This is a genomic window from Wolbachia endosymbiont of Zygogramma bicolorata, assembly GCF_051130665.1.
Classification (GTDB): Bacteria; Pseudomonadota; Alphaproteobacteria; order Rickettsiales; family Anaplasmataceae; genus Wolbachia.
Window position 1 is genome coordinate 230,687 of sequence record NZ_CP149530.1, and the last position, 57,671, is coordinate 288,357.

Below are 57,671 nucleotides of genomic sequence, written 5' to 3' on the forward strand. Positions count from 1 at the left end.
GTAATATAGAGTCAAAACTCGCACCACGGGGCTTCTTTTGCCTTTTTTTTCGTTTGGTAAATTTCTTAATGTTTATAGCTAAAGTAACTTAAGAGACCGAAAATGGTGTCATTACAGCGCGTGACGCTGGAATCTAGTCTTTATTATGCAGCCACTTATTTAAAGTTAAGTTTTCTGGATCCAAGTAGTCAAGCTACTCGGATGACACCTTGACAATCGTCATCCTGCTACGTGTTAGCGGATGAGATACCGCGAATGAATCGCGGTATGACGTAGGATTGCTGTCATCCCGCTGCTTGTTAGCGGGATCTATGTGAGATACCGCGGCGGTATGACGGTTCGCGGTGGCATGACGATAACCTCGTCATCCCGCTACTTGTTAGCGGCTGAGATACCGCGAATGAATCGTGGTATGACGTAGAAGCTATACTTTTATACTCACCAACTCAGTATCCAATCTGGATCCAAGTGTCAGCTACTTGAATGACACAGTTTTTGCTTAAACCCGTAACGTTCGTACATTTTGCTAAAAGTTCAAATATCAACATCATGCACGTTGAGTGCATTACTATTAATAAAATCACGGCGTGGTTCAACTATATCACCCATTAATATTGAAAATATGGAATCAGCTTCTTCACAATCTCTTATTTCAACCTTCAATAAAGTTCTAGCCTCAGGATTTAACGTAGTATCCCATAGCTGATCAGCATTCATTTCACCAAGACCTTTAAATCTCTGCAGAGTTAAACCTTTTTTACCATAATCCATTATTATTTTTGCAAGCGTACTTGGAGAAGTGATTTTTATTTCAGTTTCTTGTGACTTTAAAAATGAATCACCATTAAATAAATTACTTATACCATCAAGCAAACTTAATATGTTTTGCATATCTTTGCCTTCAAGCATACTAAGTGCAAATATATATTTGTCTGCCAATCCTTGAAATAATTTAGAGATGTGAATTTCTTTTTCTTCATCCTTTATTTCTACTTCCCAAGTATATTCACTGTACATTAATTTTAAATACTTTAATATCTCATCAGCCGATGATAGAGCATTCTTTTTGCTTAAAATTAGCAATGACTCTAAGAGATTTTGTGGTATTTCTCTATCATAATTTTTGCTAATATTAGAAATGCTAACGCATTTATTCAAAATAAGGCGCAAGTCGTTAAATTCTGTAGCTGTACCACTTAGTGTTAATCTTTTAACTGCTGAGTTTATTATATACTCTTCAAAAGTTTCGTCATCTTTAATATAAGTGTCTTTAGCATTCTTTGTAACTTTATAAAGGGGTGGCTGTGCTATGTATAAGTAGCCTTTTTCAATAACTTCACGCATATGTCTAAAAAAGAAAGTTAGAATCAAAGTTCTTATATGTGAACCATCAACATCTGCATCTGTCATGATGATAATTTTATGATATCTAGCTTTTTCAATATTGAAGTGTTCACTCCCTATTCCAGCACCAATTGCAGTAATTAAAGAGCCTATTTCTGCAGATGAAAAAATACGATCTAAACTTACACGTTCTACGTTTAGAATTTTTCCTCTTAAGGCAAGCACTGCTTGTGTTTTACGATTACGCCCCTGCTTTGCAGTACCACCTGCTGAATTACCCTCTACTATAAATAATTCCGATAACTCAGGGGCTTTTTCCTGGCAATCAGCAAGCTTTCCTGGCAGAGTTGCAATATCAATATTGTTTTTGCTTTTAACTAACTCTCGTGCTTTTCTTGCGGCTTCTCTTCCTTTTGCTGATCTGATTGCTCTTTCTACTATACTTGCTGCCAATTTAGGATCAGTTTCAAGGATTGTGCTCAATTTATCAGAAACTATGCTCTCCACAACTGTACGCGCTTCAGAACTAACTAGTTTATCTTTTGTTTGTGAAGAAAACTTAGGATCAGGCATCTTGAGAGATAAAACACAAGTTAAACCTTCTCTAACGTCCTCTCCAGTTAAATTTACTTTTGCTTTCTTTAAAAACCCTTCATTAGTTGCATAGTTATTGATACATCTGGTTAAAGCGGATCTAAATCCTGCCAAATGCGTACCACCATCTCGTTGCCTTATATTATTCGTGAAGCATAACATATGTTCATAGTAGGAATCATTCCATTCCATCGATATTTCCAAGCTGATGCCAAGATCTTCTGCATCTCCTTTCATACTGGCAATTTTAGTTACATGTGTCTTATTCTTATCTAAGTACCGCACAAAATTCGCTGTACCAAAATTGTCTTTAGATTGATTGCTCTGATTGAAATGAGATTCTGTATATGGTTCATTGCGCAGATCACGTAAAGTAATGTCGATATTTGAATTTAAAAATGCTAATTCTCTTATACGACTTTCAAGCGTTGAGTAACTGAAATTAATGCCATTAAAAGTCTCTGTTGATGGCATGAACGTGACTTTAGTTCCTCTTTTGTTTGTATTTTCGTTGACTACCTTTAAAGGTTCAATAGACTCACCATCTTCAAAGCGCATAAAGTGTTCTTTCTTATTGCGCCAAATAGTTAATTCCAACCAGCTTGATAATGCATTCACAACTGAGATTCCAACACCATGTAATCCCCCAGAAACTTTATAGGTATTACTGTCAAATTTACCACCAGCATGGAGTTGAGTCATTATTACCTCTGCTGCTGATATTCCTTCTTCTTCATGAAGGTCAGTTGGAATGCCACGACCATTATCAGTTACAGATACTGAACCATCTTTATTTATGCTAACTTCAATTTTATCACAATATCCAGCTAAAGATTCATCTATTGCGTTGTCAACAACCTCATATACCATGTGGTGCAAGCCAGATCCATCGTCAGTGTCACCAATGTACATACCTGGACGTTTCCTTACAGCATCAAGACCCCTTAAGATTTTTATTGCATCGGCATTATAACTATTTTCCATTAGATTGCTTCATTTATACACGTTAATTGATGTTACATTCAGATATACTAGTTAGCAACATTTTTAAACTGATAACCCATGTTAAAAGCACAACTTTACGAATGCTTATTTTTGAAGACAGCAAATAGTGTCATTCCAATGCGTCTTCCCGGTGGAGATTAAATTATAATGCTCATGCAGTTGCGTGCTCGACTAATTAACAGAAAAATCTATAATTCAGTTTACGTATTTTCTTATCTCAGCCAAAATCTTATCAGATTGACTTTCGTCTGAATTTAAATCAGCTGCAAAGTGTGTAACATATTTTCCTCCAGGGCCAATAAGATATATTATCGAAGAATGGTTGATTTCTTCTTCTCCGTCTACTTTGCTTGCATATACTTTATATTTCGCAACTACTTCGTCTATTTTTTCTCTTTCACCAGTTAACATTTGTATTCTATGGTCAAATTGCTGCTGAAATTCTTTAAGTCTTTCCGTGCTATCGCGCTCAGGATCAACTGTGATGAAGAATGTTTGTAGCTTGTTGGTAGTTTTCTCATCTAACTTTGCAAGTGTTTCTGAAATTATCCCAAGGTTCATAGGACAAATTCTTTTACATGAGGAAAATCCAAAGAAAATCATCATGTATTTATCTTTAAAATCACTACTGCGCAGAATCTGTCCGTCCTGATTAATTAAAGAAAAATCTCCGCCTATCTTAACTTCCGCGTTGTGAATCGCTGCCGGGGCAAATATTCCTTTTTTAGTGAAATAACAATAACCTAAAAAAACAACTGCTAATGCTGCTAGCACATTAGATAACAATCTTATAAACCTTACCATTAGAATGCTCTCAGTAAAATCAAATTGTATCTTTATTGGTTAACCTATTCAATATATTTATCCCAAAGTGTATTGTTAATTTTGTCTAACAGTTTCTTATGTTCATCAATTTCTTCACTATTTGGTGAATGTTCTCTGGGAGTTAGATTACGCACTTTATGCTGAACGAATGTAGAGTTACTGTCCTGATTGCATTCATTATCAAACAGAAAGGTTTGTAACCCTCCTGTAAGTTCAACATATACCTTTGCAAGCAATTGAGCATCAACTAGTGCTCCGTGCAATTCTCTATTCTCTAGCGATATATCAAAACGCTTACATAATGCATTCAAAGAAGCAGGTGATCCTACGAATTTTTTCCTCGCAAGAGGTAATGTATCTAGCACTCTATCTGAGGAAATTAACCCAGCATTCAGCTTGCTTAACTCCATGTTAAGGAACTTAACATCGAATTCAGCGTTGTGAATTACCAAAATATCATTAGATATAAAGTCAAGAAATTCAAGTGCAACATCTGAGAATAATGGTTTATCTTCTAAAAATTCTTCACTAATACCGTGAATCTTAAACGAGTGATAAGGTATATCTCTTTCTGGGTTAAGGTACAGATGGAGTACTTTACCTGTTGGAATACGATTAATTAATTCCACACACCCTATTTCAATAATTCGATGACCAGATTCAGTGTCAAGACCTGTCGTTTCAGTGTCAAGTACTATTTCGCGCAGCTTGCTTTCCATGGTTAACTCTAAATGAAACTAATCTTACTTGTCATTTGTCTTATCGTTATTTGTCTTTTTATAGTTAATAGAAACAAGCAACCAGCTTGGGTCTGATGAATTAACATTTTTTTTGAATTGCCATACATCCTCAACTTTATTAATGGTGGATGTGCTACCTGATATTATATTTTCTGAGCTATCTTTAATAAAGTTAATTTGCTCTGAAAGGAAATATACTGCAATAAACACTGTGTTTTTTACTAGCTTTATTTCTAAAATCTTTTGTGAAACGATAGAAACAATTATAGACTCGTGCACCTCTTTACGATGTTTAATCTTCTCTGCAAAATTATCATATAAGTCTTTATCGAGAAGTGGTTTTAACTGAGACAAATTTCCTTGATTGAAATACTTTATTATTAATTCAAAAGCTATGCTTGAACCTTCTATAAAGTGGGAAATAGAAAAATCTTTGTTTTTTTTTAATATTTGTTCATAAGTAACTTTTATTGAATTTTCATCGTTGCTATCAATGTAACCCTCAATGTTTTCTACTACATCTTCTTTACTTCGGCTTACATCCAACACACTAGTTAGCTTTTTTAGATTGAGATTGGCTGACCTTCCTAAAGAATTATACAAACGTGAAAAAATGAACGCCGCTAATAAAGTATATATTACAAGCTCTATCATAGTAACTCAACTCCTTGGCATATAAAGTATCCGAACATTATTAATTATTAATGAAAATATGTTTTTCATATCAACTTATAATCAGGTTTGCTATTCGTTTGTAAATGAATATATTATATAAGAAAGTATTAAATATCTCAACTTAATTAAAGGAGACGTAAGAAATGCTACAACAAAAAATGAGAATTCACGGTCAATATTTTAAAGATCTATCGTTTGAGAATCCGAATTCGCCATTCCTTTCTTCAAATAAAGCTCCCGATATTAATGTAATGGTTAATATCAATTCAGCGAAATTAGAAGGAATGGAAAACAAAGAAGGAGTAAATGAAGAAAAATCTTTCCATGAAATTACTTTACATATAGAAGTCAGAGCAACGATAAAAGATGAAGGTATAAAAGATGGCGTAGCTTTCATTTGTGAGACAAAATATTGTGGCATTTTTTCAATAGAAAATTTTAAAGAGTTGAGTGAGGAAGAGGTAAGACAAGCTTTGTTTATTGGCGGACCTACTTTTCTTTTCCCTTTTGCAAGAGAAATAATTGCAAGAGTTACAAGCAGTGGTGGATTTCCCCCACTAATGCTAGATCCTATAGATTTTGAAACTATGTACGAGCAGCAAAGTCAACAACAAAGAAGTAACGGTAGTAATTCCAATTTTAACTAATATGATGTAACCTGATGAATAATTCTTTAAACGCAAAAACGACTTTAAACATTGACGGGAAGTCATACAACTATTTTAGCCTAAATAGTGCTAGTGAATTTTTAGGAATAGATGTAACTAAATTGCCCTGCTCACTTAAGGTTCTGCTTGAAAATTTATTGCGCAATGAAGATGGAGTAAACGTAAAGCTGGATGATATAAAAATACTAGCAAGTTGCGTTAATAAACACGCTAATCATGAAATTAGCTACAAGCCAGCAAGGGTGTTGATGCAAGATTTTACAGGGGTTCCTGCTGTCGTCGATTTAGCTTCTATGCGGAGTTATGTCAAGAAAAATGGAGGCGATCCAAGCAGCATAAATCCGTCTGTGCCCGTTGATCTTGTGATCGACCATTCTGTTCAAGTAGATAGTTATGGAAGTGTTTCCGCATTCAGTAAGAATGTTGAGCTAGAAGTAAAAAGAAATTTGGAGAGATATCAATTCTTAAAGTGGGGAGAATCATCCTTCACAAATTTTAGAGTAGTACCGCCAGGTACTGGAATTTGCCACCAAGTGAATCTTGAGTATTTAGCGCAAGTTGTATGTAATAAGGATGGGGTTTTGTATCCTGATACTTTGGTTGGTACGGATAGCCATACTACGATGGTTAACGGGTTATCAGTCCTTGGTTGGGGTGTTGGAGGCATAGAAGCTGAGTCTGTGATGCTTGGTCAACCAATTAGTATGGTGATTCCAGAAGTAGTTGGATTTAAATTAATTGGCAGACTGCCGGAAGGAGTAACTGCGACTGATTTAGTGCTGACGGTTACCAATATCCTAAGAACAAAGGGTGTTGTTGGTAAGTTTGTAGAATTTTATGGTGATGGTTTAGATTATTTATCTTTGGCAGATAGGGCAACTATAGCAAACATGGCCCCAGAGTATGGCGCAACTTGTGGATTTTTTCCAATTGATCAGAAAACGCTAGATTATTTAAGCTTAACCGGAAGGCCAGAAAAGCTAGTTGAGGCTTATGCGAAAGAGCAAGGATTGTGGCGTGGCAATAATGAGTTAGCATTTTTTGACACACTAGAGCTTGATTTATCAAGCGTGAAGCCAGTAATGGCTGGTCCCAAAAGACCACAAGATAAGGTTTTTCTTTCACAAGTGGCAGAGTCTTTTTCTAAATCATTTTCAGTTAACGAATTAAAGGAAAGTGATAAGCTTCAAGATGGAAGTGTAGTTATTGCAGCAATAACAAGCTGCACTAACACCTCAAATCCAAGTGTAATGATTGCTGCAGGTCTTGTAGCTCGTAATGCAATTAAACTTGGATTAAAATCAAAGCCTTGGGTTAAAACTTCTCTTGCTCCAGGGTCACAAGTTGTAACAGAATATTTAGAAAAGTCTGGATTGCAGGTAGATCTAAATGCTTTGGGTTTTAATCTAGTTGGATATGGTTGCACAACTTGCATTGGGAATTCTGGTCCACTTAATAAAGATATAGAAGATGGCATTAAAAACAAAAATTTAACTGTTGCTGCAGTTTTATCTGGTAATCGTAACTTTGAAGGAAGAATTCATCCGTTAGTCAAAGCTAATTACTTGGCATCTCCTCCACTTGTTGTTGCATATGCACTTGCTGGTACTGTGCAAACTGATTTGACAAAAGATTCAATATGCAAAGATAAGAATGGAAACGATGTCTATCTCAAAGATATATGGCCAACAAACAATGAAATCGAAGATTGTGTTAAAAATGTGGTAACACGTGAGATGTTTATACAAAAGTATAAGGATGTTTTTTCTGGTGATGAACATTGGCGAAAGATAAAGTGTGAAAAAAGTGAAATCTATAATTGGGATGCAAACAGCACTTACATACAAGATCCGCCCTATTTTGATAATTTATCACCTAAAAATAATAAAGATAAAACAATCGATATAAAAGGTGCACAAATATTGGCAATGTTTGGCGATAGCGTAACCACTGATCACATTTCCCCTGCTGGAAATATTGCCTCAAGTAGTCCTGCAGGTATATATTTAAAAAATCTTGGAATTGAGCCACAGGACTTTAATTCGTATGGATCTCGTCGTGGTAACCACAATGTAATGATGCGTGGAACTTTTGCTAACATTAGAATAAAAAATGAAATGGTAAGCATCGAAGGCGGCTATACAAAATATATTCCTTCTCAAGAAACTATGTCGATTTTTGATGCAGCAATGCGCTACAAAGAAAGTAATGTTCCTCTCATCATTGTGGCAGGAAAGGAGTATGGCACAGGTTCAAGTAGGGATTGGGCAGCAAAAGGTACTTTATTGTTGGGGATTAAAGTTGTAATTGCAGAAAGCTTTGAGCGTATACATAGGTCCAACTTGGTCGGCATGGGTGTTCTTCCACTTATATTCCAAAATGGAATAACCAGAAAGATATTTGATGGTAGTGAGATAATAAGCATAAAAGGTGAAATAGTGCCAAGTGGAAATTTAGAATGTATCATCAAAAGAAAGGATAGTTCAAAGCAATCAATTCAACTCAAATGCTGTGTACAAACTGCAACTGAGGTTAAATACTTGATGGATGGTGGAGTATTGAGCTACATACTTCTCTTGACTTAGTAAAGTTAAGTAAGTACTAGACTTCTTTTAGCCAGCCCTGGCTCTTTTATAAATAATAATTTATTCTACGCGAAGTTATGATATAATTTTACCTTACATATAGTAAAGGTGTTTTATAGATAATTATGATTACCTCTATACAAGAACCTAATGAATTGAGAAAACGTTTACAAGGATTTTATCGTACTGATGAAAAGAGTTATATACGTTATCTTGTAGAAAAAGCAGAGCTTTCAGCTGATTCAAAAAGTAGAATTTATAATATTGCAAAACAAGTTATTGAAAAAATCAAACACAATAAATTAAGTATTGTAGATTCCTTCATGCAGCAATACTCGCTTTCCAATGATGAAGGAATAGCATTGATGTGCCTTGCTGAATCGCTACTTAGAATACCAGATGATTATACAATAGACGAAATAATCAAAGATAAAATTGCCAATCAGGAATGGAATAAATATTTAGGGCACTCTTCTTCGTTGTTTGTCAATGCTTCCACATGGAGCTTGATGATAGGTAGCAGTATATTGAGAGATAATGAAGGCGATTCGAAGTTCTATTACGCAATTTCTAAGTTACTTAAGAATTTAGGAGAACCGATCATTCGCAAAGCAGTAAAACAAGCAATGTCTATGCTTGGTAATCATTTTGTTGTTGGAGAAACCACAGAAGAAGCTTTAAGGTATGCAAAACTAGATGACAATAGTAAGTTTTTATACTCTTTTGATATGCTTGGCGAAGCTGCTCACACAGATGAAGATGCAGAAGAGTATTTTAATTCATACATGCACTCAATAAAAGCTATAGGTGAATCCACTGAAATAAATGATTGTTTTAAATCGCATGGAATTTCAATCAAATTGTCTGCGTTACATCCACGTTATGAATTTGGTCAATTCGATAATATAGCTGAAGAGTTGAGAGCTAAACTGCTAGAGCTTTGTCATGAAGCAAAAAAATACAACATTTCATTATGCATAGATGCAGAAGAAACAGAAAGGCTTGAAATGTCCTTAATCTTGTTTGAACAATTACGGCTTGATGAATCACTTTCTGAGTGGGAAGGGCTTGGCTTGGCTGTACAAGCATATCAAAAACGTGCTTTATCTGTTCTTGACTTTGTAGAGGATGTTGCTATTCGATCAAATCATAAAATTATGGTCAGACTTGTAAAAGGTGCATATTGGGATTCAGAAATCAAGCGTACGCAAGAATTGGGATTAAATGATTACTCAGTATTTACAAGAAAAAGCTATACTGACGTATCTTACCTCGCATGCGCACAGAAACTTTTGAGTAAACCAAACAGCTTTTACCCATGCTTTGGAACTCATAACGCCTATACTTTTGCTTCTATCATGGAACTTGCTGATAAAAACCACCCTGGATTTGAATTTCAACGCTTACATGGAATGGCAAAAGACTTATATGATTATGCAATGTCAGAGCTTGCAACAAATGTTAGCTGTCGTGTCTACGCACCCGTTGGGGAACATAGTGACTTGTTGCCTTATCTTATAAGACGCCTTCTTGAAAATGGAGCTAATAGTTCATTTGTTAATCAAATAAATGATTCTAACGTTAAAATTGATGAGTTAATTTCAGATCCACTGGAAAAAGCTATAAATTTTAATTATGAACCTCATCCAGGCATTCCGTTACCACAAGATATTTTGGGACCAGAAAGAAAAAATTCTTTGGGAATGGATATTAGTGACTCGGTGATAGTCTCACAATTTGCAGATGATATAAAGAGCTTTAGTGAAAAAAAATGGCAAGTTGGGCCGATAATTGACGGACAGTCACTTTTTGATGATGCCAAATTTACTGAAGTGGTGAATCCTGCACATTTAGAAAATGTAATTGGAGAAGTGTCAAATACAACAAGTGCTCAAGTTTTAAACGCTCTTGAAATAGCACATAATGCTTTTACTGAATGGCAGAATGTTTCAGCAGAAAAGCGCGCTAAATGCCTTGAAAAAGCTGCAGATTTGCTTGAAGAAAGGATGAAAGAGTTGATTTACATTCTGATCGTAGAAGCAGGAAAAATTTTATCTGATGCAATAGCGGAAGTAAGAGAGGCAGTGGATTTCTTACGTTACTACGCAACGATAGCAAAAAATGAACTGAGCGACTGGAAAAAATTGCCAGGTCCAACGGGTGAAGATAACTTCATCTTTTTTGAAGGCAGAGGAGTTTTCCTGTGTATATCACCATGGAATTTTCCACTTGCTATCTTCATTGGGCAGGTTTCAGCTGCACTTGCAGCAGGTAATGCGGTGCTGGCAAAACCGGCAGAGCAAACGCCGATTATTGCCTACGAAGCTGTTAAGATACTACATGAAGCTGGGATACCAAAAAATGTGTTACACCTCATTCCTGGGGATGGTGGATATTTAGGCAAAATATTAGTTCCAGACAATAGAATTGCTGGAGTAGCTTTTACTGGCTCAACACAAACTGCTCAAATAATTAATAAAATGCTTGCGGATAGGGATGGTCCTATTGTACCGCTTATTGCTGAAACAGGAGGGCTCAATGCTATGATTGTTGATAGCTCCGCTCTCTTAGAGCAAGTGACTACAGATGTTGTACTTTCTGCGTTTCGCAGTGCCGGCCAACGCTGTTCTGCACTTAGAGTGCTGTTTATTCAAGAGGACATAGCAGAGAAGCAGATAAAAATGATATGTGGTGCAGCGCAAGAACTCAAGATTGGTGACCCAATACAACTTAGTACTGATATTGGTCCAATAATTGACAAAGCATCTATCGATATGCTAACTCAACATACGCAAAAAATGTCAGAGGACGAAGATTCAAATCTGTTATTTAAAGTACCCATGGATACAAATTCTCATAATGGTTATTTCTTTCCTCCATATATTTATGAGATACAAAAAATTTCGCAATTAAAGCAAGAAGTATTTGGTCCTATTTTGCATATCATACGTTTTAACAAGTCACAATTAAATGAAGTTATAAGTGATATAAACAATACAGGATATGGGCTTACATTTTCTTTGCAGAGCCGTATACAAAATCAGATCGATTTAATAAGCAAAAAAATATCAGTTGGAAATGTCTACATCAACCGTAACCAGATAGGTGCAGCAGTTGGGATACAACCATTTGGTGGTAGAGGACTATCTGGCACTGGGCCAAAAGCTGGTGGTCCTCATTATTTACAGCGTTTTTCTACAGAAAAAGTTGTAAGTGTTAACACTACAGCATTCGGTGGTAACACTACACTTATGTGTTTGGATTAATTTGCGGGCCCTAATTTTTCTCCTATCTTACCCCTAAGCTAGACGTTCGTGCAGTTATGTACACAGCGCTAAGATCCGAAAAGGACCAGCTTATGCACTGAAATAAAGCGGCTCCAAAGGAAGTCTTATCTTTAAACAAAAGAAAAAAGCTGCTATAATCTGAATAAAAGCATTATAAATGAAATGAATGTGAAAAATATCTTATTAGCGCTTTTAGTACAAACGGTATTCAGTTTGCCGCTATTTGCAGATGATCCTGTTTTGCTCAACTGCATTGAAACTCCAGAAATATATGACCTTGATGCAAGGCCAAAAAATTTTAGCTCTTCAAACAATTTAAGAAGGAAAGCTGGTTCTCCAAATAGTGCAATAGGAGAATTAATACACATAGTGGGTAGAATTACTGATATAAACTGTTTACCAATACAAAATGCTGTAGTTTCTATATGGCACGCGAATTCACGCGGCGTGAACCATTACGATGAGAATATAGAGGATAATCAACTCGATCCGAATTTTGCTGGATCAGGAAGGTTTGTAGTGAATAATCTTGGCTATTATAATTTTATTACGATAGCACCTGGTAAAATTGGTGAGAGAGCTCCACATATTAACTTTCTAGTTCAACATCCAGATTTTCCAGAATTCACAACGCAAATGTTTTTTGCTGACCATAATTGCGATAATTGTGCTGATCCTGTTCTTGGAGATTTTGTTAGTAATGGGCTTGCAAGCCTTCTCATAACACCATTTACTTACAGTGATCAGGTCATAAAAACCTATACGTTTAACATTACCTTGGGTGGATATAATAAGTTCTCTAATAAAAGATAAAAACCCTTGCATGTAAGGTAGTCCATAGTAAACTTGAATGTTATTGTACTTAGGATGTATATGAAAAATATCTTACTGATGTTTTTGCTATGTTTTATGTACAGTTTACAATTATTTGCAACGGAGATGCCAGCAATGAAAATAACAATTTCTAAAATTTCGCCCGATTTTAAAACAATAGTAATGGGTTTATTTGAGGACAACGAAACCGTAAATGATGGCAGAGTTTTGCAAGGAAAACAGATCATAGATAATATAAAGCAATTTAGCGATTTTAATGGAAGCTTTGGTGAATTTTCTTCTACCATTTTACCAGAAGGAAAAAACGTTGTAGTTGTTGGACTTGGTAAGAAGGATGAATGGAATGAAAATAAAGAATTAAATATTGGTGGTAAAATATATTGTGAGCTAAGCAGATTAAAAATTAAGAAAGCAGCGATTTTAATCGAAGGTAGTGCAGCAAATGTTGCATATGGTGCGTTTCTGCGTAGTTTTAAGTTTGATAAGTATAAAACTAAAAAGGATGAGAAAATTACAGAGGTAGAGGAAATTACCGTATTAGTAAAAGATGAGCAATTAAGTAATGCTGAAAGATCATTTGAGCACTCAAGGCAAGAAGGTGAGAGTATATTCCTTGCGCGCTCTTTTATAACAGAGCCTCCTAACATTCTATATCCAGAATCCTATGCTGATCATATAAAAAAAGAGCTTACTAAGCTTGGTCTTGAAATCGAAGTGCTTGATAAAAAGCAGATGGAAGAGAAAAAAATGGGAGCCTTGCTTGGAGTCGCACAAGGAAGTAGTAAAGAACCAAAATTAGTAGTGATAAAATGGAATGGGGCTTCTAAAGAACAAAAGCCAATAGCTTTTGTTGGTAAAGGTATAACGTTTGACACTGGTGGAGTATCACTCAAACCTTCACGTGGTATGGAGTCGATGAAATATGACATGGCAGGCTCTGCTGCTGTAGTTGGGGTGATGCATGCTTTAGCAGGACGAAAAGCAAAAGTAAATGCAATCGGCGTGGTTGCACTTGCAGAGAATGCAGTGGGTGGTAATGCTCAAAGGCCGAGTGATGTAGTAACTTCAATGTCTGGACAGACGATAGAAGTGTTGAACACCGATGCAGAAGGAAGGCTCATACTTGCAGATGCTTTATGGTATACGCAAGACAGATTCTCACCAAAATTTATGATTGATCTTGCAACTTTAACTGGTGCTATAGTGGTTGCACTTGGAAATAACGAATATGCTGGTCTTTTTTCAAATAATGATGAATTAGCAAACCGTCTGATTGATGCAGGAAATGAAGTAAGTGAGAAGTTATGGCGTTTTCCTATGAATGAAACTTATGACAAAATTATTGATTCACCGATTGCTGATGTTCAAAACATCGCTCCTGCAGGCTCTGGTGGAGATAGCATAATGGCTGCACAGTTTTTACAGCGTTTTGTGAATGAAACTTGCTGGGCACATTTAGATATCGCAGGCACTGCTTGGCACGAAAAAGGTACTGACATTTATCCAAGAGGAGCAGTAGGTTTTGGTGTAAGGTTACTTAATAAGTTGGTTAAAAAGTACTACGAAGCCAATGATTAAAGGTCTTTATACTGGATTTATGGCTTGACTCACAGCTACATGAACGTTTATTTTCGAGGCGCAGCAAATGAAAGTAGCTGATGCATATTTCTTTTTTTCTGGTCAAGCACTGGAATGATATCAAGGAGTAACTTTTTATTTAAACAATGATTATAATAAGAGATCTATTGAAATTTTAAAGTTATTAAATATTGACGCTATATACTTAAGTGTTAAAATAGAATGAAAAGTTTTTAGGAGTTTATATGGCAGTAGGTGGGAAAGCAAAGACAGCTAGTAAAAATAACCCTACTCAGCGTAAGAAGGCCGAGCAAAAAATGTATAAAGATAAACCGGTAAAACCTGTTAGATATATAGATCGTGACTCGCGCATGAATTATATGTCTGCTCAATATGACAACGGCAATCTGGTTGAAGATGAGGTAAGCGGCAATCCTATAAAGTGGGAAGCTGTATAATAGTTGTGGTTAAAGTTACTATTAATTCTAAGGAATGTGAAGTAGAGCATGGGCTCACTATAATTCAAGCTTGTGAAGTCGTGGGCGTTGAAATTCCACGTTTTTGTTATCATGAGCGTTTAGCAATTGCTGGTAACTGCAGAATGTGTTTGGTTGAAGTTGAGGGTGGGCCTCCAAAACCAGTAGCCTCTTGTGCAATGCCAATTGCAGAAGGGATGGTTATTCACACTGATACCCCTAAGGTTAAAAAAGCACGTGAAGGTGTGCTTGAGTTTTTGCTAATTAACCACCCGCTTGATTGCCCAATTTGCGATCAAGGTGGTGAATGCGATTTGCAAGATATCACGATGGCTTATGGGAAAGGAACCAGCAGACTTGATGAGCATAAGAGGGCTGTGCCAAAAAAACACTTCGGACCACTGATTGAGACTGCGATGAATCGATGCATTCATTGCACTCGGTGTGTTAGATTTTTGTCTGATGTTGCAGGTATAAATGAACTTGGAGGAATCGGAAGGGGAGAAAATGTAGAGATTAGCACTTACATAAAAAGGCATATTAGTTCTGAATTATCTGGAAATATCATAGATCTCTGCCCGGTAGGGGCTTTAACTTCAAAGCCTTACTCCTTTACAGCGCGTCCATGGGAGCTATCACATTGTGAGACTATAGATGTGCTAGATGCTGTGGGAAGTAGCATTAGAGTTGATTATCGTGGCCTGGAAGTTATGCGAATATTACCAAGACTGAGCGAAGAGGTAAATGAAGAATGGATATCAGATAAAACCCGCTTTGCCTATGATGGACTAAAAGTTCAGCGTCTTGATCAACCTTATGTAAAAAAAGATGGTAAATTAGCCCCAGTTGATTGGAATGAAGCATTAACTATTGCTGCAAAGAAATTAAAGAATACAAAATCAAATAAAATAGCTGCAATTGCAGGTGATTTAGCAGATTGTGAGTCTATGCTTCTACTCAAAGAAGTGATGCAGAAGCTCGGCTCGGGGAATATAGACTGCAGGCAAGATGGTGCAAAGCTTATACCAAGTAATCGCGGATCTTATGTGTTCAATACCACTACCCAGGGTATAGAGAATGCAGATTTGTGTCTGCTTATAAATACAAATCCAAGGATAGAAGCACCGATCATTAATGTAAGATTGAGAAAGAGATATTTACAGGGTAACTTTCCTATTGCAAGTGTTGGTCCTAACATTGAATATTTGTATCATGTTGAGAAATTGGGCGATAATCCTGATGTTTTGAGTAAAATAGCAAATGGAAATCATAAATTCTGCGAGCTGCTGGTAGCTGCTCAAAACCCTATGCTGATCATTGGTCAAGATGCATTAGTAAGAGATGATTCTGAATCAGTTCTAGTTCTAGCTGGCAAAATTGCAGAAAAATTTAACATGGTCAGAGACGACTGGAATGGCTTTAATATGCTGCATAAAGCTGCAGCAAGAGTTGGTGGTCTGGACGTTGGGTTTGTTCCTGAAAAAGGTGGAAAAGACACTAATCAGATACTGGAAAATGCAGAAAGTGGTGACATAGAAGTGGTTTATCTTCTTGGTGCAGATGAAATTGATACATCAAAATTAGAAAATACATTTGTAATTTATCAAGGTCATCACGGTGATAAGGGTGCACATGTGGCAGATGTTATCTTGCCTGGTGCTGCATATACAGAAAAATATGCAACTTATGTAAACACTGAAGGTCGAGTGCAAAGAACAAATTTAGCTGTATTCCCACCTGGTGAAGCAAAGGAGGATTGGTTAATTATTAAAAATCTTTCACAATATTTAGACCTTTCTTTACCGTATGATAGTTTATTTGATGTGAGAAAAAAATTAGATACTATCGGTCCACAGTTTAGAAATGCCGATCAAGTGGTAAAAAACACATGGGTGCCAATTAGCAATGATGGGATAAGCTTAAGTAATACACCTTTCACTTTAAAGGAGTGTAATTTTTATATGACGGATTCAATAAGTCGCGCTTCAAAAATAATGGCAGATTGTACTAAAGCTTTTTATGAACACGCTAGTTAATATTTTATTTATTTTAGTACCGCTACTACTTTCAGTTGCGTACTTGGTATACTTTGAGCGTAAGGTTATTGGTGCAATTCAACTGAGACACGGCCCAAGTGTAGTTGGACCTTTTGGGCTATTGCAGCCATTTGCAGATGCTATTAAGCTACTGATTAAAGAGCCGATAATACCATTTAGAGCGAGCACCATACTGTTCATTATGGCTCCAATGCTTACCTTTATCTTGGCATTAATTGCCTGGGCAGTTATACCGTTTGGTGCTGAAGTAATTGTAGAAAATGGCCAGCAAGTAGTGATTCCTAAGGTTATAGCAAATATTAATGTTGGAGTGCTTTATGTGCTAGCTATATCGTCGCTGGGAGTATACGGCGTAATTATTGCAGGCTGGTCAAGCAATTCTAATTATGCATTTCTTGGCGCTATACGGTCGGCTGCTCAGATGATTTCATATGAAGTTTCAATAGGCTTAATAGTTGCTACAGTTGTTGTTACAACTGGTACGTTGAACCTTGGAGAGATGGTGGTAGCGAAACACAACATGCCATTTTGGGTTGATTTGCTACTAATGCCTATAGGAATAATATTTTTTATTTCTTTGCTTGCAGAAACTAATCGTCACCCATTTGATTTACCAGAAGCTGAAGCAGAGCTTGTCTCTGGATATAACGTTGAATATTCATCCATGCCTTTTGCCCTCTTTTTTCTTGGAGAATATGCAAATATGATTCTAGCAAGTGCTATGATGACGATATTCTTTCTAGGAGGATGGTATCCGCCGCTGGAGTTCAGTTTACTTTACAAAATTCCAGGTTTGATTTGGTTCGTTTTGAAGATAGTTATACTTTTGTTCGTATTTATTTGGATTAGAGCAACAATACCTCGTTATCGATATGATCAGCTAATGCGTCTTGGTTGGAAAGTGTTTCTGCCAATATCGGTGCTTTGGGTGGTACTCATTTCAGGAGTGTTGCTCTTTACTGGGAATTTACCTGGGTCCAATGTTTAATTTTCCAAATACAAGATTAAGGCGCAGGCGCTCGAGCAAATGGGTTCGCAATTTAACAAGTGAAAATAGTCTATCAGTAAATGATCTGGTTCTTCCTCTGTTTGTTCACGACAGAAAAGAAACAACTGAACCAATTTCTGGCTTACCAGACGTAAAGTGTTATTCAATAGATGGATTAGTGTCTATAGTTAAGGAAGCTAAAGATTTAGGAATTAATGCTGTTGCAATTTTTCCTGTAGTTGATAGTAAACTAAAATCTGAAAACGCTGAGGGAGCATATAATTCTGACAACTTAATCTGCAAAGCAATCCGTGCTGTAAAATTAAAGGTACCTGAAATTGGTATTATTGCAGACGTTGCACTGGATCCATACACTATTCATGGCTATGACGGCATTTTAAAAGATAATCAGATGGATGTAGAAAACGATGAAACTATATCAGTACTGTGTAAGCAAGCACTTGCTTTAGCGAAGGCAGGATGTGATATAGTTGCTCCTTCTGATATGATGGATGGTAGAATAGGAAGAATCAGAAAATCATTAGATGATAATAACTTTCAAGACGTATTAATATTATCTTATGCGGTGAAATATTGCTCTAGCTTCTATGCTCCATTCAGGCAAGTCGTTGGTTCATGTGGGCTATCACATTCTATAGACAAAAGTGGTTATCAAATGGATTATAAAAATGCGCACGAAGCAATGTGCGAAATTGAAATGGATATAAATGAAGGTGCAGATTTTATTATGATTAAACCAGGTATGCCATATTTGGATATTATCAAAACAGCAAGTGATAAGTTTAATTTTCCGATTTTTGCTTACCAAGTAAGCGGTGAGTACGCAATGATAAAAGCTGCTGCAAATAATGGCTGGCTAGATTATGACAAGGTGATTTATGAATCTTTGATTGGTTTCAAACGTGCGGGTGCAAGTGCAATATTCACTTACGCTGCACTTGATATTGCAAAAAATTTAAGTGCACAAGCCCTATAAAATTACTAAATTTTTGGCGCATGTTCTTCTACTGTTGCTGCATATTACCTAAAATTTTCCAATACATGTTTTAAGTTATTGATAAGTCCGTTACAATACAGTATTATAAATAATATAAACCAAGTGTTACTTAGAGCATGGGGATTTTTTTTAAATTTTTGGGAAAGATGCTAGGTAAGGTTTTTCCTGCCAAAACAGTAAGCTCTTTTTTGGGAATAGGATATTTACCAGGTTGGCAGAACTATTGGTCTTCTTTTTTAATATTATTTATTGTCGATGTTATATTGATTTTTACATATGGAGGCGAATATTTACTATATAAAATGCCAAATTCAGGAATAGTTGTAGCTGCTGTTTTTACAAAATTGGCAATAGTTATGTTAGTAATACAATTAATTGGAATATTTATTTTTCATGCTCAGGACCCTTCAGCAAACAGTGGTGAAGAAATAGTAATACAAATAGCGTCAGGGCAAGTATTGACTGTAGCACTTTCAATGCCAGCAATAATGTCAATTTATTATACTGTAAGTAAACTCTATGGGAGTATATGTAAGCAGATGTTTCAATGCCCATTTTGGTTTAATGATTTTATGCACTTTTTCTTTTTTCTTATGATACCTTACGTATTTTTTAATGTCGTAGAAGTGATAAAACCATGGCCAATAAGTTCAATACAACTCAGCTATAATAATGCAATTTCAATTACATTTGAGGGGATTTTTCACACATTTTATGCGGTGATTTTACTGTATTTAACAGCATTTATATTCTGCGATTTAACTATGCATGATGCAATTGTCCTAAATAAAAGCATAATTCAGTATGTGAGGGAAAGTTCAGCAGTTTTAGGTGATTATTTACATAGTGCTGCAAAAAAAATAAATATTGAATAGTACTTATTTATTTATATATTTAGTATAAAAAGTGTGCAATTTGTGTGAATTTACAAAGTATAATAAAAGAGTTGCAAGATTTTTGGGCTGGTGAAGGGTGCGTTATACTTCACCCATACACATCTGAAGTTGGTGCTGGTACATTACATCCTGCAACAATTATGTCTGCAATTGATACAAAACCGACAAAAATTGCATATCTACAACCAGTAATTAGGCCAGCAGATGGACGCTATAGTGATAATCCTAATCGCTTGTATCAACATCACCAATATCAAGTTATAATAAAGCCATCTGGTAATAATTTACAAAACGTCTATTTAGATAGCTTAAAAGCTCTTGGCATATCTACAGAAAAATATGATATTAAGTTTGTTGAAGATGATTGGGAAAACCCAAGTGTTGGTGCATCAGGACTTGGATGGGAAGTTACATGCAATGGAATGGAAGTAACACAGCTTACTTATATACAGCAAGTTGGAGGGATTGACTGCAAGATGATTCCTGGTGAGGTGGCATATGGGTTGGAACGTTTAGCAATGTGCATACAAGGTGTAGATAATGTTTACGATATAACTTGGAACGATAACGGTGTAACTTACGGAGATATTTTTAAACAAAGAGAATATGAATTTTCTTATCTAGCGTTAGATTATTATGATACTAAAGTGGTACAGCAGCAATTTGAAGATACGGAAAAATTATGTAAGTTCCTTATTGAAAAGGAGCTACCAATTGCAGCTTATGACCAATGTATTAAAACTAGTCACCTACTTAATCTGCTTGATGCAAGAGGTGTGCTTGGTGTCAATGAACGTACAGCGCATATTGGTAGAGTTAGAGAGCTGACAAAAAAATGTTGCGAATTGTACATGAGTAAATAGCGTATGTCGTTGCAGTTGTTATTTGAGTGCCTTTCAGAAGAAATACCATCGAGAATGCAGAATATAGCTGCAACTCAAGTTAAGAGCTGTATTGCCAATGTTTTTAACAAAAATAATGTAAAATTTACATCAATGGAGGTTTTTGTAACGGCACGTCGCATTACCCTATTTGTTGACAACATAAATGCTTTGGAGCTAAAGGATTCCAATAACGAAGTTAAGGGACCAAACATTAACGCACCAAAAAGTGCTATCGAAGGTTTTTTAAGAAAATATCAGAAAAATGAAGAAGATTTGCTCGTTCGAAAAGTAAATAATGAGGATTTTTACTTCATTAAAAGAGAAAGCTGCTCATTTAACATCAGAGAATTCCTCAAAAATCAACTGGAGGAAATGCTCAAAAACTTTTCTTGGTTGAAGAGCATGAGATGGGGCGAAGGAAAAGAAAGGTGGGTTAGGCCAATTAAAAACATTTTATGCATTTTAAATGACGAAATAATACCTGTGTCTTTTGCAGGGATCACAGCATCTAACACAACATATGGCCATCGATTTCTCTCAAGTGATGCGACGTTAACTATTAAAGCACCTAAAGACTATTTTGAATTGCTAGAAAAAAACAGCGTAATTCTCCAGATGGACAAAAGAAAGCAATTTATACTAGATCAGATTAATAAATTCACAAAAGAGCAGAATTTACAACTTGAGAAAAATGATTATTTACTAAATGAATTGACAGGGCTTATAGAGTGGCCAATCGTACTGTTTGGTGAAGTGAATCAAGAAAAGTCATTTGGATTACCGAAGGAAGTAATTCTTAGTATAATTAATACGCAGCAAAAATATCTTGCTTTAAGTAATGGAAAGAGAATTTCACACTTTGTCACTGTTGTCAACGTCAACAATGGTGAAGTTGTTAAAGGACACGAAAGAATATTAGAAGCACGTCTTGCTGATGCACAATTTTTGATATCTCAGGACAAAAAGGAAGATCTGGATCATTATGTCAAAAAATTGGGTTCGATATTATTTCATGCTTTTCTTGGCAGCGTGGGGGAAAAGGTGAAGCGTATTACGTCTCTGTCAAAGTATATAGCTATATTTATTCCACATGCTTCGCTGATAAAAGTTGAACGTGCTGCATATTTGGCAAAAGCTGATTTGGTAACATCGATAGTAAGAGAGTTTCCAGAATTACAAGGAGTAATGGGTGGATATTATGCTTCTTATTTTCAAGAAGATAGAGAAATAGTGGAAGCTATAACTGAACACTATAAGCCAATCGGGCCAGAGCAGGAGTGTCCTAAATCCCCTTCAGCAATTGCTGTGTCAATTGCAGACAAAGTGGATAGCTTAGTTGGTTTAATTGCAGCAGGTGAGAAAATCTCTGGTTCGTATGATCAGTTTGGTTTGCGGAGAATGACAATTAGTATAATTAGAACAATACTTGAAAATAATTTGCATATTCCAATTAGGCTATTGATAGATAAGTCAGTATCTTTATATTCAAGGCTTCTATTTAATGAAAATACAACGTCAGTTGATAAGCCAAATAGAAAACAAATTTCAGAACTAGTATTTAGATTCTGCTTAGAAAGATTCAAGGTTATTTTAAAAAATAGAGATATAAGGCAAGATGTCGTAGATTCAATACTATATAAAATCGATATTAATGATCTGCTGACAGCAGAAAAGCAAACTGTTATATTGGATCGTTATCTTAGTACGCCAGAAGGTGAACAGATTCTAAGCACTTACAAAAGAGTCAGTAACATGATGAGCAAAGTAAGGAAAAGTGATGGCACTACTTATAGTGCATCTTACGGTAAGAGATTTTTGATTGAAAATGAAGAAATTGCGCTATCAAATTGTGCTATAACTGCTTGTAAAAACATAAAACAAGCGATAAAAAATAACCACTTTAATGCAGCGCTTGATGAACTTGCTGGTTTTGCTCCGTTTATCAATCAGTTTATGGACAGTGTAAAGATTAACTGTGATTCTGATAAGCTGAGAAGAAACAGATTATCTTTGCTTGAAAATGTAGTTTCCGTCTTTCATTTAGTAGCAGATTTTAACCTCATACAAGTCAAGTAATGGATAAATGTTCAAGCAATATAAAGAACAGATAAAATTATCTCCGCAGTCTTGTGGTGTGTATAAGATGATTGGAGATAAGGATAAAGTTTTATACATTGGTAAAGCAAAAAACTTGAAATCGAGATTATCTGACTACCTTCAATTCGAAAACCTTTCTGAACGAATTAGAGTTATGCTCTCACAGGTTGTTAAGGTTGAAATATTCATCACTGAGAATGAAATCGAAGCACTGCTTCTTGAAGCACAGTTAATAAAATCATTGAAACCACTTTATAATATTGTGCTCAAGGATGGAAAATTTTATCCTTATATAACAATTTCCAAGCACGATTATCCAAGAATAGCAAAATATAGAGGCAAATTTAAGAAGAATGAGTTTCATTATTATGGTCCCTTTACATCTGCCGCTGCTGTTAAGCAAACTATATTGTCATTGCAAAAAGCTTTTCTCCTAAGAGTATGTTCAGATCAATACTTTTCCTCAACAAAAAGACCATGTATTGAATATCAAATTAAGCGCTGCTCAGCACCATGCATAAACAAAATCACAAAAGACGACTACTGCCAATCAGTAAAACAGGCACGAAATACATTGCTTGGAAGAAATAAGGAAGTGAAAGAACAGTTACTTTTCACAATGAGAAAGTGCAGCAGTGAAGAAAACTATGAGCTTGCTGCTATATATAGAGATCGAGTAAAGTTTCTTGAGCAAATTCAAATACAGCACACGGATTTTTCTTTTGAAAAAGATGCAGATTTCTTCAGTATTGTACGTGAAGAGGATCTAGCATGTATTAGTGTGTTATCGTTCAGAAATAAAGACAACTACGGCAGCACTCCTTACTTTGCCGAGAACTGTAGTGATCACTCAAATGATGAAATTTTATCCACCTTTTTGGTCAATTTTTATAATTCAGCTAACATACCTCCAATACAAATTTACGTTCCAGATTCTATTGTGGATAAGGAAATTATAGAACAAGCACTACATAAGGTTGCTCAAAAGCCAGTAAAAGTTCTGCATGCAAAGAATAAAAAAGAGCGTGATTTATTGAAATTTGTTTATGATAACTCTCAGCATAGCTTAGAGCAGAAGCTTATCGATTATAGAAATAACCTAGAAAAGCTTGAGGAGCTTAGCAAAATCTTCTTGTTACCAAACATTCCAAAGCGTATTGAGGTTTATGACAATAGCCATATATTTGGAAATCAACAAATTGGTGTAATGGTTGTTGCAGGGCAGGAGGGTTTTTTAAAAAGTGAGTACAGAAAATTTACTATAAAGGAAAAATTTTCAGGCGATGACTATAAAATGATGAGGGAAGTGCTAACCAGACGTTTCTCCGGCAATATAAAAGGCATAATACCTGATTTTTTACTGATTGATGGTGGACCAGGACATGTTTCCATAGTACAGAATGTACTGGAAGTATTGAATATAAACGTTCCTTTTGCTTGTATGGCAAAAGGTCCTAATCGTAACGCAGGAAATGAAACATTTTATATGCTGGGCAGGGAAGAATTCAGTCTGGCAAATGACAGCAAAGTCATGCTTTACTTACAATTGCTGCGTAATGAAGCCCACCGTTTTGCGATAACTTCACATAGAAAAAAACGCGATAAACAGTTTATAGTTTCACAATTAAGCAAAATACCCGGCATTGGCAACAAAAGGAAAAAGGCGTTGATGTCTTATTTTGGTTCAGTGAAAAATATAAGCAAAGCTTCTCTGGCTGAAATTCAAAACGTACATGGAATTAGTAAAGGTTTAGCAGAAGTCATTCTTAAATACGTGAATTATAAGAGAGGAGTGCTCTTAACCTGACGTAACCGTTCACGGATTGTGAGAATGAATTAAAGAACTAAGCAGTGACAGCTACTAGATTCTGTAGCTTTTGAAAGGGGTTCTGGCCATTTAGACGTGATGTCAAAAATATCGACAACATTCTTTCCACGAATCTTTCTCCACGTTCTGACCAGGTGAAAAAGCTGTTTTTACGATAAATTACGTACCGTCTAATTTGCCGTTCTGCAAGGTTATTAGTTGTTTCTATCACTTCAGGTTTTCTTAAAAACTTCCACATCATATCCTCAGATCGTAACATCTTAGCGGCCATTCTTGAAGCTTGAGTGCTATTTGCAACCCTCGTCATTTTACGTAAAAAATGTTTTACCCTTTTCCGAATTTTTCCCACCAGTCGATAAAATCTCAAATTATCTATCAAATTTTGTTTTTTTGCCTTATCTACTACAAACACCTTATTGCTGAGCGATTTTAGTGCTTGGCCAATTTTGCTCACTTCAACATTTTTACTATGGGCAAATCTCTCAAAATCTCTTGCCAGATGTGCCCAACATATCTGTCTATTTTCACGATTGAAGTAATTGTATACAGCGTATCTATCGCTCACAAATATACCATCATATTCTGGCAGTAAACTCTTCAACACCTTCTTACCACGAGACTCGCTTACCTTCAGAAGTGTCAACGCTTTGTTTGTTATTACCCAACTCCAGCCTCTCTTTCCTTGATTTCTGTGCCCTGTTTCGTCTATATGCAAATACTCGCTTCCTTGCAACTCTTCCTTCATTTTCTCATATTCAGATGCACACTTCTTCGATACCCTGCGTTCAGTATTTGAGACTAAACCAAGGCTTATATTTAGATTAAAAATACTGCCCAAAATTTGCTGTACCTCTCTTTTTGAGTTAATAAAAAAGCCGCTAAGGCTGCTTATAACTGTTTTAGCATTGGGTCCTAGAAAATCTCTTGCAACACCTTCGGGTAAATTTGCTGTAATTCTTTTATTACATACTCTACAATCTCCTCTTTGCAACCTGTACTCAGTTACAATTGGCTTAATTTCTGGCAACTCTGCCTTCTGATGAATAATTTCATCTTCTAAAGTAATCTTACCTCCACACATACAAATTGTATCAATTGTGCATCTCACTACCTCGTCTGCAGCCATTAATTCACGCTTATGCACCTTATGTCCTGGCTGACCTCCTGGTTTTTTATCACTTTTCTTTTTGCTTTCTTACGATATATATCTCGTGATGGTGGCAGCGATGAATTTTGCGAATTTAAGCCCAATTTGTCTTCTAATTCAACTATTTTTGCTTTCAAGCTATCATTTTCTCTGATCAGTGCTTTTATTTCTTCCTTGAGATTAGCGTTTTCTGCTACAACCTTTTCTTGCAGCACTGTTGTCATTTACCCATTCCATATTTAGCTTCCTATCTCTTTACACTTTTATACTTACTTTGTAAACCACCTTATCTCCGTGAACGGTTACTGGCAGGTGGTGTCATTCCAGTCTGGGATCCAGCCTTTTCATAATCATCAAAACGTTGTATTTTAACATAAAACGGCTGCTTTTATGCTTACCAACTTAGCTGGATCCCAGACTGGGATGACACCATAGTCAAGCTTTTTCGTAAGTTACCTACCACTTGAGCCAAAGCCCCCTGCATTGCGACCGGTTTCTTCTGTGCAGAATTCTTCTCTGTCATCCCAAATTACCTGAGACACAGGAGAAATAAGGATTTGTGCAATTCTATCTCCTCTTTTTATCTCATACGACTGATTACTTAGATTAATTAGGCAAATCTTCACCTCACCTCGATAATCAGAGTCTATAGTGCCCGGAGAATTTAAGACAGTGATTCCATGTTTTGCAGCAAGACCAGAACGTGGGCGGATTTGCCCCTCAAAACCGTTTGGTATTGCAATCACAATTCCAGTTGGAACAAGTAATCTCTCAAGTGGATTTAAAACAGCAGAGTCATTCAATGCAGCATAAAGATCCATACCAGCACTCTGCGTAGTTGCATAACATGGAAGAGACAAGTCTTCTCCGTGTGATAATCTCTTTATTTCTACTTTAATTTTACTTCTTTGCACTCCAATTTACCAACTATGAAGATTCAATTATAGCATGTAAATTGTATCTGCAAAAGTAATAAATGTTACATCGTAAATGATGTCATTCTAGTGCGTGACGCTAGGCCATAAAATAAGTTTTTCGTTTCTATATGCGCTACCTTAAGACTTTAATTATACAACGTCTTAACGCACTTAACCCCATCGACATATAAATTTGCATGACTTTTTTGAGTATTAAGCAATGCAAGTCCAATGTTGTCTACACTAGAGCGCAGTTCCCCTATTTCCTCATTATTTTCATTTGTCACTTTAGTGCCAATATCTGGAAGTGCGTTATCCCCCTCAACAAGATAAAGTTTTCTTCTGAATATTTCTTGTCTGCTCATTCGATTTACGACTTCCTGACCTACGTAACACCCCTTATTAAAGCTTATACCGTTTGCCTTATCGATTAAATATTGCAATGGGAACGATGAATTTTGTACCATATCTTTTGCTCCATCTGGGACAAGGTTTTTAATTCTAACTTTTTCATACTGAATAAAATCTCCAACCGGTTCTTTTATTTCATCTTTATGTATGATCCTCATTCCTAGCAGCTTGTGCCTTGGATCTTGAAAAATAACTTGTGACTTACTACTACACTCCGCCAACTTAGTATCAAACAAAACTCCAACCTTATATAGTGCACTAATGTCTTTAATTTTCACTCTCAAATAAGTTTTAAGTAAATCTAGTTTCTCGATTATTTGCTGTAAGTGCACATTTTCGCACTCTAAGAAAATATATCTACCATATTCAATAAGAAAAAAATCATATAGGTATTTTCCCTGAGGGCTAAGCAATAAAGAGTAAATAGCTTTTTGGCTATCTAGCTTATTAATATCATTGGTTATAATGCCCTGCAGAAAATCTCTAGTGTCAGGCCCATATAGCACTATCACACCACGACTTAAGAATGGTATATAACTCATGAAATCTCTATAAATAAACCTAAATTTTATTATATAACATTAGGCTCTTTTAGAAACTGCTTTTGGCGTGCATATTTTATATGGTGTGCATATTTTACAAGCTCCAGCCCTTGAAATCTAACTTACGAGTATATATATAAAGTTATAGGTTAATTTGTTGAGAGGAAAAGCAAATGTCAAGTATAAGTTTAAATGTATTGGATGATAGCGTGCTGATCAAGCCTATTAGCGAGGAAAAGCAGGGTGGAATTATGCTTCCATCAAGTGCTGAAAAGAAACCTACTAAAGGTGAAATTGTAGCAACTGGTGAAGGTTCACGCAACTCAAATGGCGAACGCATAGCTTTAACTGTAAAGGCTGGTGATAAAGTGTTCTATCGTCAATGGGCTGGTACAGAAATAGAACATAATGATGAAAAGCTTATCGTGATGAAAGAGTCCGATATACTTGCTGTCATTAAATAGCAGTCTTTATTTTACTAAATTGAAACAAAGCGCAACATGGCGCATTGTAAATGATTTTATTATAGTTTTCTAAATTTTTTATTAACAAGAGGTGATAAAAATGACTAATGTAGTAGTATCAGGTGAGCAGTTACAAGAAGCCTTTCGTGAAGTCGCAGCAATAGTGGATTCAACGGTAGCAATAACTGCGGGACCTAGAGGAAAAACAGTAGGGATTAATAAGCCCTATGGAGCACCAGAAATTACAAAAGATGGTTATAAGGTGATGAAGGGTATCAAGCCTGAAAAACCACTGAATGCTGCAATAGCAAGCATCTTTGCCCAAAGTTGTTCTCAATGTAACGACAAAGTTGGTGATGGTACAACAACGTGCTCAATATTAACTAGCAGCATGATCATGGAAGCTTCAAAATCAATTGCTGCTGGAAACGATCGTGTTGGTATTAAAAACGGAATACAGAAGGCAAAAGATGTAATATTAAAGGAAATTGCATCAATGTCTCGTACAATTTCTCTAGAGAAAATGGATGAAGTAGCGCAAGTTGCGATAATCTCTGCAAATGGTGATAAGGATATAGGTAACAGTATCGCTGATTCCGTGAAAAAAGTTGGAAAAGAGGGTGTAATCACTGTTGAAGAAAGTAAAGGTTCAAAAGAGTTAGAAGTTGAGCTGACTACTGGCATGCAATTTGATCGCGGTTATCTCTCTCCGTATTTTATTACAAATAATGAAAAAATGATCGTGGAGCTTGATAATCCTTATCTATTAATTACAGAGAAAAAATTAAATATTATTCAACCTTTACTTCCTATTCTTGAAGCTGTTGTTAAATCTGGTAAACCTTTGGTTATTATTGCAGAGGATATCGAAGGTGAAGCATTAAGCACTTTAGTTATCAATAAATTGCGTGGTGGTTTAAAAGTTGCTGCAGTAAAAGCTCCAGGTTTTGGTGACAGAAGAAAGGAAATGCTCGAAGATATAGCAACTTTGACTGGTGCTAAGTACGTCATAAAAGATGAACTTGGAATCAAGATGGAAGATCTGACACTTGATGATCTTGGTACTGCTAAAAATGTTAAAATTACTAAAGATAATACCACAGTTGTCAGCGAAAATAGCGATTCTGACAGTGTGAAAGCTAGAATCGAGCAGATCAAATCTCAAATTGAAACTTCAACTTCTGATTATGATAAAGAAAAGCTAAGAGAACGTTTAGCGAAATTATCAGGTGGTGTTGCTGTGCTAAAAGTTGGTGGAGCAACTGAAGTGGAAGTTAAAGAACGTAGAGATAGAGTTGAAGATGCGCTGCATGCAACAAGAGCTGCAATTGAAGAAGGCATAGTTCCAGGTGGTGGAGTTGCACTTCTTTATGCTTCATCTGTTCTCGACAAATTAAAAGGTGCAAGTGACGAAGAGCAAATAGGCATAAACATTATCAAGAAAGTTCTCAGTGCTCCAATTAGAAGGTTAGTTAAAAATGCTGGTCTTGAATCTGCTGTTATCATTGACTATTTGATTAAGCAGAATGATAAAGAGCTTATATACAACGTTGAGGCTATGAATTACGCTAATGCATTTACAGCTGGTGTGATTGATCCAGCAAAAGTGGTGCGTATTGCTTTTGAAACAGCGATATCTGTTGCGAGTGTGCTGATTACTACTGAATCTATGATAGTTGATGTACCAAGCAAAGAAAATGCTTCATCTCCTATGGCCGCAGGAGAAATGGGTGGCATGGGTGGATTCTAAGTAGAGTGAAACCGTGGAGCAATTGCTCCACGGTAGTTCCAAAAAATCTCACATTTTACTATTCGTTAAAGGTAATACGTTTGGTGCAGAAAGGCACTACTGTTTGCATCCGTTTCACTCTTTTATATTATGATTGTCTATAGGGAGAGTAGACCAGCGGACCTTCCCCGCCAGCCTCTCACAGAACTGTGCATGAAGTAGAGTGGGCAGCCAGCGAGTTACTTGTTAAGTACTTTTCCAACAACCCCTCTCCGAACCACGCATGATCGTTTCCGTATCACGTGGCTCTCCAATAATCTAACGTTTTAAGGAGTCACCATCATATTTTCCATATTGGATTTTCTTATGGCATTCATGACAAACAACAAGAGTCTTCCTCTGTCGTTCAATCATTCTCTTTTTCCATTTCGGTAGCTCAGTATTACGTTTACCTAGCAAATCAGCAAGTTTACGTACGTGATGTACTTCAATCTGCTCTTGTGATTTACATAATTCACAAGTTTGTGCCAATAGTCTTTGCTCTATTTCACTACGCTTATTCCATATTGGTATAAGGTTATCACTTATACTTACCCATTTATTCCATTTTAGTGACACAGCACCAAAGTGTGTAATTAATGGTATCTTTGATGGTAAACGATCTACTCTGACTTGGATGACTTTTCGTTTTTCACCTTCGTCGTTTTCAATCATTGCACCAAATTTTCTATAAATTTTCCTGCAAGTTGTTTTGTATTTAGATGCTAAAGTCTTTACTAATGATACTTCCATCACATACTTCAAATAACTTAGTGTGTGAAGGTTGTAGGCCATTTTGTAATATTGTACAATTCCTCGATATTCAGTTTGATACTGAGCAACAATACTGTAAGCTGTATCAAGTGTACGTTGAGGTAAATGTATAGGCTTTCCACAACGCATATATTCAGAACACTTTTTCTGCTTTATATGATGTGGTACACGTAACCCAATACTACCGTTAATACATCGTTGTGTCCGATGATCATGTTTATCATCTGCATGCAAGACGTGTATTTTATAACCTAAAAAATTGGCTTTGCTATCACACGCGTGTGTAATAAGCGTTTTATCTTCATTAAGCATAAGTTTGAGCTCCTCATTGAGGAATTTAGCAATCTCATTTTTAATTTGTTCAGCTTCATTTTTTGGTCCTGCAAACCCTACCAGAATATCATCACCATACCTAATACCAAATCTCATAAATAAGTAGGCAAATAACTCACAGAACAAATGGTTTTGATCGAACTTTCCATAATATTACGAATGAATGCACATACAGTATCCTCCAATAAACTAACAGAGTCATATATTCTATTTTTAATGAGATTGTCTTTCAAATATTGCCATAAACGCTCTACTGGATTTAACTCTGGTGAATATGGAGGTAAATAGATTAAGGTAATATTTTGTGGTATTTTTAAACCTTTGGATCTATGCCATCCTGCACAATCCACAACAAGAAATGCCTCCCTTGTTCCTAAATATTGTGACATCTGCTCAAGGAATATATTCATACAATCAGTATTGACGTTTGGTACGAATAAGCTAGAACTCTCTCGATTTCTAGGATTAACTGCACTATAGAGATAAAAGTTTTGCCTACCTAATTTTACCTTAACCTGTGTCCTAATGCCTTTTTTAAACCACCCGTGTCCAATCTTTGAATGTGTGCCAAACCGCGACTCATCGAAGAAAAATAGCTCTTTTTCGGGATACGTGACAATAGTTTCATTAAGATTTTTTTTTAAACTCTTCTTGTTTATTTTTATCCTGTTTATTGTGCACAGGCCTTGGAGTAATATACGAAAAACCTAACTTTTGCATCAGTCTATGTGCTGTAGACTTACTTACCTCAATAGAAAACATTTTCTCAATTATGATTTTTAATTTCTTAGCCGTTAGGTTGGCTCCTTCTTCTGCTATGACATTTTTAATTTCTTCTTGCTGCTTGTAGCTCAACTTCGGCTTTACTCCACGTCCTGGTTGTATTTTAAACGCATTGACTCCTCCTTCCTTAAATCTTGTAATCCACTTCATCAATGTAGTTCTAGTAATTCGGTATATTTGAGCAACTTTTGTTATTCCATATTCTTTTGCAGATATTATTGCCTGTAATCTTCTTCCTATCTCTCCTCTTATGCCGTGCTTCTTTAATTCCAGGTTACACTTATTATATAATTCTTCTCCTATTGCTTTACTTTTTCCTGCCATAACTCCCCACTAATTCTTAAATTATTCTATTTTAGAAATTTTTCTTTATTCCTCTATTTATTTTTAGGAATTGGTATAAGAAATTAAAAATCATAATTGAGAAAATGTTTTCTATTGAGGTAAGTAAGTCTACAGCACATAGACTGATGCAAAAGTTAGGTTTTTCGTATATTACTCCAAGGCCTGTGCACAATAAACAGGATAAAAATAAACAAGAAGAGTTTAAAAAAAAATCTTAATGAAACTATTGTCACGTATCCCGAAAAAGAGCTATTTTTCTTCGATGAGTCGCGGTTTGGCACACATTCAAAGATTGGACACGGGTGGTTTAAAAAAGGCATTAGGACACAGGTTAAGGTAAAATTAGGTAGGCAAAACTTTTATCTCTATAGTGCAGTTAATCCTAGAAATCGAGAGAGTTCTAGCTTATTCGTACCAAACGTCAATACTGATTGTATGAATATATTCCTTGAGCAGATGTCACAATATTTAGGAACAAGGGAGGCATTTCTTGTTGTGGATTGTGCAGGATGGCATAGATCCAAAGGTTTAAAAATACCACAAAATATTACCTTAATCTATTTACCTCCATATTCACCAGAGTTAAATCCAGTAGAGCGTTTATGGCAATATTTGAAAGACAATCTCATTAAAAATAGAATATATGACTCTGTTAGTTTATTGGAGGATACTGTATGTGCATTCATTCGTAATATTACGGAAAGTTCGATCAAAACCATTTGTTCTGTGAGTTATTTGCCTACTTATTTATGAGATTTGGTATTACAGCTATGCCATAACCATAAGATGCTGTTATTAAAGTGTTTTCACTCCATTTATCCGGGATTATCGGTGTAGATTTTTCTGGTATTTCTATTTTCAAAGGAGAAAATAGCTTCATAGCTTTAAAGTATTCTACTTGTTTTTCAATACCTAATTTAATTGCAATTTTTGCTGCACCAATGTTGGATGATTTCACAAATATATCTCGCACAGTGATTTCCGGAATCTTAAATTTATGAAGATCATAAATTTTATATTTCCCAATAGTGATTGGCTTTGACACGTCATATAAATCATCAATTTTTACAACGTTTGCATCAAGCGCTGCGGCTATTGTAAAGAATTTTAATACCGACCCCATCTCATACACCCCAAGACTGGCGCGATTAAACTTTTGTACGTCTTCTGCCTTATTCTGTAGGTTGGGGTTAAAATCAGGCAGAATGACCATTGAGATGACTTCACTATTTCTCACATTTAAAACAATTCCTACTCCGCCGAGTGCCTGATATCTGCTTACAGCTTTAGTTAGCTCTTCATGCACTATGCTTTGCACTCGTGTATCTAAGGATAGTTGAATACCCTGGCAAGGTGTTATTCCAGCGCGTAATGTTGGAATCCACGTATTTTTTTTCTGGACCCCAGTGTCAGCTACTTGGATAACAGAATGTTGTTTGTTTTTACTTATATATGCCTCAACTCCTGCAATACCGTTGCCATCTATGTCAGTGTAACCAAGCACGTGTGAAAATAAATTACTGTGAGGATATATACGTTTTACATCGTTATAGAAGTTTATTCCTGGCACGCCGGCATTTTTTATTGCTAACAGTTCTTTTGGAGTCAAGTGCCGTTTTACCCAAGCAAATTTCTTTTTTGAAGTAAGTACTCTATATGAATTCTCGTATTCAAGATCATTCAAAATAGAACACAGTTGTGCTGCTATACTTTCCGGATTCTTTACTTTGGTTGCATCTGTATATAGTGATGTTGTGGGCACATTTGTTGCTATTACCACTCCATTTCTATCTAAAATATCAGGTTGTTTATATACTGTATTATCTTTTCTAAAATTTTCTGAAGTAGTAGGTTGATCAAATGTTAAAGAGAATATGCGAAAAATAATTATTATATAAAACGTAAATAATGGTACTATAAAACACAGTGAGCGGAGCTTATTTTTAAGTAATGCTTGCATATTTACTTGATTTGACAAAAATGGAAATTATCTTAGCTGAGCCGCGAGGTTTTTGTGCCGGGGTAAAAAGAGCTGTGGACATATTAGCTATTACTTTAGAAAAATACAAAAACAAGTGCCAAGTTTATGTGCTACACGAAATTGTTCACAATAAATATATAGTAGAGGACTTTAAGAGACAAGGAGTGGTTTTTGTGAACAGTATCGAGGAAATTGAAGATAATGGAGGAATACTGATCTTCAGCGCGCACGGAGTATCAAAAAATATAGAAGATAAGGCAAAAAGAAAGGGTATTCAAGTGATTGATGCAACATGTCCTTTAGTCAGCAAAGTGCATAAAGAGGCAAAAAGGTATGAAAACAGTGGTAAAGAATTAATTCTCATTGGGCATGAAAACCATCCAGAAGTTAAGGGAATTAGAGGAAGAGTAAATAATCCTATCATTTTAGTGCAAACTGTGCAGGACGTACGCAATTTAAAAGTTAAAGATCCAGATAATTTATCTTATGTTACACAAACCACGTTAAGCATCGACGATACCCGTGAAATTATTGTTGCCCTGAAGCTCAGGTTTCCAAGCATAACAGGTCCAGATTTAAAGGACATATGCTATGCAACGCAAAACAGACAAAATGCTGTTAAAAAGCTAGCTGAAATTGTAGACATGGTGTTAGTTGTAGGAAGTAAAAATAGCTCAAATTCAAACCGCTTATTAGATCTGTGCACTGCCAGAGGAAAAAGAGCCTACTTAATTGATAATTACAGCTGTGTGAATAAAAGCTGGTTTCATGGCGTAGAAAAGATAGGAATCACTGCAGGTGCTTCTGCTCCTGACATATTGGTTGATGAATTAATGGACTACCTAAAAGTAAACCTGAGTGTAAAAATTTCAGTTATGCCAGGTGGTATTATTGAAAATGTTCAGTTTAAAATACCGAATCTGGTTTAAAACACAACTTATCTACTAAGCTTCTCTTGAAATCACACAAATCAGCATCTATAGCTAAGACGTCATACCGCGATTCATTAGACCTCTTGCATAACCATATAACAAACTTTTATTGGGAATAGAAACGAAAAAATTACTTTACAAGCTTTGCCAGCCCCCTTATCATTGTACTGAAGGTATTCAGTTATCTTCATCTGTGCAGATTAAACAGCAAGAAAACAACGTAGTTGGCGTCTTATTTTTAATTTTTTGCACTATGTGCACCTTATGTCTTCACAACATTTCTGGGTTTTTACCTATATAAGCTGAAACGCGCTTATAAGTCGTTTAAGACAGTATAGTACGCCAATTTGCAGGATTAGAGAGTGAACACTAATTACCACGGGGTTTCTTTGTAACCGTTCACGGAGATAAGGTGGTTTACAAAGTAAGTATAAAAGTGTAAAGAGATAGGAAGCTAAATATGGAATGGGTAAATGACAACAGTGCTGCAAGAAAAGGTTGTAGCAGAAAACGCTAATCTCAAGGAAGAAATAAAAGCACTGATCAGAGAAAATGATAGCTTGAAAGCAAAAATAGTTGAATTAGAAGACAAATTGGGCTTAAATTCGCAAAATTCATCGCTGCCACCATCACGAGATATATATCGTAAGAAAGCAAAAAAGAAAAGTGATAAAAAACCAGGAGGTCAGCCAGGACATAAGGTGCATAAGCGTGAATTAATGGCTGCAGACGAGGTAGTGAGATGCACAATTGATACAATTTGTATGTGTGGAGGTAAGATTACTTTAGAAGATGAAATTATTCATCAGAAGGCAGAGTTGCCAGAAATTAAGCCAATTGTAACTGAGTACAGGTTGCAAAGAGGACATTGTAGAGTATGTAATAAAAGAATTACAGCAAATTTACCCGAAGGTGTTGCAAGAGATTTTCTAGGACCCAATGCTAAAACAGTTATAAGCAGCCTTAGCGGCTTTTTTATTAACTCAAAAAGAGAGGTACAGCAAATTTTGGGCAGTATTTTTAATCTAAATATAAGCCTTGGTTTAGTCTCAAATACTGAACGCAGGGTATCGAAGAAGTGTGCATCTGAATATGAGAAAATGAAGGAAGAGTTGCAAGGAAGCGAGTATTTGCATATAGACGAAACAGGGCACAGAAATCAAGGAAAGAGAGGCTGGAGTTGGGTAATAACAAACAAAGCGTTGACACTTCTGAAGGTAAGCGAGTCTCGTGGTAAGAAGGTGTTGAAGAGTTTACTGCCAGAATATGATGGTATATTTGTGAGCGATAGATACGCTGTATACAATTACTTCAATCGTGAAAATAGACAGATATGTTGGGCACATCTGGCAAGAGATTTTGAGAGATTTGCCCATAGTAAAAATGTTGAAGTGAGCAAAATTGGCCAAGCACTAAAATCGCTCAGCAATAAGGTGTTTGTAGTAGATAAGGCAAAAAAACAAAATTTGATAGATAATTTGAGATTTTATCGACTGGTGCGAAAAATTCGGAAAAGGGTAAAACATTTTTTACGTAAAATGACGAGGGTTGCAAATAGCACTCAAGCTTCAAGAATGGCCGCTAAGATGTTACGATCTGAGGATATGATGTGGAAGTTTTTAAGAAAACCTGAAGTGATAGAAACAACTAATAACCTTGCAGAACGGCAAATTAGACGGTACGTAATTTATCGTAAAAACAGCTTTTTCACCTGGTCAGAACGTGGAGAAAGATTCGTGGAAAGAATGTTGTCGATATTTTTGACATCACGTCTCAATGGCCAGAACCCCTTTCAAAAGCTACAGAATCTAGTAGCTGTCACTGCTTAGTTCTTTAATTCATTCTCACAATCCGTGAACGGTTACCTATTTTTGCTTTCAAGCTATCATTTTCTCTGATCAGTGCTTTTATTTCTTCCTTGAGATTAGCGTTTTCTGCTACAACCTTTTCTTGCAGCACTGTTGTCATTTACCCATTCCATATTTAGCTTCCTATCTCTTTACACTTTTATACTTACTTTGTAAACCACCTTATCTCCGTGAACGGTTACGTCTACTGTGCTTGAACAAGTTACTTTAGATCAGCAAAAAACCACAGGGCAGCAACCAAGTAAGACTACCTAAGTTTGCCAATAAAGTGAGTTGTGTAAGAGGTCTACTATTATTCTATAACGCATACAACAGGAGTATGATCAGACGGATTTTCTAGCTTACGCAATCTATCATCTACGTAGCATGTTTCCAATTTATCTACAGCTTGTGGCGATAATAGCATATAATCTATTCGCATTCCTTGATTGTTTCTGAGTGAATTGCCTTGATAATGCCACCAAGTGAATTGTTGCAAATTGGGGTGGGATATTCTAAACGTGTCTTTAAACCCAAGATTCAAGATTGCTCTTAACTTCTCACGTTCTTTTATATGAAAGCACACTTGGCCATTCAATAAATTTGAATCAAAAACATCAATTTCATCCAGTGCAACATTATAATCGCCAGCTATAATAGTTAACTCTTCATTTTTCAACAAAGTGCTCATCCTTTCATATAGGTTATCAAAAAACTTGAGTTTATACTCAAACATATGAGAGTCTGGGCTTTGACCATTTGGAACGTATACACTTCCTACCCTTACCTTATGATTGGTGTGTTTTATCACACATTCTATATAACGTGCTTCTTGATGACTCTCTACAACATCAATTTTTAATTTTTCCAGTATCGGATATTTAGATAAAACACAAACGCCATTTCTTGCAACTTGTCCATAGATAGCATATTCATATCCTAACTTTTCTATCTCTACATAAGGAAATTGCTCTTCCGTACATTTTATCTCTTGCAGCAAAACTATATCTATCTGACTGTCAACTATAAAACTACAAAGTTGGTTAACTCTTTTACGTATGGAGTTTACGTTCCAAGTTGCAATCTTTAGCATCAACAATCCTTATTAATTATATCAATTAAACTCTCCCCAGTAGGCAACCTCGATGTTATAATTTTTTTCCATTTGATTAACCTTAAACTATCAGCAATGTTTTTACTCATGGTATATGCAACTGTATTATTCATCACATGAGATAGCCCACTTTTTAGAACTAATGAACAAAATACCCTTGCTGTCTGTGAGGAAAAAAAAGCAACACTATCAATTTTACCATCCAACAGTAAATTTTTACACCTATTAGTTAGACTCCTTTTTATAATTGTTTTATAGAGTACAACTTCTCTTACATTAAAATCTTCTTCAGATAATCTCTTTTTTAGGTCACATGATACTTCTTGTCCCCTTATATACAAGAACTTTATTGCGTTTGAATAATGAGCTTTTATGAATGATATCAGACCATCAACGTTGCTGTCTGCTGAGATTATATCAGAAAATCCCAAATTTTTTGCAGCCTGCATGGTTGAATTACCAACTGTAATAATCGGAAAGTCATCCTCTTTGCATATTTGACTAAAAGCCTTTACACTGTTTTTACTTGTAGATATCACAACGTCAAATTCGTACGCAGATATATCAGGATTTAAGTACTTTATTGTGAATACTGGTTCTATAAAAACTTTGTATCCATACTTTCTCAATATATTTCTTGTATTGAACGAATCCAATAAAGGCCTCGTTAATAAAATAGACTTCATTCTGATTTATTTCACTACTAGTAAAATAGTACCCTTTATACAAAAATTACTGAATAAAAATTTTTATTTTGATGGCTTGAGCAACTATTCAAGTAATTGATGTTGAAATAAGGATACTCAGTCCCCTATTTACCACTAAGCTTTAAATTCACTTATACTTTTTTAATGCTAATTACATTGAACTCTGTTGAATCATTCCATTTACCTGGAGTTATATTGAATACTAATTCTCTCTCATCTAAAGATAAAGTTCCATTATCTATCTTATAGTTATTTGTATAACACTGTTCGATGCTGCTATCTTCTATCCTCTCTTCTATTTGTAAAGATTTTGGATTAAGCATTATATCTTTATGTACGTTTCCATCGGAACGTATATATGTATATAAGTTTTTGAATACCAAATTCTCATATGCATCACGTTCTACTACATATGTACTAAGATCTGTAAGATCTCGATTATCCGTATTATATTCAGATATTACATAATAAGCATTATCCTCAAAAAAATCTGGGTGACTGTTTAAAAAATCCATATACTAACCTCTTTTATTATTAAACTATTAATATTATAGCTAATATTCCTATACAAGTCAAATAAGTTAACTTGTTGACACTTAAACTGCTTTTACAGATGGAGAGAGGGTATCAGTAGGTTTTTCTGCCTGTGGTTTGCTGATCAAAGTCGGAATGATATTAGTTGCCATAATAGCACAACCTAAAATAAAAAAAGGTGTAGAAACAAAATAGATAACAGAAGACTCAAAAAGCGACATAGATGCAATACCTCCTATTAGAAATGAAACGCTGGATACTATATCAAGATAGATCTTCGTTAATTTTTTTTGTCCAGGAGAGTTTTCTACACCAAGCTGCTTATTAAGCTCGCATTTTCGAAAGTGATCAGTACGTGACCATGAATTTAAGCCAAGTGAAATTGCACTTAGTGTGATACTAAGAGCGGCAGAATGTACACTTAGCCCAGAAATATTAAAGACTAATGTTGCTATATATCCAATAAAAAGGGCAGTAGATAGCGCAGTAACTAAGCGTTTCGAGTAAGTTCGTACCTTCTTTCTGTAGGCTAACTTATCTTTTTCACCATACATAGCATAAATATTACCTAATACGTTATATTGTAGCATTAACTAATTCAACAAGCAATATGGAAGCTAAGAGTGCCCGAGAGAAGACTTGAACTTCCACAACTTAAAAAGTTACTAGCACCTGAAGCTAGCGCGTCTACCAATTCCGCCACCCGGGCTTTTTATAGTTTACTATGTTAAAGTTAAATAATATACTTAAACAATTTTTAGTTCAAAGGTAATGCCAAATCTAGATCAAATATTTTTCGCTCAAAACAATGTTAATATTAATAACGTATATAAAATAGTCAATAACGCTTTGAGCAATAGCGATGGTGGTGAGCTGTTTCTAGAATTTTGCCAGTCGGAGTCCCTAGTTTTTGATGACAATATATTAAAACACGTGGATTTGAATACCAGAAGGGGATTTGGTTTAAGGTCTTTTTGTGAGGATAGTACATCTTTCGTTTGTTCTTCTGAGATTAGCGAAAAAGAAATTAGTAATGCTGCTTCTATGGTAAAAAGCTCAGTGTCTTTAAACAAGACAAATTCAATAAATTTAAACGAAGAGACAAAAAGTCTATATTCGAGGATTAACCCTACAAATGAAATGGATCTGAATTCAAAGATTAAACTACTCAATGAGGTTAATGAGTATGTAAGGTCCAAAAATAACTGCGTGAAGCAAGTAAAAATAACTCTAAGTGGAGAATGGCAAGTCGTACAAATAATAAAGGGTGATCACAGATTAAGCGATATCAGGCCTCTGGTACGTTTTAATGTGTTAGTCATCGTAGAGAAAGATGGTCGAACCGAGAGAGGCTCCGCAGGACACGGTGGAAGGGATTCTTATAGTAAGTTTATTTCTGAGAAAAAGTGGAAAGAAGTTGCAAACCAGGCTTTGGAACAAGCACTGGTAAATCTTGAAGCAATTCCAACTCCAGCCGGAGAAATGACAGTTATTCTAGGTCCGGGCTGGCCGGGAGTATTGTTGCATGAAGCTGTGGGTCATGGACTCGAAGGCGATTTTAATCGTAAAGGAGTCTCAGCATTTTCAAATTCTATTGGTAAACAAGTAGCAGCTAGTGGCATCACAGTAGTTGATGATGGAACTCTGCCTAATTTGCGTGGTTCTATTAGCATAGATGATGAAGGTACTCCACCCAGTTATAATGTGTTGATAGAGGATGGAATTCTCAAAGGCTACATGCAGGATCATATGAATGCTAAACTCATGGGTGTGAATCCAACTGGTAATGGTAGAAGAGAAAGTTATAAAGAAGTTACTATGCCGCGCATGACAAACACCTATATGTTACCAGGGAAACATACGCCGGAAGAAATAATATCTAGCGTAAAGAAAGGTCTGTATGCAGTAAATTTCGGTGGTGGGCAAGTTGATATAACGTCAGGGAAATTTGTTTTTTCATCTTCAGAAGCTTACTTAATAGAAAATGGTAAAATTACACAGCCAGTCAAAGGAGCAACACTAATTGGTGATGGGCCAACAGTGCTAAAAAAAGTATCCATGGTTGGCAACGACTTAAAGTTGGACCCCGGTGTTGGCACATGCTCAAAAGATGGACAAAATGTGCCCGTTGGAGTTGGTCAACCAACACTCAAAGTCGACGCAATAACTGTTGGTGGAACTGAGATATAGATAAGGGCTAAAACGGGTTCCAGCGCATGACGAACAATTGTACAAACATTGTAGCCGTTATTCAAGTAGCCCGCAGAAACGAAAAAACTTACTTGACAAACTTCGCCAGCCTCCTTATTATGACAATAAGGGTATTTCTGACTCAAAACTTGTTTTTGACCTGCAGGCTCAATGACAAAATTCAGTAAAAAACTTAGGGTATTTTTTGGCGGATTACATAAAATTATAGCGGCTGCATGTCTTTTAAATTTTTTCTACATTCAGCCAAATCGCGCTTATTTTAAGCGTTAGCACATTATTACAGCGCCACTTACAGTAATATAGAGTCAAAACTCGCACCACGGGGCTTCTTTTGCCTTTTTTTCCGCTTGGTAAATTTCTTAATGTTTGTAGCTAAAGCAATTTAAGAGACCGAAAATGGTGTCATTCCAGCGCGTGACGCTGGAATCTAGTCTTTATTATGCAGCCACTTATTTAAAGTTAAGTTTTCTGGATCCAAGTAGTCAAGCTACTCGGATGACACCCTCTTGGATGGAAACCAGTGTCAGCTACTTTCATGACACTATGACAACCGTCATCCCGCTGCTTGTTAGCGGGATCTATGCTAAGAGATACCGCGAATGAATCGCGGTATGACGATCTGCGGCAGTATGACGGTTCGCGGCGGTATGACGTAGGATTGCTGTCATCCCGCTATGTGTTAGCGGCTGAGATACCGCGAATTAATCACGGTATGACGCAGAGCTCGCGTTAGCTATACTTTTATACTCACCAACTCAGTATCCAATCTGGATCCAAGTAGTCAAGCTACTTGGATGACATCTTTCTTCTTGGTATAAATTACTTTTATATCTCAATGTTCATACAGCTATGCACGTTGCCGCATAGTGGATGAGGTGTATTACCTCTAAGAGTATGATTTTTACATAATAGTATAATATTCTGTTCATAAATCAATGTTTCAACGTACAACAAGAACATTTTCATTGTGATTAAGATTTCTAGTATGTATATTAATAAATCTTGTTCTCAACTAAGTAATGAAAGTAATAATTGTTATAATAATGTTATTGTGTAGCAGTTACACAATGGCAAGCGAGCGAATAAGTCTAGTGGATAAAAAACTATCTCAAGGATATGTAGCTCCAGTGCTTACAGAAGATAGCGTTATTTTATCAGACAAGCACGGCGCTTTATATTCCTTTGATATTGATAACTCAAAGGCTATGAATTGGAAATTACACCTCTCACATAGGAAAAAAATTGGTAACATGAGCCTATCGCATTATGAAAAAAATGTTTTCTTTATAGTGGATAACACTTTACACGCAATAGATGCAAAAACTGGCAAGATTGAGTGGGAAAAAGAATTGAGAGCTCCAGTAAGAGGGAAAGCAGCAGTAATAAATAATAAATTGGTAGTATTGACTATTGATAATTATCTGTACGTGTTTGATATAAAAGATGGCAGCTCCGTTTGGGCTTATCAAAACGGTATCAATGAGGTTCGAGGTTTGTATTCCATATCGCCAACAATTTCTAACGATAAAATAATAGCACCATTTTCAAATGGTGAGTTAATAGCTTTTAATGAAGACGGTAAAAAATTGTGGAGCCAAAAATTGGCTACAAACCTTTTGGATACACAGCTCACAGATGTAACTACTACACCGAGAGTGCTTGGCGATACTTTAATAGCTACAAACAATTCTTATATTTATGGTATTGACGTGAAATCAGGAAATATTTTGTGGTCAAAGTCACTGCAAGTAAAAAGTGTATCAGACATTGAGTCATATTATAGTCCTCTTATTCCTGCAGAGAAACAAAAAGAAGGCGGAAGAATTTTTATAGTAACTGAAGATAATAAAATAATCGGCCTGGATATAAAAAATGGAGAAACAGTCTGGGCATCTGATTTAATAGAAAATACGCAATTGTTTGCTCCAATTGTGCATGCCCATACACTGTGGGTGACAAGCAATAAAGGTTCAATGCTTGCTTTTCCTGGATCTGAAAGTGCAGGAAAGGTAATCAAAGTACCTGGTAATGTGTTTCACACTCCAGTGTTTACTCACGATAAAATATATGTAACAACTGAGGGAAATGGTGTTTATTCTTTAGAAAATAGGTTTGTTCTTTATGATTGATTATGACCTGATTGTTATAGGTGGTGGTCCAGGCGGTTATAAGTGTGCTATCGCTGCTGCAAAACTTGGATTGAAAGTTGCCTGCATAGATAAAAATAGCATTTTTGGTGGTACATGCTTGCGAGTTGGGTGCATACCTTCCAAAGCACTACTTCATTCTTCCTATCAGTATGCTCACACGAAAAATGATCTGTCGAAGCTTGGCATAAAAATTAAGGATGCAAGTTTCGATTTAAAAGAAATGCTAGGCTATAAGGACGCCAGAGTTCAGGAACTTGGAAAAGGTATAGAATATCTGTTTAACCTTCACAAAATCACTAAAATCAATGGACTTGGGAAAATTACTTCTTTTGACCAAGGTAATCTTGAAGTTTCAGTTGAAGATAAGGTGCTGAAGACAAAAAATATAGTAATTGCAACCGGTTCTGACGTTATTTCTTTGCCAGGAATTAATATCGATGAGAAAAGTATTATTTCATCAACTGGTGCATTGCCTTTAACTGAAGTACCAAAAAAACTTGTCGTAATCGGAGCCGGGGCAATAGGGCTTGAAATGTCTTCTGTATGGAGGAGGCTAGGGTCTGAAGTCACTGTAGTAGAATTTTTTGACAGAATCGCTGCAGCAATGGATGGAGAATTAAGTAAGTCTCTACTTTCTAGTCTACAAAAACAAGGAATAAAATTTTTACTTAGCACTAAAGTTGAGGGAATAAAACAAAGTAGTAACTCTTTGAGTGTGAAAGTTTGCTCTGTAAAAGATAATCAAACAAACACTATAGAGGCGGATAAGGTATTGGTGGCAGCAGGACGCAAACCCTGTACTGATGGTCTTGGTATTGATGAAAAAATAGAAAAAGATAATCGCGGTTTCGTTCAAGTTAACAACAGATATGAAACTAATGTGAAAGGAATATTTGCTATTGGTGATGTGATTGGTGGAGCAATGCTTGCTCATAAAGCAGAGAAAGAAGGAGTGGCAGTTGCAGAGATAATAGCAGGACAGTCACCTCACGTTGATTATGAAATTATACCATCTGTCATTTACACTCACCCTGCGGTTTCTTCGATCGGTAAAGCCGAAGAGGAACTCAAAAATGCTGGCTATAAGTACAAAGTTGGTAAATGTCAATTTGCTGCAAACGGCAGAGCAAAAATCACTGATGATGCTGAAGGATTCGTGAAAGTGCTGACTTGTAGCAGAGCAGATACAATACTAGGTGTGCATATCATAGGAGCATACGCTGATACGCTAATCAACGAAGCAGCGGTTGCAATGGCATATGGCGCAGCAGCAGAGGATATATACAGAATTTGTCACTCTCATCCTGATATAAATGAAGCCTTTCGAGATGCGTGCATCGATGCTTTCTTTAAGAAATAATTGTGGACCTCGGTTCAATCATTGAAAAATGGTATGAGTGGCTGAGGTGCAACAGATCTTATTCACCAAACACTTTAGAGTCATACATGAGGGACTTGAAGGATCTTATAAGTTTCCTAAATACTCACATTGGTGGAGAAGTAAATGTTGGTACTCTGAAAAATTTAAGTATACCTGAGTTAAGAAGTTGGCTTACCTCTCGTTATGCAAGAGGTGTGAATGCAAGATCTAACGCTCGAGCACTCTCAGTAATCAGAAATTTCTTCAAGTACATAAAAAACAACTACAATATAGACAATGAAGCTGTATTTTCCTTATCAAGGCCAATTCAGAGAAGAACTCTGCCCAAAGCATTATCAATACCTGATATAAAAACTTTGGTGAAAGAAATGAAATTATCTGACTTGAGCGAACCTTGGGTGGTAAAAAGAGAAATTGCAATTATCGTCCTGCTATATGGTACAGGCTTAAGAATCAGTGAAGCGTTGAACCTTGGGGTTAGTGATATTAACAATGAAAGTTTAATAGTAACAGGTAAGGGAGATAAACAAAGGCAGGTATTCATTCTTCCGGTAGTAAAAAAGTGTATACAGGAATATGTAAAAGCCTGTCCTTATCTTGGCATTAATAATGAAACACAATATCTTTTTTTGGGAGTAAGAGGAAAAAAATTGGGAAGAACTTATGTGGCTAATCGTTTGCAGAAAATAAGGAGAATATTAAATCTGCCAGAAATCTTATCTCCACATGCATTTCGTCATAGTTTTGCTACTCATTTGCTTCAGGAAGATATTGACATAAGATCAATACAACAACTGCTTGGCCACTCAAGCCTGGAAACCACCCAGGTTTACACTCACCTCAATTATCAAGATGTTTTTAACATGTACAAAAATTTTCAGCAGGGCCTGGAGAAGAAATCAAAACCCTTGTAACTTGAGGATTGTCGGTGGTACCACCAGGTCCTATATCTCGTTCATCCGCTTTACATAAATAATATCCTACTAAAAAAAGGACCAGTGCAACTGCTGTAAGACAAGCACCTATTACTAGATAATCGTATAAAATTGCTAAACCTACACAACCAGTCAATGCTCCAGATAATATAAAAAATGCATAAGCATAGTTGCTTTGTTTTTTACCAGGAGAAATTGCTTGTGAGGATTTTTCGTTTTTATTACTTAGACTTTTAGTACGGAGCAGTCTATTTTCTGATGAAAGCCTATCTCTTTCTAATTGTGAAATTTTGCTAGTTTCGCTCGTTTTTTCACGCACAACCTTATCCAGCTTTTGCTCTGTTTCTGCAAGTTGAGCTTCTGTCTTTTTAAGTTCATCTACAAACTCTTGTACAAACTCCTTAAAATCTTCTGGTATATTATTCGTATTTGCCAAAGGTTGTAATGTATTTGCAGGAAATTTTTCATTTAGATAATTTACAATAGACTCGATTGGATTATTAACATTTCTCCATGCAGCAATAATAATTGCATAATTCATGAAGTCATTATCTTCTACTAATTTTTTCACATCATCTAAATTCTTGCTATTAATAGCATCAATCAATCGCTCTTTAATAGCTTGTTCGATTATTTGCTTTAATTGTTTCTCTTCAATAATTTTTCTTAATTGTTTCCGTTGTATCATCGCAGGTGTTGACTTTATTTGATTAAGATCAAGCTCTTTATGTTTTAAAAGCTTTATCAATACTTGTTTTCCATTTTCTGTTATTTTTTCTGCGCCTAATATGATAATCAAGCTCAAGGGGGTTGTTATTTCTTCAGTTCTCACTCTTCTCCAGCAATTAGGGTTAAGCTCTTCATTCAATAGCATGTTCGCTTGGTCAAAGTCTCTACTATAAAGAGCATCTAACAACTCGTTTGCTTTTTGTGCTTTTTTAAATTCTAATTTTATTACGTCCTCAAATCCTCTTGCAATACAACGTTTAGGTTCTTTATCTTCACAATTTTTAACATCAGTTTTTATACCTGGGTGCGTGAGCAATATTTTTACTATATCTTTAGCTCCAACTTGACAAGCAATATGTAAGACAGTATTTTTTTTTATCTTGGATGTTCTTATCTTCTCGTTTACACCATCATAGTAGGAATTGAAATATCTACGTCTATCTTGATCATCCATGTTATCTACAGGTTGACCATTATTACAATATATATAATAACCTGGTCGCACTTCTACCACTTCTTGACCACGAGATAAATATACTAGACGCCCAAATTCATCTTTCTTTTGCCTTTCCTCATAAACATATTCCCTACTTTGAGCGTTAATATCGATATTGCTGTTTTGTATAAGCAATTTGGACATCTTCTCTAATGTAGGTTGTTTATCACCGCTGACAACATAGACATTAACAATAGACATCAAAGGTGTCATGCCTTCTTCATCAAACGCATTAACATCCCCACCTTCTTTTAGAGCTTGCTTAAAACCTTCTAGATATCCATTATCAATAGCTTCAAATAACTGTTTTGTTGATTCACTTAGCTGTCTTGAAGTTGTCGGGTTTCGAGCTTGCGATGCCGTGTTATCACCACCTCCATAAGCTCCATAATATGTTACAACGTTTCTATAAGGCATACTAAACCCTCTTTATTAATGATTTACTAATATAATTATGTAAAAAAAAGGAAAATTGCAAGCAATTTATCTATAGCTAACCCAAGAAAGGTTTTCCTACGTCATACCGCGATTTATTCGCGGTATCTCAGCATAGATTCCGCTAACAAGTAGCGGAATGACGAATTTTTGTTTTTAAAATTATCGATGAACTTAAGTCACTTTAGCTATAAAATCCTAATTCTGAGTTAATTAATTACGACTCTAGAAACTTCTCTGCATCAAGTGCAGCTATGCACCCTGTTCCTGCGGCAACTACTGCCTGGCGATACACCTTATCTTGAACATCACCTGCGGCAAACACCCCTGCTTTACTAGTTAAAGTTGTTCCAGGTTTCGTAATTATATAACCCTGCTTATCCATTTCAACAAAACCTTTAAAAATACCAGTATTTGGTGCATGCCCGATTGCAATGAACACTCCATCGACTTTCAATTCTTGAGCTTCCGTTGATTTAATTATAATACCAGTAACTTTTTTCGGATTTTCTTCTCCAAGAATCTGCTCTACGGTATGGTTCCATATTACTTTTATTTTATCATTTTTAAAGAGCCTATCTTGCATTACTTTTTCCGCTCTCAATTTATCACGCCTGTGTATTAGTATAACTTCTTTGGCAAATCGAGTTAAAAATATCGCCTCTTCAACAGCAGTGTTTCCACCACCAACCACAGCTACAACTTTATTCCTAAAAAATGCACCATCACAAGTTGCACAAGCTGAAACTCCGTAACCTTGAAATTCCTTTTCACTCTCCAAACCAAGCCACTTCGCTTGCGCACCAGATGCAATTATAATTGCATCTGAATAGTAGTCATTAGTATTACCAGAAGATCTAAACCTATACTCATTAGAATCCTCAAGTTGTTCAACGCTTTTTATCTCATCATCTATTATTTTTGCTCCAACCTGTTCTGCATGCAACCTCATTTGCTCCATTAGTTCTGGACCCTGTATTGAAACAAAACCAGGATAGTTTTCAACATCTGTAGTAATTGTAAGCTGACCACCAGGCTGCATTCCCGTTACTACAATTGGCTCTAAGTTTGCACGTGCTGCATATATAGCAGCAGCATAACCCGCTGCTCCAGATCCAATAATAAGAACTTTTGTACTAAATCTATAATTCTTCACTGTATGAGTTTAGATAATCAGCTACTCCTTCATCGCTTGCCTGCATTGCTGGCTTACCTTTTTTCCACCCTGCTGGACATACTTCACCATGCTCCTCATTATGTTTAATTGCATCAATGATTCTAACGAATTCATCGATATTACGCCCTAAAGGCAAATCATTTATCGATTGATGACGTACAATAAATTTATCATCAATAACGAAAGTTGCTCTCAGCGCAATTGAGTCATCATATAAGACCCCATAGTCTCTTGATATAGACTTTTTGATATCAGACACTAAAGTGTAGCTAACCTCTCCAATACCACCATCATTAACTGGAGTGTTTCGCCATTTATAATGTGAAAATTTTGAATCTACACTTATTCCTATCACTTCAATACCACGCTTTGCAAACTCATTTATTCTATTATTGAGCGATATCAATTCAGTTGGGCAAACAAAAGTAAAATCAAGTGGATAGAAAAAAAGGACAGCATACTTATTTTTTATGTGCTTACTCAGACAGAAATCATCAACAATTTCTCCGCCGGAGAGAACAGCTGAAGCAGTAAAATCGATAGCAGATTTTGTTACAAGATTCATAATTGACCTATTCTTTTAAAACAACTCTAATTTTACACTTGATGAACTTATATGCAAGTTTTCTTTAGTTTTAGCCCTATAAAAACTTCCTAAAATAGCTCTTCTTTTTTACCGATAAGATACAATCCAGATTGGACACTGAGTTGGTGAGTATAAAATTCTACGTCATTCCACCATGAACCGTCATACCGCGATTCATTCGCGGTATCTCTAGATCCCGCTAACAAGCAGCGGGATCCAGGATTTTGATTGGGTTGGTAAGCATAAAAGTATAGCTTCTACGTCATACCGTGATTTATTCACGGTATCTCACATAGATCCCGCTAACAAGCAGCGGGATGACGAGCTTATCGTCATTCCACCACGAACCGTCATACCGCCGCGGTATCTCTAGATCCCGCTAACAAGCAGCGGGATGACGATTGTCAGGCTAGCTGTCATCCCAGTTTGGAATCCAGGAAAAAGAATGGTGTCATCCCAGTGCCCAGACACTGGGATGGCTTTGTTGCATCGCTATTTATGAAAGGCTAACTATAGTTAGGATTATAAGCAACCTATTGAAAATCTTGTTTTTTTGCAATCAATCTGATCAAATTTAAGAATAGTAATTTATTATTTATATTAATAAATTTAATTCTATTGAAAATAGCTAAAGCATTGAAATTCTTGAATTTTAGCCGGATTAGTGAGTGGTAGTGAAATTTCTTTTACTCAAATTTAGGTATTCACTGACCGTTCTAAATACCAGAATAATAAGCTACTGATATTCTCTATCTTTTTTATCTTTAATCCATCATAGCTAGCGATGCAACAAAGCCCACTGGGATCCAGGAAAGTTTGCTTGTTTACAAGCAAACTAGCATAGAAAGTGGTTACAACGTTTTCGATGAGATTATATGGAAAACTGGATTCCAGTGTCAAGCACTGGAATGACATCACAGGGGCACTGGAATGACACCTCTCTTGGGCTCTTTTAGCTATAAACATTAAGAAATTTACCAAGTAAAAAAAAGGCAAAAGAAACCCCGCGTTAGCTAGTTGTCACTCTCTAATCCTGCAAATTGGCGTACTATACTGTCTTAAACGACTTATAAGCGCGTTTCAGCTTGTGTAGGTAAAAACCTAGAAATATTGTGAAGACATAAGGTGCACATAGTGCAAAAAATTAAAAATAAGACGCCAACTACGTTGTTTTCTTGCTGTTTAATCTGCACAGATGAAGATAACTGAATACCTTCAGTTTCATGATAAGGGGGCTGACGGAGTTTGTCAAGTAAGTTTTGCATTTCTGTGAGCTACCTCTTGTTCTGTGCGAACTTTTCTATATAATAATTTTACTATATCGCAAAACCAGCTATATTAGCCTACTTTAACTAAATTTATATATGAACTAATTTGCTTAACTTTGTTGCAACAGTTTTACTTTTCTATTTTCACAACCCTATTTTTACGCGGCTTGTTCTCACAGATATATGTACCTTTTTGTGGTTTTGAGAAAGGTTAAAGAAGTAAACAAACAAATTTGTTGTAGTTCTAGGGAAGTAATATTTACTTGCAAATTTTGACAAGAATTGCTAAACTTATTATTTAACTTAAACAAAAAAAAGATGATGTTATACCAAAAAGAGAAAATTGTTGGATTCGCAGAAGCGGTATATGACAGTTACTTACTATTACATAAATTGAATGAGTTCAAAGTTGATAGCGGAAAATCACTGCAAGATATAATTGTTGAGGCAATTACTCAAGGTAAAACACAAGCAGAGTTTAAAGTAAAAGGTAATTCATATAAAGTTAACATTATCAAAAAAGGTGGTAGCTATGAGCTTGGAATTTTAGGTGAGCATACTAAACCAGAAGCTAAAGATATACTGAAATATACTGACGAAGAGATAATAGCTCTATGGGCCGATAGTAAAGTGTCTTTCGAAAAAGATCCAAATAATAATAGGGCATTTGCTGTTGGTTTACATGATCAATCAAGATTGCAAGATTTAAAAGTCGGTGGGCTAGGTAAAAAAGTTCCATTTGCTTTGCGTTTTGCCAATTTTTACAAAGTCATAGAGGTTTTAAAGGATGAAGGGACACCATTAGAAGAAAGACTAAGAATAGCAAATAATATAGCAACTGGTTCAGGAAAAACAGGGGATATAGCGCTCTTAAAATTCTGGGCTTATCTTACAAATATTCCTTGCGTTACTGCAGTTCCAAGCGACAATTTGAGAAATCAATCAAATAATTTTGATAGAGCATTTTTACCTGATGAAGTTGCACAAGAATTTGCTGAACCTTTTTCTGAAACAAATGCTGAATATGCAACTTCAACTTTTACTGAAGCGTTTAATACGCAATGGAATTTGCTTAATGATAAATATGGTAAAAATAAAAGCAAACCAGTATTGATTCTTATCGATGAAGCTCCAAAATTGAAAGAAAATGCTGTGCAAATGGCTCGTGCAGTTGAAGTATCTCGTGGTAACCCGACTGCTTTTTTCAGTGCTACACCAGATAAATTTCTCAGTGAAGAATTTAAAATAAAACAACAGATCTTGCTTTCTCCAAAGGAAAGAGAAGCACTTGGTATTGGAAAATTGCCTGTGGTGTACTACCATAAAATGAAATTTAAAACCTTGGAAGAGATGGAAAGTGCTACAGTTCAAGGCAAAGGCACATATGAGTTGCGATTTGTAAATCCAGAAATAGCATATACAGAAAAAAGTGAAAATACCCATACAAGACTCGATCAATATAAAGATGCAGTAGCGAAATTTATAAGTGAGATAACAAAGCAGAACGGTGATCTTAGTAAGCTATCACAGCCATTTTTAGATTTCATTAGCAAATCATTAGACAGTCAAGCTTATAAGCAAGGTTTTATCGGCACTGAAGAAAGGTGGGCAGAACAGGTGACAAATTATATCACTGGGGAAAGAAAAGATTATGCTGAAGAAAGAAGAAAAAAGCGCATAGAATCTTTTGTTAAAGTAATTAAAGATCTGAATATTGGGTTAACAGAAAACAATATAAGATGCCTGGTAGAGGAAAACTTAAATGTTGAAATTGGTAGCAAATTACTTCCTTCCATTAAACTACATAACATACTTGATACTTTGGATGAATATAAAAAGAGTGGCAGAGCAGTTAATAAGGATGAAATAAGTAAATTTATTGATGAAAAATATGAAATTACTGATTCTTCTTCTCTAGAGTTCAATTCTGAACTCACAGATGCTATATTGAAATTACATAAGCTTCAAAGTGATCAAGGTCACAAAAAAAGTACGGAACGTAACTATCCTGGAGATAAAAAACTACATGAGCATATTTTTAACAAATTTCCTAAAATTAAACAATTTTGTGAGCAGGATGCAGTTATCTGTTACTTTAATGGAAGTGTGAAGCGTTTCAAAAGTAATGGAAAGCAAATCTATAGTTATATTAATAATATGGATAAAAAGAATATACTTAGTATAATTAAGGCTGGCTTTGTGCCAAACACTATTTCTAAAGAGCTGGCATTAGGAATTGATGCTCCAAGACTCAGCAGAGCTGCAGCTATAATAGAAGACAAAACTGAAATACTAGATCCAATGTTTTTACTTCAGCTTATGGGAAGAATTGGAAGAGATGTAAAAAGTAAAGGATCATGTTATTTTGATATATTTACATCTAATGAAAGCTACTTAAAGGTCGATAAAATAACTACGCTATCAGGAGCAAACCTCATTACAAAGCTTGAGGAGGGGCATGAAAATTATATTCGAGATGAAGAAGGTAATATTAAAGCGTGTTCTGCTTTGTTGGAGTCGGATATAAAGCGAATTATCTTAGACTATGATTTTAATCCTAATCTTCAGAAAGAACAAAGTCTTCAAAACGCAGTTGCAAAAAGAATAAAGAGCGAGTTGAGTAATCTAAGCATTCAATATCGTTATGATAAAAAAGCTGTTATAAGCGTTTTTACCGGTGTTTTAAAACGAAGTACATCTAATTTGGAAAGAACTTTAAATACACAAAAAGTAAACCTAGAACATATAAGGAGATGGGGGGCTTGTGTAGAGTATCAAGAAGGCATCCCATTAAATGATGCAGCATTCAAGGAGTTAGAAGAGTCAATAAAAGGGCTTAAAGGTGTAGTCAAGCAATTGGAGCAAGTGAGCACAAACGCACTAGAATACTCGGACGACATGTCACTAGCAGATTGGGCACGCTATATAGTTCATACAAAACCTATGAGCCACGAAGATTTACTTAAAGCCGATCCCAATTCTAGAGCTCCAATTTTCATGGAACAAAAAGAAAGATCACAAAGAAGATGTGCCTCTGTACATAATGCAAGTGAAAGTATAGGAACACCTAGTACTGCAAGTAAATCCTTTCAGCAAGTCAGCACAAAAAAGAAAATTATGTATGGTGTGATGATAGCTTCTCCATTTATAGCAGTGGGAATTTACGCTTTAGTTGTAGGTGCAGCAGTTTTCAATCCTGTGGTAGCTGCTGGCATATTTGTTGGAGCTGTGGTAACTGCTGCTATACTATTTGGAGCAGTAAAAATTTATGAAAAGAAAGCAGAAAATCCAGATATGGAAGTAGGAACTGCTGTTAAGCAGGGAGTGTTAAATAAACTGTGTCAAACCGAAAAAAAAGTAATAAATTGATATAAAAAAATGGAGGTTTGACAATGAGTCAGAAAGTAGTAAACAGAACTACCGGTTTGGTAGATTATAAAGAATTAGAAACAAATATCCTGTCGTCTATACGAGAAGGAAGACCGTTGACAGGAAGAGATGGAGCATTAACACCGTTTATAAAAAAGTTGCTGGAGGTAAGCCTGGAAGGTGAAATAGAAAACCACTTGTCGGCTGAAAGCGAAGAGAATAATCGAAGAAATGGGAGGAATGCAAAGACTTTACGTACAAGCGCAGGGTCATTTGAGCTTTTGACGCCAAGAGATAGGGAAGGAAGTTTCGAACCACAAATAGTCAAAAAAAGGCAAACAAACTTACATCCAGAGCTTGAAACGAAGATTTTGAGCACATTTGCCAGTGGTATGGGCTATAGAGATATAGTGTCACATGTTGAGGAAATTTATGATCACAAAATATCGGCGGCAGAGATATCAAGTATTACTGACAAATTGCTACCAGTAATCAACGAATGGCGTAGTCGCCCGCTGCAGTCTGTATATCCGATAGTTTTCATGGTTTTTTAAAGTCAAAGAGGACGGGCATTGCGTAAGTAAATGCATGTATAACATATTAGGCATAGATCAAAATGGCAAAAAAGAAGTATTAGGTTTTTATTTGGCTGAAAGTGAAGGAGCTAACTTCTGGTTGGGAGTGCTAAATGACCTCAAAGAAAGAGGAGTAGAAGATATCCTTATTGCCTGCGTTGATGGGCTGAAAAGCTTTCCTGCAGCTATAAACAGTGTCTTTCCTAATGCGGAAGTGCAGATGTGTATAGTGCATCAGATACGCAACTCACTGAAGTATGTGGCCAGTAAAGATGCGAAGAGTTTTTTGAGCGATTTAAAGAAGGTATATCAAGCTTCAAGCAAGGAAATTGCCGAGAATTATCTGTTGGAATTGGATGAAAAATGGGGCACAAAGTACCCTATGGTTATAAAATCTTGGCAGAATAATTGGGAAAACTTGTCTGGTTATTTTAAGTATTCTGGTCCAGTTAGGAGGATAATCTACACCACCAATCCCATAGAGGGGCTACATAGGCAAATTAGGAAATTCACTAAGACCAAAGGCTCATTTACCAGCATAAATGCCTTGTATAAGCAGGTATATTGTGCTATAAAGAAGGCAGAGGAAAAGTGGACGATGCCTGTACATGATTGGGCTTTAACTATCTCTCAACTTGATGTTTTCTTTCCTGGCAGATTGAAAATTGAGTTGAACTAAAAATGCGGTTTGACACAGTTTATTTAACACTCCCTTCACGTATCGAGAGTTTTTTCCTTAGGCTCAAAAAAACATTTGGTTTTAGTTTTAAGAATAAATCTGAGGTAAATCGCTCTCAAGAGGTGCTTTTAAAATGCTATTTGATTAACAACTTTACTGATATAGGTATGCCTATTTTCGAATTTGCCTCGTAAATTCCTTCCATTAATCCTTCTCATTCCTAGCCATGCAACAAAGCCAGCAGTATCTGTGTTTTTAACACTTTGAGCATCAATTATACAGAAACTGTTTCCGACCATTGTTGATACGGATCTCTCCAACTAATTTTTTTTAAAACTAATTCCAATAAACTTGGTTCTTCTCCATTCTTTTTATTCCACATTTGAAAATAGTAATATACGCTTTCCCACCTTGGAAAATCTTTTGCTCCACTGGCAACCACTTTTTAGGACGTATAACACTGTACGAAATACATCATACAAATCAAGTTTTCTTGGTCTCGTTTTCTTCCTGCCACTCTCTAGTATTGGTCTGATTTTTTCAAATTGCTCTCGACTTATATCACTTGGATAATTTTTACGCATAGATATACCTCATTCTTAATCTACGCCTATTTTACCTCATCTCTCCGAGATTTTAAACAGGTTCTTACATTTTATCATACCATCACACTCTGGGACCATACATCTAACATAACTTTGGTTTAAATCTACGATTTTATACAAATTTAGAAAAATTATCATTGTATACTACAAAAAAATTAGTATACTTACAGTATATAGTTGTTGTGAGGTCTATCATATATAAAGGGTATTTTAAATTTATTTTTTTATGTTTAGCAATTGCTGCCTTTGCTATCTTGATTTCTTATCTTGTGTTGTATTTATCTTTCGGTAGCGGTATCTCTTTAGTACCTATCGTTCTGGAGTCTTTTGTAAAAACATCCACAGTATTGTTCACTGTGTTTTCTTTTGTATCTTTACTTCTTGTTTTTGGCTTAATGATGGCACAAGCGAAACCCAAACAACTAGAAAAGGGAAGTGAAACATTTGATGATATTATATTAGAAGAAGGAGTTGAAAAAGTGCTGAAGCAAATTTCCAATGATATAAAGGATATGGCAATTGATCCAGCACCAGGATATATTTTCTATGGACCACCAGGGAATGGTAAAACCTTCGCTGCCCGTATAATTGCAAATGAGTCTGGTGTTTCATTTTTCAATTATTCTGCATCTGATATTATCAGTAATGTTCCTTCTATGACTGCAGCAAACCTGCGTAAGATTTTTGAAGATGCGAGGAAGCACTCTCCTTGTATAGTTTTTATAGATGAAATAGATGGTCTTCTTACTAGCAAAGGCATTTTTGGTGCGTTGACTGGTAGATCGGCTGAGGAAGCTGAATTATTGTCTCAAATGGATGGCTTTAATTCCAATAAGCGTGTGATAGTAATTGGTGCAACTAACAATCCAGGAGTTTTTAAAGGAGCATTGTCTAGACCTGGTCGTTTCTCTGAAAAAATTCGATTTTCTCCACCAGAAACTCCTCAGTTACAGAAGAAGATATTGGAAAGTCATATGAAGAAAGAGGATTTATCATTTGAAGGAGTAGATGTTGATAAAATTTTAGGAAAAACTCAAGGTTTTTCAGGGGCAGGACTGAAAGATTTGGTACGTGCTGCACATGCTGGTTCCATACGTCGTGGCAGTGGCAAGAGCATTACAACTGCTGATTTTATAACAAGAATTGCAGAAATCAAATCCAATGATGATGGCTTTAACAAAGAATGTGATCCACTGTTGTCTGACCCAATGTCTCAATTTACGGGAATTTTTTCTCAGTTCAGCAAAGTGGCAGAATCAGGTGGTAAGGTGATCTAAAAAGATAATCATAGAGAAAACATTAGGTAACATGGTAAATCTTTTAGAACTTTGCAGAGATTTACAGCAAAAATAGAAAGGTTGGAAGCAAGGATAGAGGAGCTAGAAGCAGAAAATAAGGCTTTAAAGATAGAGAACGCTGAGTTAAAGGAAAGGCTTAGTTTAAACTCGAAAAATTCATCTCTACCAAGCTCAAAACAATTATACAAAAAGGAAAAGCGAAAGAAAGATTGGTGGTCAAGTTGGGCATAAAGGTAATTATCGCGCTAAAATGGAGGCAAATGAGGTGATAAAGATAGAGTTGTCATCTGCTTGCGAATGCGGAGAGAATATAGTAATATGCGAAAAACCTTATATCCATCAGAAAGTAGATCTTCCGGAGATCAAGGCTTATGTAATGGAATATCATACCAAGTCTCATTAATAATAAGACAAATTAAAAATAGCCCTTTTGCCTGTAATTGCGGAGTTTAAGCAAATTTATAATATGTCCTATTTGTCTTCCCAATAACGAAGTTTGGTATCAGATGGAACATGGCCGTTGTCGAAAATGTGGAAAAAGAAAAAGCAGCAAATTATCAGAAGGTGTTACGTCAAATACATTTGGTCGAAAAGTTAAATCGATAATTGCAGCGTTCAGCGGATTTTATAAAAACTCAAAGCGCGAAGTAGCTATAGCTAACCCAAGAAAGGTTTACCTAAACACTAAAAGACAAAATCAATAGCAGAATTAATATCTGGCCAAAAGTTTGGCAGAGCTTTTCTTATGGAGCGTTTAATAGGGAACCAAAATTTCTCAATTGGATTCAAATCAGGCGAA

At 35.8% G+C, this 57,671-nt stretch carries 41 protein-coding genes, 1 tRNA gene and 7 pseudogenes (1 of these 49 cut by a window edge); 27 read left to right on the forward strand and 22 right to left on the reverse strand.

The window, feature by feature from the left end:
- Positions 1–534: 534 nt before the first annotated feature.
- From gyrB to WKH12_RS01050, 4 genes are all read right to left on the reverse strand, one after another.
- Complete coding sequence (gene gyrB, locus WKH12_RS01035; protein WP_253309509.1) at positions 535–2,922, reverse strand: DNA topoisomerase (ATP-hydrolyzing) subunit B; 2,388 nt, start codon at positions 2,920–2,922, stop codon at positions 535–537.
- 216 nt (positions 2,923–3,138) lie between these two features.
- Positions 3,139–3,747 carry an SCO family protein gene (locus tag WKH12_RS01040; RefSeq protein WP_341822766.1) on the reverse strand — a complete coding sequence of 203 codons (609 nt, stop codon included), beginning with the start codon at positions 3,745–3,747 and terminating at the stop codon, positions 3,139–3,141.
- A 44-nt stretch (positions 3,748–3,791) separates the two neighbouring features.
- Positions 3,792–4,487, reverse strand: a complete 696-nt coding sequence (dnaQ, locus tag WKH12_RS01045) for a DNA polymerase III subunit epsilon (protein ID WP_434732426.1) — start codon at positions 4,485–4,487, stop codon at positions 3,792–3,794.
- Positions 4,488–4,511: 24 nt separating this feature from the next.
- Positions 4,512–5,162, reverse strand: coding sequence for a Tim44/TimA family putative adaptor protein (locus WKH12_RS01050; protein WP_264688327.1), 651 nt, complete (start codon positions 5,160–5,162; stop codon positions 4,512–4,514).
- A 164-nt stretch (positions 5,163–5,326) separates the two neighbouring features.
- On the opposite strand from WKH12_RS01050, the gene secB reads away from it, so the two are divergent.
- From secB to uvrC, 13 genes are all read left to right on the forward strand, one after another.
- Positions 5,327–5,830: a protein-export chaperone SecB gene (secB, locus tag WKH12_RS01055; protein ID WP_434732427.1), complete on the forward strand. Its 504-nt coding sequence runs from the start codon at positions 5,327–5,329 to the stop codon at positions 5,828–5,830.
- Between the two features lie 14 nt (positions 5,831–5,844).
- A complete protein-coding gene (gene acnA, locus WKH12_RS01060) occupies positions 5,845–8,436 on the forward strand; it encodes an aconitate hydratase AcnA (RefSeq protein ID WP_434732428.1) in 2,592 nt (863 codons plus the stop codon).
- 125 nt (positions 8,437–8,561) lie between these two features.
- Positions 8,562–11,702 carry a bifunctional proline dehydrogenase/L-glutamate gamma-semialdehyde dehydrogenase PutA gene (putA, locus tag WKH12_RS01065; RefSeq protein WP_434732429.1) on the forward strand — a complete coding sequence of 1,047 codons (3,141 nt, stop codon included), beginning with the start codon at positions 8,562–8,564 and terminating at the stop codon, positions 11,700–11,702.
- A gap of 183 nt (positions 11,703–11,885) precedes the next feature.
- Positions 11,886–12,536 (forward strand): protocatechuate 3,4-dioxygenase, encoded by a 651-nt coding sequence (locus WKH12_RS01070; RefSeq protein WP_434732430.1) that lies wholly within the window; start codon positions 11,886–11,888, stop codon positions 12,534–12,536.
- Positions 12,537–12,632: 96 nt separating this feature from the next.
- Positions 12,633–14,135, forward strand: coding sequence for a leucyl aminopeptidase (locus WKH12_RS01075; RefSeq protein ID WP_434732431.1), 1,503 nt, complete (start codon positions 12,633–12,635; stop codon positions 14,133–14,135).
- Between the two features lie 245 nt (positions 14,136–14,380).
- Entirely contained in the window at positions 14,381–14,593 is a 213-nt protein-coding gene (locus WKH12_RS01080) for a hypothetical protein (RefSeq protein WP_006015760.1), read from the forward strand.
- 5 nt (positions 14,594–14,598) lie between these two features.
- Entirely contained in the window at positions 14,599–16,647 is a 2,049-nt protein-coding gene (gene nuoG / locus WKH12_RS01085) for an NADH-quinone oxidoreductase subunit NuoG (RefSeq protein ID WP_434732432.1), read from the forward strand.
- Positions 16,631–17,656 (forward strand): NADH-quinone oxidoreductase subunit NuoH, encoded by a 1,026-nt coding sequence (gene nuoH, locus WKH12_RS01090; protein ID WP_264687804.1) that lies wholly within the window; start codon positions 16,631–16,633, stop codon positions 17,654–17,656. Before nuoG ends, nuoH begins: the two co-directional genes overlap by 17 nt.
- Positions 17,649–18,653, forward strand: a complete 1,005-nt coding sequence (hemB, locus tag WKH12_RS01095; RefSeq protein ID WP_434732433.1) for a porphobilinogen synthase — start codon at positions 17,649–17,651, stop codon at positions 18,651–18,653. Before nuoH ends, hemB begins: the two co-directional genes overlap by 8 nt.
- A 137-nt stretch (positions 18,654–18,790) precedes the next feature.
- Positions 18,791–19,549, forward strand: a complete 759-nt coding sequence (locus WKH12_RS01100; RefSeq protein WP_341822773.1) for a phosphatidylglycerophosphatase — start codon at positions 18,791–18,793, stop codon at positions 19,547–19,549.
- 44 nt (positions 19,550–19,593) lie between these two features.
- A complete protein-coding gene (locus WKH12_RS01105; RefSeq protein ID WP_253307313.1) occupies positions 19,594–20,433 on the forward strand; it encodes a glycine--tRNA ligase subunit alpha in 840 nt (279 codons plus the stop codon).
- 3 nt (positions 20,434–20,436) lie between these two features.
- Entirely contained in the window at positions 20,437–22,530 is a 2,094-nt protein-coding gene (gene glyS / locus WKH12_RS01110; RefSeq protein WP_434732434.1) for a glycine--tRNA ligase subunit beta, read from the forward strand.
- A gap of 7 nt (positions 22,531–22,537) precedes the next feature.
- Positions 22,538–24,358 (forward strand): excinuclease ABC subunit UvrC, encoded by a 1,821-nt coding sequence (uvrC, locus tag WKH12_RS01115; RefSeq protein ID WP_434732435.1) that lies wholly within the window; start codon positions 22,538–22,540, stop codon positions 24,356–24,358.
- Positions 24,359–24,395: 37 nt separating this feature from the next.
- Here uvrC and tnpC (WKH12_RS01120) read toward each other — a convergent pair whose 3' ends face one another.
- The 4 genes from tnpC (WKH12_RS01120) to WKH12_RS01135 form a co-directional block, all read right to left on the reverse strand.
- Positions 24,396–25,523, reverse strand: a complete 1,128-nt coding sequence (tnpC, locus tag WKH12_RS01120; protein ID WP_434732436.1) for an IS66 family transposase — start codon at positions 25,521–25,523, stop codon at positions 24,396–24,398.
- Entirely contained in the window at positions 25,505–25,750 is a 246-nt protein-coding gene (locus WKH12_RS01125) for a DUF6444 domain-containing protein (protein ID WP_434732437.1), read from the reverse strand. Before WKH12_RS01125 ends, tnpC (WKH12_RS01120) begins: the two co-directional genes overlap by 19 nt.
- A 228-nt stretch (positions 25,751–25,978) precedes the next feature.
- The gene (gene dut, locus WKH12_RS01130; RefSeq protein WP_264688252.1) at positions 25,979–26,440 is read right to left on the reverse strand and encodes a dUTP diphosphatase; all 462 of its coding nucleotides are present in this window, start codon (positions 26,438–26,440) and stop codon (positions 25,979–25,981) included.
- A gap of 149 nt (positions 26,441–26,589) precedes the next feature.
- A complete protein-coding gene (locus WKH12_RS01135) occupies positions 26,590–27,396 on the reverse strand; it encodes a CAF17-like 4Fe-4S cluster assembly/insertion protein YgfZ (protein ID WP_253309649.1) in 807 nt (268 codons plus the stop codon).
- Positions 27,397–27,569: 173 nt separating this feature from the next.
- Here WKH12_RS01135 and WKH12_RS01140 point away from each other — a divergent pair, with 173 nt between their 5' ends.
- Complete coding sequence (locus tag WKH12_RS01140) at positions 27,570–27,860, forward strand: co-chaperone GroES (RefSeq protein ID WP_373457551.1); 291 nt, start codon at positions 27,570–27,572, stop codon at positions 27,858–27,860.
- A 100-nt stretch (positions 27,861–27,960) separates the two neighbouring features.
- Positions 27,961–29,610 (forward strand): chaperonin GroEL, encoded by a 1,650-nt coding sequence (gene groL, locus WKH12_RS01145; protein ID WP_434732438.1) that lies wholly within the window; start codon positions 27,961–27,963, stop codon positions 29,608–29,610.
- 297 nt (positions 29,611–29,907) lie between these two features.
- Here groL and WKH12_RS01150 read toward each other — a convergent pair whose 3' ends face one another.
- Entirely contained in the window at positions 29,908–30,831 is a 924-nt protein-coding gene (locus tag WKH12_RS01150; protein WP_434732439.1) for a group II intron reverse transcriptase/maturase, read from the reverse strand.
- Positions 30,828–31,842 (reverse strand): IS630 family transposase gene (locus WKH12_RS01155; protein ID WP_434732079.1). Its coding sequence is split into 2 segments (ribosomal slippage): positions 30,828–31,376 and positions 31,378–31,842, totalling 1,014 coding nucleotides; the frame shifts between segments, so codons are not numbered across the junction. Before WKH12_RS01155 ends, WKH12_RS01150 begins: the two co-directional genes overlap by 4 nt.
- A gap of 77 nt (positions 31,843–31,919) precedes the next feature.
- On the opposite strand from WKH12_RS01155, the pseudogene WKH12_RS01160 reads away from it, so the two are divergent.
- Positions 31,920–32,616 (forward strand): annotated as a pseudogene (locus WKH12_RS01160) (IS630 family transposase); the annotation flags it as partial.
- Between the two features lie 4 nt (positions 32,617–32,620).
- Here WKH12_RS01160 and WKH12_RS01165 read toward each other — a convergent pair.
- A pseudogene (locus WKH12_RS01165) lies at positions 32,621–33,823 on the reverse strand (peptidoglycan D,D-transpeptidase FtsI family protein); the annotation flags it as partial.
- A gap of 20 nt (positions 33,824–33,843) precedes the next feature.
- Between WKH12_RS01165 and ispH the strand changes: the two are divergent.
- Together ispH and tnpC (WKH12_RS01175) are read left to right on the forward strand one after the other, a co-directional pair.
- Positions 33,844–34,773: a 4-hydroxy-3-methylbut-2-enyl diphosphate reductase gene (gene ispH, locus WKH12_RS01170; protein ID WP_341823202.1), complete on the forward strand. Its 930-nt coding sequence runs from the start codon at positions 33,844–33,846 to the stop codon at positions 34,771–34,773.
- Between the two features lie 476 nt (positions 34,774–35,249).
- The gene (gene tnpC / locus WKH12_RS01175) at positions 35,250–36,605 is read left to right on the forward strand and encodes an IS66 family transposase (RefSeq protein ID WP_434732010.1); all 1,356 of its coding nucleotides are present in this window, start codon (positions 35,250–35,252) and stop codon (positions 36,603–36,605) included.
- A 4-nt stretch (positions 36,606–36,609) separates the two neighbouring features.
- Here tnpC (WKH12_RS01175) and WKH12_RS01180 read toward each other — a convergent pair whose 3' ends face one another.
- The 6 genes from WKH12_RS01180 to WKH12_RS01205 form a co-directional block, all read right to left on the reverse strand.
- The gene (locus WKH12_RS01180) at positions 36,610–36,744 is read right to left on the reverse strand and encodes a hypothetical protein (protein WP_434732440.1); all 135 of its coding nucleotides are present in this window, start codon (positions 36,742–36,744) and stop codon (positions 36,610–36,612) included.
- A 192-nt stretch (positions 36,745–36,936) separates the two neighbouring features.
- Positions 36,937–37,716, reverse strand: coding sequence for an exodeoxyribonuclease III (locus WKH12_RS01185; RefSeq protein ID WP_253309345.1), 780 nt, complete (start codon positions 37,714–37,716; stop codon positions 36,937–36,939).
- Positions 37,716–38,423 carry a uroporphyrinogen-III synthase gene (locus WKH12_RS01190; protein WP_264687969.1) on the reverse strand — a complete coding sequence of 236 codons (708 nt, stop codon included), beginning with the start codon at positions 38,421–38,423 and terminating at the stop codon, positions 37,716–37,718. The genes WKH12_RS01185 and WKH12_RS01190 overlap by 1 nt, the downstream gene beginning before the upstream one ends.
- Before the next feature lie 152 nt (positions 38,424–38,575).
- Positions 38,576–38,959, reverse strand: a complete 384-nt coding sequence (locus tag WKH12_RS01195; protein WP_434732441.1) for a hypothetical protein — start codon at positions 38,957–38,959, stop codon at positions 38,576–38,578.
- Between the two features lie 81 nt (positions 38,960–39,040).
- On the reverse strand, positions 39,041–39,532 hold the full coding sequence (locus WKH12_RS01200; RefSeq protein ID WP_434732442.1) for a hypothetical protein: 492 nt from the start codon (positions 39,530–39,532) through the stop codon (positions 39,041–39,043).
- 70 nt (positions 39,533–39,602) lie between these two features.
- Positions 39,603–39,687, reverse strand: a tRNA-Leu gene (locus WKH12_RS01205).
- 62 nt (positions 39,688–39,749) lie between these two features.
- On the opposite strand from WKH12_RS01205, the gene tldD reads away from it, so the two are divergent.
- The 4 genes from tldD (at position 39,750) to WKH12_RS01225 (ending at position 45,634) form a co-directional block, all read left to right on the forward strand.
- Positions 39,750–41,168 carry a metalloprotease TldD gene (tldD, locus tag WKH12_RS01210; protein WP_434732443.1) on the forward strand — a complete coding sequence of 473 codons (1,419 nt, stop codon included), beginning with the start codon at positions 39,750–39,752 and terminating at the stop codon, positions 41,166–41,168.
- 1,040 nt (positions 41,169–42,208) lie between these two features.
- The gene (locus WKH12_RS01215) at positions 42,209–43,318 is read left to right on the forward strand and encodes an outer membrane protein assembly factor BamB family protein (RefSeq protein WP_341822815.1); all 1,110 of its coding nucleotides are present in this window, start codon (positions 42,209–42,211) and stop codon (positions 43,316–43,318) included.
- The gene (gene lpdA, locus WKH12_RS01220; RefSeq protein WP_434732444.1) at positions 43,311–44,699 is read left to right on the forward strand and encodes a dihydrolipoyl dehydrogenase; all 1,389 of its coding nucleotides are present in this window, start codon (positions 43,311–43,313) and stop codon (positions 44,697–44,699) included. The genes WKH12_RS01215 and lpdA overlap by 8 nt, the downstream gene beginning before the upstream one ends.
- Before the next feature lie 2 nt (positions 44,700–44,701).
- Complete coding sequence (locus WKH12_RS01225; protein WP_253309339.1) at positions 44,702–45,634, forward strand: tyrosine recombinase XerC; 933 nt, start codon at positions 44,702–44,704, stop codon at positions 45,632–45,634.
- On the opposite strand, the gene WKH12_RS01230 is transcribed toward WKH12_RS01225, so the two are convergent.
- The 3 genes from WKH12_RS01230 to WKH12_RS01240 form a co-directional block, all read right to left on the reverse strand.
- Positions 45,579–47,297 (reverse strand): ankyrin repeat domain-containing protein, encoded by a 1,719-nt coding sequence (locus WKH12_RS01230; RefSeq protein ID WP_434732445.1) that lies wholly within the window; start codon positions 47,295–47,297, stop codon positions 45,579–45,581. The two genes, WKH12_RS01225 and WKH12_RS01230, sit on opposite strands and share 56 nt — an antisense overlap.
- A gap of 235 nt (positions 47,298–47,532) precedes the next feature.
- The gene (trxB, locus tag WKH12_RS01235; RefSeq protein ID WP_434732446.1) at positions 47,533–48,471 is read right to left on the reverse strand and encodes a thioredoxin-disulfide reductase; all 939 of its coding nucleotides are present in this window, start codon (positions 48,469–48,471) and stop codon (positions 47,533–47,535) included.
- Positions 48,458–49,057 carry a peroxiredoxin gene (locus WKH12_RS01240; protein WP_253309335.1) on the reverse strand — a complete coding sequence of 200 codons (600 nt, stop codon included), beginning with the start codon at positions 49,055–49,057 and terminating at the stop codon, positions 48,458–48,460. The genes trxB and WKH12_RS01240 overlap by 14 nt, the downstream gene beginning before the upstream one ends.
- A 1,571-nt stretch (positions 49,058–50,628) precedes the next feature.
- On the opposite strand from WKH12_RS01240, the gene WKH12_RS01245 reads away from it, so the two are divergent.
- The 3 genes and pseudogenes from WKH12_RS01245 to WKH12_RS01255 form a co-directional block, all read left to right on the forward strand.
- Positions 50,629–53,715, forward strand: coding sequence for a DEAD/DEAH box helicase family protein (locus WKH12_RS01245; protein ID WP_434732447.1), 3,087 nt, complete (start codon positions 50,629–50,631; stop codon positions 53,713–53,715).
- Between the two features lie 23 nt (positions 53,716–53,738).
- Positions 53,739–54,969, forward strand: a pseudogene (locus tag WKH12_RS01250) (IS256-like element ISWpi15 family transposase).
- Positions 54,970–55,004: 35 nt separating this feature from the next.
- Positions 55,005–55,163, forward strand: a pseudogene (locus tag WKH12_RS01255) (IS5 family transposase); the annotation flags it as partial.
- A 6-nt stretch (positions 55,164–55,169) separates the two neighbouring features.
- Here the strand turns inward: WKH12_RS01255 and WKH12_RS01260 are convergent.
- Positions 55,170–55,553: pseudogene (locus WKH12_RS01260) on the reverse strand (transposase); the annotation flags it as partial.
- Between the two features lie 158 nt (positions 55,554–55,711).
- On the opposite strand from WKH12_RS01260, the gene WKH12_RS01265 reads away from it, so the two are divergent.
- Both WKH12_RS01265 and WKH12_RS01270 read left to right on the forward strand, forming a co-directional pair.
- A complete protein-coding gene (locus tag WKH12_RS01265) occupies positions 55,712–56,851 on the forward strand; it encodes an ATP-binding protein (RefSeq protein WP_434732448.1) in 1,140 nt (379 codons plus the stop codon).
- A gap of 31 nt (positions 56,852–56,882) precedes the next feature.
- Positions 56,883–57,525: pseudogene (locus tag WKH12_RS01270) on the forward strand (hypothetical protein); the annotation flags it as partial.
- 31 nt (positions 57,526–57,556) lie between these two features.
- Here WKH12_RS01270 and WKH12_RS01275 read toward each other — a convergent pair.
- A pseudogene (locus WKH12_RS01275) lies at positions 57,557–57,671 on the reverse strand (transposase) (its annotated part continues 102 nt past the right edge of the window); the annotation flags it as partial.

Bases quoted from the DNA above. Each gene is read 5' to 3' on its own strand.
- gyrB (WP_253309509.1), bottom strand. From the start codon at position 2,922: ATGGAAAATAGTTATAATGCCGATGCAATAAAAATCTTAAGGGGTCTT.
- WKH12_RS01040 (WP_341822766.1), bottom strand. From the start codon at position 3,747: ATGGTAAGGTTTATAAGATTGTTATCTAATGTGCTAGCAGCATTAGCA.
- dnaQ (WP_434732426.1), bottom strand. From the start codon at position 4,487: ATGGAAAGCAAGCTGCGCGAAATAGTACTTGACACTGAAACGACAGGT.
- WKH12_RS01050 (WP_264688327.1), bottom strand. From the start codon at position 5,162: ATGATAGAGCTTGTAATATATACTTTATTAGCGGCGTTCATTTTTTCA.
- secB (WP_434732427.1), top strand. From the start codon at position 5,327: ATGCTACAACAAAAAATGAGAATTCACGGTCAATATTTTAAAGATCTA.
- acnA (WP_434732428.1), top strand. From the start codon at position 5,845: ATGAATAATTCTTTAAACGCAAAAACGACTTTAAACATTGACGGGAAG.
- putA (WP_434732429.1), top strand. From the start codon at position 8,562: ATGATTACCTCTATACAAGAACCTAATGAATTGAGAAAACGTTTACAA.
- WKH12_RS01070 (WP_434732430.1), top strand. From the start codon at position 11,886: ATGAATGTGAAAAATATCTTATTAGCGCTTTTAGTACAAACGGTATTC.
- WKH12_RS01075 (WP_434732431.1), top strand. From the start codon at position 12,633: ATGTACAGTTTACAATTATTTGCAACGGAGATGCCAGCAATGAAAATA.
- WKH12_RS01080 (WP_006015760.1), top strand. From the start codon at position 14,381: ATGGCAGTAGGTGGGAAAGCAAAGACAGCTAGTAAAAATAACCCTACT.
- nuoH (WP_264687804.1), top strand. From the start codon at position 16,631: ATGAACACGCTAGTTAATATTTTATTTATTTTAGTACCGCTACTACTT.
- hemB (WP_434732433.1), top strand. From the start codon at position 17,649: ATGTTTAATTTTCCAAATACAAGATTAAGGCGCAGGCGCTCGAGCAAA.
- WKH12_RS01100 (WP_341822773.1), top strand. From the start codon at position 18,791: ATGGGGATTTTTTTTAAATTTTTGGGAAAGATGCTAGGTAAGGTTTTT.
- glyS (WP_434732434.1), top strand. From the start codon at position 20,437: ATGTCGTTGCAGTTGTTATTTGAGTGCCTTTCAGAAGAAATACCATCG.
- uvrC (WP_434732435.1), top strand. From the start codon at position 22,538: ATGTTCAAGCAATATAAAGAACAGATAAAATTATCTCCGCAGTCTTGT.
- WKH12_RS01125 (WP_434732437.1), bottom strand. From the start codon at position 25,750: ATGACAACAGTGCTGCAAGAAAAGGTTGTAGCAGAAAACGCTAATCTC.
- WKH12_RS01135 (WP_253309649.1), bottom strand. From the start codon at position 27,396: ATGAGTTATATACCATTCTTAAGTCGTGGTGTGATAGTGCTATATGGG.
- WKH12_RS01140 (WP_373457551.1), top strand. From the start codon at position 27,570: ATGTCAAGTATAAGTTTAAATGTATTGGATGATAGCGTGCTGATCAAG.
- groL (WP_434732438.1), top strand. From the start codon at position 27,961: ATGACTAATGTAGTAGTATCAGGTGAGCAGTTACAAGAAGCCTTTCGT.
- WKH12_RS01150 (WP_434732439.1), bottom strand. From the start codon at position 30,831: ATGAGATTTGGTATTAGGTATGGTGATGATATTCTGGTAGGGTTTGCA.
- ispH (WP_341823202.1), top strand. From the start codon at position 33,844: ATGGAAATTATCTTAGCTGAGCCGCGAGGTTTTTGTGCCGGGGTAAAA.
- tnpC (WP_434732010.1), top strand. From the start codon at position 35,250: ATGACAACAGTGCTGCAAGAAAAGGTTGTAGCAGAAAACGCTAATCTC.
- WKH12_RS01180 (WP_434732440.1), bottom strand. From the start codon at position 36,744: ATGACAACAGTGCTGCAAGAAAAGGTTGTAGCAGAAAACGCTAATCTC.
- WKH12_RS01185 (WP_253309345.1), bottom strand. From the start codon at position 37,716: ATGCTAAAGATTGCAACTTGGAACGTAAACTCCATACGTAAAAGAGTT.
- WKH12_RS01190 (WP_264687969.1), bottom strand. From the start codon at position 38,423: ATGAAGTCTATTTTATTAACGAGGCCTTTATTGGATTCGTTCAATACA.
- WKH12_RS01195 (WP_434732441.1), bottom strand. From the start codon at position 38,959: ATGGATTTTTTAAACAGTCACCCAGATTTTTTTGAGGATAATGCTTAT.
- WKH12_RS01200 (WP_434732442.1), bottom strand. From the start codon at position 39,532: ATGTATGGTGAAAAAGATAAGTTAGCCTACAGAAAGAAGGTACGAACT.
- tldD (WP_434732443.1), top strand. From the start codon at position 39,750: ATGCCAAATCTAGATCAAATATTTTTCGCTCAAAACAATGTTAATATT.
- WKH12_RS01215 (WP_341822815.1), top strand. From the start codon at position 42,209: ATGAAAGTAATAATTGTTATAATAATGTTATTGTGTAGCAGTTACACA.
- lpdA (WP_434732444.1), top strand. From the start codon at position 43,311: ATGATTGATTATGACCTGATTGTTATAGGTGGTGGTCCAGGCGGTTAT.
- WKH12_RS01230 (WP_434732445.1), bottom strand. From the start codon at position 47,297: ATGCCTTATAGAAACGTTGTAACATATTATGGAGCTTATGGAGGTGGT.
- WKH12_RS01240 (WP_253309335.1), bottom strand. From the start codon at position 49,057: ATGAATCTTGTAACAAAATCTGCTATCGATTTTACTGCTTCAGCTGTT.